This is a genomic window from Pseudomonas sp. 50_B (assembly GCF_017491625.1).
In the GTDB taxonomy this organism is placed as follows: domain Bacteria; phylum Pseudomonadota; class Gammaproteobacteria; order Pseudomonadales; family Pseudomonadaceae; genus Aquipseudomonas; species Aquipseudomonas danubii.
On the sequence record NZ_JAFGYX010000002.1, the window covers coordinates 454,189 to 501,544 of the forward strand.

At 62.1% G+C, this 47,356-nt stretch carries 43 protein-coding genes and 1 pseudogene; 18 read left to right on the forward strand and 26 right to left on the reverse strand.

The features are described 5' to 3' along the window. The first annotated feature begins 147 nt into the window (after window positions 1-147). Complete coding sequence (locus J5M73_RS05245; RefSeq protein WP_102860624.1) at window positions 148-654, forward strand: hypothetical protein; 507 nt, start codon at window positions 148-150, stop codon at window positions 652-654. A gap of 63 nt (window positions 655-717) precedes the next feature. On the opposite strand, the gene J5M73_RS32040 is transcribed toward J5M73_RS05245, so the two are convergent. Together J5M73_RS32040 and J5M73_RS05255 are read right to left on the reverse strand one after the other, a co-directional pair. Beyond that, window positions 718-2,034 carry a PAS domain-containing methyl-accepting chemotaxis protein gene (locus tag J5M73_RS32040; protein ID WP_102860623.1) on the reverse strand — a complete coding sequence of 439 codons (1,317 nt, stop codon included), beginning with the start codon at window positions 2,032-2,034 and terminating at the stop codon, window positions 718-720. Window positions 2,035-2,561: 527 nt separating this feature from the next. Next, window positions 2,562-3,422: a LysR family transcriptional regulator gene (locus tag J5M73_RS05255; protein ID WP_102860622.1), complete on the reverse strand. Its 861-nt coding sequence runs from the start codon at window positions 3,420-3,422 to the stop codon at window positions 2,562-2,564. Between the two features lie 97 nt (window positions 3,423-3,519). On the opposite strand from J5M73_RS05255, the gene gstA reads away from it, so the two are divergent. Both gstA and J5M73_RS05265 read left to right on the forward strand, forming a co-directional pair. After that, window positions 3,520-4,122, forward strand: a complete 603-nt coding sequence (gstA, locus tag J5M73_RS05260; protein ID WP_102860621.1) for a glutathione transferase GstA — start codon at window positions 3,520-3,522, stop codon at window positions 4,120-4,122. Between the two features lie 323 nt (window positions 4,123-4,445). After that, window positions 4,446-4,871: a GNAT family N-acetyltransferase gene (locus J5M73_RS05265; protein ID WP_102860620.1), complete on the forward strand. Its 426-nt coding sequence runs from the start codon at window positions 4,446-4,448 to the stop codon at window positions 4,869-4,871. A 9-nt stretch (window positions 4,872-4,880) separates the two neighbouring features. Here J5M73_RS05265 and def read toward each other — a convergent pair whose 3' ends face one another. The 3 genes from def to J5M73_RS05280 all read right to left on the reverse strand — a co-directional run bounded on the left by def (window position 4,881) and on the right by J5M73_RS05280 (window position 6,745). Then, window positions 4,881-5,420 carry a peptide deformylase gene (gene def, locus J5M73_RS05270; protein WP_102860619.1) on the reverse strand — a complete coding sequence of 180 codons (540 nt, stop codon included), beginning with the start codon at window positions 5,418-5,420 and terminating at the stop codon, window positions 4,881-4,883. 2 nt (window positions 5,421-5,422) lie between these two features. Then, complete coding sequence (locus J5M73_RS05275) at window positions 5,423-6,367, reverse strand: YihY/virulence factor BrkB family protein (protein ID WP_102860618.1); 945 nt, start codon at window positions 6,365-6,367, stop codon at window positions 5,423-5,425. A gap of 186 nt (window positions 6,368-6,553) precedes the next feature. Then, complete coding sequence (locus tag J5M73_RS05280; RefSeq protein ID WP_102860617.1) at window positions 6,554-6,745, reverse strand: CsbD family protein; 192 nt, start codon at window positions 6,743-6,745, stop codon at window positions 6,554-6,556. A 212-nt stretch (window positions 6,746-6,957) separates the two neighbouring features. On the opposite strand from J5M73_RS05280, the gene J5M73_RS05285 reads away from it, so the two are divergent. Beyond that, window positions 6,958-7,335, forward strand: a complete 378-nt coding sequence (locus J5M73_RS05285) for a hypothetical protein (RefSeq protein WP_102860616.1) — start codon at window positions 6,958-6,960, stop codon at window positions 7,333-7,335. Window positions 7,336-7,402: 67 nt separating this feature from the next. On the opposite strand, the gene fadD1 is transcribed toward J5M73_RS05285, so the two are convergent. After that, window positions 7,403-9,091 carry a long-chain-fatty-acid--CoA ligase FadD1 gene (fadD1, locus tag J5M73_RS05290; protein WP_102860615.1) on the reverse strand — a complete coding sequence of 563 codons (1,689 nt, stop codon included), beginning with the start codon at window positions 9,089-9,091 and terminating at the stop codon, window positions 7,403-7,405. A gap of 339 nt (window positions 9,092-9,430) precedes the next feature. Further along, window positions 9,431-11,119: a long-chain-fatty-acid--CoA ligase FadD2 gene (gene fadD2, locus J5M73_RS05295; RefSeq protein ID WP_102860614.1), complete on the reverse strand. Its 1,689-nt coding sequence runs from the start codon at window positions 11,117-11,119 to the stop codon at window positions 9,431-9,433. A 213-nt stretch (window positions 11,120-11,332) separates the two neighbouring features. Here fadD2 and J5M73_RS05300 point away from each other — a divergent pair, with 213 nt between their 5' ends. Both J5M73_RS05300 and J5M73_RS05305 read left to right on the forward strand, forming a co-directional pair. After that, on the forward strand, window positions 11,333-12,277 hold the full coding sequence (locus J5M73_RS05300) for an alpha/beta hydrolase (RefSeq protein ID WP_102860613.1): 945 nt from the start codon (window positions 11,333-11,335) through the stop codon (window positions 12,275-12,277). A gap of 50 nt (window positions 12,278-12,327) precedes the next feature. After that, entirely contained in the window at window positions 12,328-12,798 is a 471-nt protein-coding gene (locus J5M73_RS05305) for a MaoC family dehydratase (protein ID WP_011062855.1), read from the forward strand. Window positions 12,799-12,879: 81 nt separating this feature from the next. Here the strand turns inward: J5M73_RS05305 and J5M73_RS05310 are convergent, their stop codons facing one another. From J5M73_RS05310 to J5M73_RS05325, 4 genes are all read right to left on the reverse strand, one after another. Further along, window positions 12,880-13,746: an HlyD family secretion protein gene (locus tag J5M73_RS05310; protein WP_102860612.1), complete on the reverse strand. Its 867-nt coding sequence runs from the start codon at window positions 13,744-13,746 to the stop codon at window positions 12,880-12,882. 10 nt (window positions 13,747-13,756) lie between these two features. Beyond that, the gene (locus J5M73_RS05315; protein WP_102860611.1) at window positions 13,757-13,963 is read right to left on the reverse strand and encodes a DUF1656 domain-containing protein; all 207 of its coding nucleotides are present in this window, start codon (window positions 13,961-13,963) and stop codon (window positions 13,757-13,759) included. Further along, window positions 13,950-15,938: an FUSC family protein gene (locus J5M73_RS05320; RefSeq protein WP_207815071.1), complete on the reverse strand. Its 1,989-nt coding sequence runs from the start codon at window positions 15,936-15,938 to the stop codon at window positions 13,950-13,952. Before J5M73_RS05320 ends, J5M73_RS05315 begins: the two co-directional genes overlap by 14 nt. Before the next feature lie 156 nt (window positions 15,939-16,094). Next, window positions 16,095-16,562, reverse strand: coding sequence for a PA2169 family four-helix-bundle protein (locus J5M73_RS05325; RefSeq protein ID WP_102860610.1), 468 nt, complete (start codon window positions 16,560-16,562; stop codon window positions 16,095-16,097). A 229-nt stretch (window positions 16,563-16,791) separates the two neighbouring features. Between J5M73_RS05325 and J5M73_RS05330 the strand changes: the two genes are divergently transcribed. Further along, complete coding sequence (locus J5M73_RS05330) at window positions 16,792-17,028, forward strand: DUF3820 family protein (protein ID WP_025126856.1); 237 nt, start codon at window positions 16,792-16,794, stop codon at window positions 17,026-17,028. A gap of 13 nt (window positions 17,029-17,041) precedes the next feature. After that, complete coding sequence (locus J5M73_RS05335) at window positions 17,042-18,232, forward strand: aminotransferase class V-fold PLP-dependent enzyme (protein ID WP_102860609.1); 1,191 nt, start codon at window positions 17,042-17,044, stop codon at window positions 18,230-18,232. A gap of 114 nt (window positions 18,233-18,346) precedes the next feature. On the opposite strand, the gene J5M73_RS05340 is transcribed toward J5M73_RS05335, so the two are convergent. The 3 genes from J5M73_RS05340 to zwf are packed head-to-tail and all read right to left on the reverse strand — an operon-like array spanning window position 18,347 to window position 21,199. Next, complete coding sequence (locus tag J5M73_RS05340; protein WP_102860608.1) at window positions 18,347-19,012, reverse strand: bifunctional 4-hydroxy-2-oxoglutarate aldolase/2-dehydro-3-deoxy-phosphogluconate aldolase; 666 nt, start codon at window positions 19,010-19,012, stop codon at window positions 18,347-18,349. 17 nt (window positions 19,013-19,029) lie between these two features. Beyond that, window positions 19,030-19,743: a 6-phosphogluconolactonase gene (gene pgl / locus J5M73_RS05345; RefSeq protein WP_102860607.1), complete on the reverse strand. Its 714-nt coding sequence runs from the start codon at window positions 19,741-19,743 to the stop codon at window positions 19,030-19,032. Beyond that, window positions 19,730-21,199, reverse strand: a complete 1,470-nt coding sequence (gene zwf, locus J5M73_RS05350; RefSeq protein WP_102860606.1) for a glucose-6-phosphate dehydrogenase — start codon at window positions 21,197-21,199, stop codon at window positions 19,730-19,732. The genes pgl and zwf overlap by 14 nt, the downstream gene beginning before the upstream one ends. Before the next feature lie 225 nt (window positions 21,200-21,424). On the opposite strand from zwf, the gene J5M73_RS05355 reads away from it, so the two are divergent. Then, on the forward strand, window positions 21,425-22,285 hold the full coding sequence (locus J5M73_RS05355) for a MurR/RpiR family transcriptional regulator (protein WP_170001736.1): 861 nt from the start codon (window positions 21,425-21,427) through the stop codon (window positions 22,283-22,285). 29 nt (window positions 22,286-22,314) lie between these two features. On the opposite strand, the gene J5M73_RS05360 is transcribed toward J5M73_RS05355, so the two are convergent. From J5M73_RS05360 to edd, 11 genes are all read right to left on the reverse strand, one after another. Further along, window positions 22,315-23,169 carry a D-hexose-6-phosphate mutarotase gene (locus J5M73_RS05360; RefSeq protein ID WP_102860605.1) on the reverse strand — a complete coding sequence of 285 codons (855 nt, stop codon included), beginning with the start codon at window positions 23,167-23,169 and terminating at the stop codon, window positions 22,315-22,317. A 130-nt stretch (window positions 23,170-23,299) separates the two neighbouring features. Further along, window positions 23,300-24,649, reverse strand: a complete 1,350-nt coding sequence (locus J5M73_RS05365; RefSeq protein ID WP_102860604.1) for a carbohydrate porin — start codon at window positions 24,647-24,649, stop codon at window positions 23,300-23,302. Window positions 24,650-24,737: 88 nt separating this feature from the next. Further along, complete coding sequence (gene ugpC, locus J5M73_RS05370) at window positions 24,738-25,898, reverse strand: sn-glycerol-3-phosphate ABC transporter ATP-binding protein UgpC (protein ID WP_102860603.1); 1,161 nt, start codon at window positions 25,896-25,898, stop codon at window positions 24,738-24,740. A gap of 3 nt (window positions 25,899-25,901) precedes the next feature. After that, the gene (locus tag J5M73_RS05375; protein ID WP_102860602.1) at window positions 25,902-26,747 is read right to left on the reverse strand and encodes a carbohydrate ABC transporter permease; all 846 of its coding nucleotides are present in this window, start codon (window positions 26,745-26,747) and stop codon (window positions 25,902-25,904) included. Further along, the gene (locus tag J5M73_RS05380; RefSeq protein ID WP_170001734.1) at window positions 26,740-27,675 is read right to left on the reverse strand and encodes a sugar ABC transporter permease; all 936 of its coding nucleotides are present in this window, start codon (window positions 27,673-27,675) and stop codon (window positions 26,740-26,742) included. Before J5M73_RS05380 ends, J5M73_RS05375 begins: the two co-directional genes overlap by 8 nt. A gap of 95 nt (window positions 27,676-27,770) precedes the next feature. Then, window positions 27,771-29,063 (reverse strand): ABC transporter substrate-binding protein, encoded by a 1,293-nt coding sequence (locus tag J5M73_RS05385; RefSeq protein ID WP_102860600.1) that lies wholly within the window; start codon window positions 29,061-29,063, stop codon window positions 27,771-27,773. 116 nt (window positions 29,064-29,179) lie between these two features. Then, the gene (locus tag J5M73_RS05390; protein WP_102860599.1) at window positions 29,180-30,439 is read right to left on the reverse strand and encodes an AGE family epimerase/isomerase; all 1,260 of its coding nucleotides are present in this window, start codon (window positions 30,437-30,439) and stop codon (window positions 29,180-29,182) included. 226 nt (window positions 30,440-30,665) lie between these two features. Next, the gene (locus tag J5M73_RS05395) at window positions 30,666-32,135 is read right to left on the reverse strand and encodes an ATP-binding protein (protein WP_102860597.1); all 1,470 of its coding nucleotides are present in this window, start codon (window positions 32,133-32,135) and stop codon (window positions 30,666-30,668) included. Next, window positions 32,125-32,856 (reverse strand): response regulator transcription factor, encoded by a 732-nt coding sequence (locus J5M73_RS05400; protein ID WP_102860596.1) that lies wholly within the window; start codon window positions 32,854-32,856, stop codon window positions 32,125-32,127. The genes J5M73_RS05395 and J5M73_RS05400 overlap by 11 nt, the downstream gene beginning before the upstream one ends. A gap of 87 nt (window positions 32,857-32,943) precedes the next feature. Continuing rightward, window positions 32,944-33,900 carry a glucokinase gene (locus tag J5M73_RS05405; protein ID WP_102860595.1) on the reverse strand — a complete coding sequence of 319 codons (957 nt, stop codon included), beginning with the start codon at window positions 33,898-33,900 and terminating at the stop codon, window positions 32,944-32,946. Further along, entirely contained in the window at window positions 33,897-35,723 is a 1,827-nt protein-coding gene (edd, locus tag J5M73_RS05410; protein WP_102860594.1) for a phosphogluconate dehydratase, read from the reverse strand. Before edd ends, J5M73_RS05405 begins: the two co-directional genes overlap by 4 nt. A 223-nt stretch (window positions 35,724-35,946) precedes the next feature. Here edd and gap point away from each other — a divergent pair, with 223 nt between their 5' ends. The 9 genes from gap to J5M73_RS05455 all read left to right on the forward strand — a co-directional run bounded on the left by gap (window position 35,947) and on the right by J5M73_RS05455 (window position 46,911). Then, window positions 35,947-36,951: a type I glyceraldehyde-3-phosphate dehydrogenase gene (gene gap / locus J5M73_RS05415; protein ID WP_102860593.1), complete on the forward strand. Its 1,005-nt coding sequence runs from the start codon at window positions 35,947-35,949 to the stop codon at window positions 36,949-36,951. A 15-nt stretch (window positions 36,952-36,966) separates the two neighbouring features. Next, on the forward strand, window positions 36,967-37,431 hold the full coding sequence (locus J5M73_RS05420; RefSeq protein WP_102860592.1) for a methylglyoxal synthase: 465 nt from the start codon (window positions 36,967-36,969) through the stop codon (window positions 37,429-37,431). A 73-nt stretch (window positions 37,432-37,504) separates the two neighbouring features. Next, window positions 37,505-38,023 carry an RNA polymerase sigma factor gene (locus tag J5M73_RS05425; protein WP_102860591.1) on the forward strand — a complete coding sequence of 173 codons (519 nt, stop codon included), beginning with the start codon at window positions 37,505-37,507 and terminating at the stop codon, window positions 38,021-38,023. A gap of 113 nt (window positions 38,024-38,136) precedes the next feature. Then, complete coding sequence (locus J5M73_RS05430; RefSeq protein ID WP_102860590.1) at window positions 38,137-39,108, forward strand: FecR domain-containing protein; 972 nt, start codon at window positions 38,137-38,139, stop codon at window positions 39,106-39,108. Between the two features lie 119 nt (window positions 39,109-39,227). Further along, window positions 39,228-41,825, forward strand: a complete 2,598-nt coding sequence (locus J5M73_RS05435; protein WP_102860589.1) for a TonB-dependent receptor — start codon at window positions 39,228-39,230, stop codon at window positions 41,823-41,825. Window positions 41,826-41,937: 112 nt separating this feature from the next. Next, complete coding sequence (locus J5M73_RS05440; RefSeq protein ID WP_102860588.1) at window positions 41,938-42,546, forward strand: biliverdin-producing heme oxygenase; 609 nt, start codon at window positions 41,938-41,940, stop codon at window positions 42,544-42,546. A gap of 117 nt (window positions 42,547-42,663) precedes the next feature. Next, complete coding sequence (locus J5M73_RS05445) at window positions 42,664-43,077, forward strand: YbaN family protein (protein WP_102860587.1); 414 nt, start codon at window positions 42,664-42,666, stop codon at window positions 43,075-43,077. Between the two features lie 225 nt (window positions 43,078-43,302). Next, a complete protein-coding gene (locus J5M73_RS05450) occupies window positions 43,303-45,447 on the forward strand; it encodes a methyl-accepting chemotaxis protein (protein ID WP_102860586.1) in 2,145 nt (714 codons plus the stop codon). A 108-nt stretch (window positions 45,448-45,555) separates the two neighbouring features. Further along, window positions 45,556-46,911 (forward strand): CoA transferase, encoded by a 1,356-nt coding sequence (locus tag J5M73_RS05455; RefSeq protein ID WP_102860585.1) that lies wholly within the window; start codon window positions 45,556-45,558, stop codon window positions 46,909-46,911. Between the two features lie 8 nt (window positions 46,912-46,919). Here the strand turns inward: J5M73_RS05455 and J5M73_RS05460 are convergent. Next, a pseudogene (locus J5M73_RS05460) lies at window positions 46,920-47,356 on the reverse strand (arginine-ornithine antiporter); the annotation flags it as partial.

The window sequence follows — 47,356 nt, forward strand, 5'->3', positions numbered from 1 at the left end:
GGCAATTGCCAGGAAGCGGCAAGACTTGTCCGCTTACTGGCCACCCGCCGAGAACAATTGCCCTAACCTATTGATATTCAATGACTAAAGTATCGGCATGGAACTTGCTAAAACTTCAGCCTAGTTCTCTCACACAGGTTCCCGATCATGTTGGTCAACGCCCAGAAATCCGTTTCGGTGCAGCCCACCTCGCGCACCGATATGGACCCGACCACCGCTGCCGCCAGCGCGCTGTACAGCGGCATGCTGCAGCAGGCCCAGAACTCCGTGACCGTGCCGACGTCCCAGTCCAGCCTGCAAGGCAATACCGTGGACGACAACGTCAATGCAGCGTTCGCCAAGACCCGTGTCCTGCTCCAGGCCACGCCGCCCGCCACCAGCACGCCACAGGCCACCAGCGCCACGGAAACCGGTGCCCTGAGCGAGTTCAAGGACTACATGAGCAAGACGCCCGAACAGCGCCTGCGCGACAGCATCCTCAAGGATATGGGGCTGACCGAAGAAGACCTGAGGAACCTGCCACCTGAACGGCAACTGACGATCAATCAGGAAATCGCCCAGCGCCTGCAAGACAAGATGCAGTTGGCCAAGGAAGAGAAAGAGGCCAAGAACAGCGCCAAGCCGATCGACGAGAAGTTCCTCGCTGCGTTGTAACAGCGCCAACAAAAAGGGTTCCCTGCACGGGAACCCTTTTTTGTATCCGAAGGAAAACCGCGGCTACAGCTGCAAGGTCGAGTTGAACTGGCTGATGGCATCCACCACATGCCTTGAGCCCTGCTGAATCTCCAGGATCACCTCCCCCGCCTCATTGGCCAGCTCGACCCCCAGTCCGGTACGACTCAGGCTCGACTGCATGCTGGTGACCGCGCTCATGGACAGGTCGTGGTTCTTGCGCACCACCTCGACGATCTCCACCGTCGCCTGGCTGGTGCGTGCCGCCAGGCTGCGTACCTCGTCCGCCACCACCGCGAACCCCCGTCCATGCTCGCCGGCCCGGGCCGCCTCGATGGCCGCATTGAGCGCCAGCAGGTTGGTCTGGTCGGCAATCCCGCGAATGGTCTGGACTATGCTGCCGATGATCTCCGATTGTTTGCTGACCGCATCAATGCTGCGGGCGGCTTCGTTCAGGTCGTGGGAAATCTGCTGAATGATCTCCACCGTCTGTTGCACCACCTCCGAGCCTTTCTGGGCGCAGGCATCATTCTGCACCGAGGTACTGTGGGCCGATTCGGCGGCAGATTGCAGGGTGGTTACTTGCTGGGTGATATCGCTGGCGAACTTGACCACCTTGTACAAGCGCCCCTTGGTGTCGAACAGCGGGTTGTAGGAAGCCTCGAGGAACACGGTCTGGCCGTACTTGTTTTCCCGCTCGAAACGGTGGGAATGGTATTCACCACGGTTCAACGAGGCCCAGAACTGCTTGTACTCGGCAGACTCGGCTTCAGAGCGATGACAGAACATGCTGTGGTGCTGACCGAGTATTTCATTCAGGGAGTACTGCATGGTCTTGAGGAAGTTGTCGTTGGCGGCAACTATCTTGCCATCGGGGGTGAATTCGATGATTGCCATGGAGCGGCCAATGGCGTTCAACAGACTCTGGTTTTCATGTTCCAGATGGATGCGCTCGGAGATGTCCGAAGCCACCTTGATCACACTCTTGACCTGACGCTCGGCATCGAACACCGGCATGTAGCTGGCTTCGAGCCAGATCTCCTGGCCGCGCTTGTTCAGCCGCAGGAAGGTGCCGCTGACAGGTTCACCCCGGGCCAGATCACGCCACAACTTGGCGTACTCCTCACTGCGGTAGAACGCTTCCTCGCAGAAGATCCGGTGATGCTTGCCGCGTATTTCTTCCGCGGAATAGCCCATTGCCTTGCAAAAGTTTTCGTTGGCATCGAGCACGATGCCATCGGGAGAGAACTCGATCATCGCCATGGAATGGCTGATCGCCGCCAACTTGGCATTGGCCTCGGTCAACGCACAATTAAAGCGCTCGATCTCCAGAAGGTCTGCCTTGTGATGTAGGTTAAACATAGTTGTATCACCTTCAACGCTGTCTTTTGATTGACGGAAGTTTCTAGTCTTTCAACTGATCCACCACAACGTTCCATTAACAGGGCAAGCGCCTCTCTCCATATGAGAAAGGAAGTGTCAGGTGACAAATGATGTTTAATCGGAGAGTCCATGTTGCAACGCTCTTATCAAGCCATCCTTTTCTTGAGGACCCGCTGTCGGGTCGGACCTAACAAAGAAAAGAAATTCCATCTAATTAATTACTCCTGATCCTGCGGTGCCTCTAAATGCGCACTCTCGTCTTTATTCATGAAGTCAATTTCGTGCCCGGATGAACATTCCACAAACAGCCGTTATAAGACTGAAACATCACGAGACAGTGGTTGAAAAAGCGACCGATACGCTTTTTCACAATTAAGCATAGACAGACGCCGACTCTATGCAAGGTCACCAGTCATTCTGTTTTCACAACTTTTAAATGCCTCTCAAGCCTTCGCGAAAAGTCTCAATCAAGGCATAAACATGACTCGCCAGGAACCGCCCGCCGACTAGGCCCGAGCGAGCATCTGCACAAAGGCCTGAACCAGTCCGTTCGACTCCCGCCCCGGCGCCGCCACCAGGGCGAACTGGCGCTCGATCGCGCAACTCAGAGGCAGCACCCGCAATCCCTGGCGCTGTTCAGGCAAGGTGCTCTCGGGCACCAGGGTCACCCCCAAACGTTCACGCACCAGGCTGAATGCGCTCTTCCACTCGCGCACTTCGATCCGCACATCCGCCAACGACACTCCAGCTTCAAGCGCCAGGCTGCGGGCATTCACCGAGCAGCCGCCAGTGGCCAGGACAAAAGGCTGCGCCAGCAAGACTTCAAGCTCGATGGTCGGGGCCTGCCAGGGGTGATCCTGGGGCAGCACGGCCACCCACGAATCGACACCCAGCAACCACGAACGACGCTCGGGAGGCGGATTCAGTACCACTCCCAGATCCACCAGTTGCGCCTCCAGCAGGGCCTCGACCTCATCATCGCTGACCTCCAGCTGCACCACCTCAATCCCCGGGTGCAGTTGCTTGAAACGTCGCAGCACCGGTGGCAGGAAGCTCGCCAGGACCATGGGAAAGCCCGCCAGGCGCAAACTGCCCTGGAGGATGCCCCGGGCCGTGTCCACTTGCCGGCGAACCTGGGCCAGGGCTCCGAGCATCACCCGCGCCTGCTCCAGCACCTGTAGACCGATTGCCGTGGGCAAAGCCTGGCGGCTTTCCCGGATGAACAGTTGCACGCCCAGCATGTCCTCCATCTGGGCCAAGGCCTGACTGGCCCCGGACTGGGTCATGCCCACCTGTTCGGCGGCCCGGGTGATGGTGCCGCACTCGGCGATTGCCACCAGCAAGCGCCAATGCATCAGGTTCATCATGGCAGTAGCTATCCTTATGGCCATTTTCTGAAAGATTAATTTTACCCATGCCAGTGCTGCCCCGACACTGGCTCGAACATCAACCAGAGACCTGCCGATGAAACTCTACTACGCCCCTCAAGCCTGCTCCCTGGCCTCCCATATCGTGCTGCGGGAACTGCAACTGCCGTTCGACGCCATCCGCGTCGACAATCGCAGCAAGCGCACCGCCGACGGCCAGGACTTCCTCACCCTCAACCCCAAGGGCTACGTGGCCGCCCTGCAACTGGACAACGGCGAAGTACTCACCGAAGGCCCGGCGATCCTGCAATACCTGGCAGACCTCAAGCCCGAGGCCGGATTGGCGGCGGCCAATGGCAGTTGGCAACGGGTAAGGCTGCAGGAAACCCTGAACTTCATCACCAGCGAAGTTCACGGGATCATGGGTTGGCTGTTCAACCCAGGGCTCGATTACAGTGTGAAGGAGGTGTTCCGGCAGAAGCTGTTCAAACGCTTTGCCCTGCTGGAGCAGACCCTGGAGCGCCAGGATTATCTACAAGGCGGGCAGTTCGGCATCGCCGATGCCTATCTGTTCACCGTGCTGCGCTGGACTGCGCTGTTTGCCATCGATCTGGGAGCCTGGCCGGCATTGGCGAAGTTCCAGGCCCGGGTCGAGCAGCGGCCGGCGGTGCGGGAGGCATTGGCGGTGGAGCTGGCTTAGGTTCGAAACAGCAAATGGAGAAGTCGCGCTGAACAGGCAGAACCCGCGCCTGCCTTTTCAGAAGGGATAAAACGAAGCCCGCGTTGCGGGCTTCGTCAAATTGATCAATGGCCGAAGATGTTCACTTCGGTTTTCTTGGCCTTTTTCTCGGCGCGCTTCTCGTCTGCGCTCTTTGCCGGTTTCTTCTTGGCATTCTTCTTGGCGTTCATACCTTTGGACATGATCTTTACTCCACTGCTGCGGGATAGGACTCAGGTATAGCACCTATAGCGGCCGGGGGTTCCTTTATAATCCGCCGCTCCCTGTTGCAATCCCGGAAAGCCATGTCCAGCCTCCAGATCTGCCTCCTTGCCGAGGCCGCGCGTCCCTTGCTGAACAAGTTCTATCGCCAGCACCAGTCGCCCATGCGGGCCTCGTCCGCAGGCCAGCTCTGGGTGGCCAGGAACGAGGGGATCGTCGCCGGGATGAGCCTGACCCCGGTGGCCCAGGGGCATTGGCTGACGGGTTTGTTCGTTGCCCCCGAGCACCGCGGCCAGGGGCTGGCCGGACAGTTGGTGGAGCGGGCGCTGATGCAGGTCGAAGGGCCAGTCTGGCTGTTCTGTCACCCGGACCTGGAAACTTTGTATCAGCGCATGAGTTTTTCCACCGCTACCCAATTACCCCAGCCGCTGGCCGAACGGCTGGCTCGCTATCAACGCAGCAAGCCGCTGCTGGCCATGGGGACCGACAGCGTTCGCCCGGGTCCGTAGGCTTGGGTGTTACGCGTCAGCGTTGGGATCGAGGTCGGGAAACAGCACCTCGGTGAAACCGAACTTGCTGAAATCACTGATCCGCGATGGGTACAGCCGCCCGATCAAGTGATCGCACTCATGCTGCACCACCCGGGCATGAAAGCCCGAGGCCACACGCACGATAGGCTCGCCCTTGGGGCTGAAACCTTCATAGCGAATGTGCTGGTAGCGCTGCACCGCGCCCCGCAGCCCTGGCACCGAGAGACAACCTTCCCAGCCCTCTTCCAGTTGCGGACTCAAGGGCGTGATCAAGGGGTTGATGAGGATGGTCTGAGGCACTGCCTCCGCCTCCGGATAACGTTCGCTGTGCTCGAAGCCGAAGATCACCAGTTGCAGATCGACACCGATCTGCGGTGCTGCCAGGCCAACGCCACCGACACTTTCCATGGTCTGGAACATATCGTCGATCAGTTGCCACAGCTCGGGGCTGTCGAACATCTCGGGCGCCACCGGGGGCGCAATACGCAGCAGGCGTTCATCGCCCATTTTGAGGATTTCACGGATCATGTTCAGGCTTCGTCAGTGGTCGGATGGCGCGAGTGATCCCGGCCCAGTCCCGATACGTGTTGTTTATCGCCGGGCCCGTCAAAGTCCTTTTCGCCAGGTTCCTTGCCTTCGGCCGACATGTGTTCGATCACCGCGTTCATCTCCGCCCCCAGCAACAGCACTGCAGCAGAGATGTAGAAGTACAGCAGCAACACGATGATCGCGCCGATACTGCCATACATGGCGTTGTAGTTAGCGAAGGTTTTCACGTAGTAGGCAAAGCCCAGGGACGCGACAATCCAGACCACCACCGCCAGCACCGAGCCCGGCGTGATGAAGCGAAACTTCTGCTTCACATCGGGCATCACGTAGTACATCAAGGCCACGGCCACCATCATCAGCAGCACGATCACCGGCCAGCGCAGGATGGTCCACAGGGTGACGATGAACTCTTCCAGGCCCACCTGACCAGCGAGCCAGGTCATCACCTGGGGCCCCAGTACCATCAGGGCTGCCGCGGCCAGGAGCATGCCGGCAATGCCCACGGTATAGAACACCGACAGCGGAAAGCGCTTCCAGATCGGCCGGCCCTCGACCACATCGTAGGCTGCGTTCATTGCGCTCATCATCAGGCGCACGCCCGCCGAGGCGGTCCACAGGGCGATGACGATACCCACGGAGAGCAATCCGCCCTTGGACTGTTGCAATTGATCGATCACCGGATTCACCTGCTCCAGGGCCTGGGGCGGCAGCACCAATTCCGATTGCAGGCGCAGCCAGGTAAAGAAGTCCGGCAGATGCAGGAAACCGATCAGGGCAATGAGAAACAGGATGAAGGGGAACAGCGAGAACAGCATCTGGTAGGCCAGCGCCGAGGCATAGGTGGACATCTCGTCCGCGATGAATTCATTGACCGTGCGGATCAGCACACGGTGCAGGGGCAAACCTTTGAGGTCCGGAAAAATCATAGCGTCTCCTTTCGCCGCAAAAAGGTTGAAGTCGATGGCGACTCAGGGGGCGTTTTCTACAACAAATTAGCCTAGTTGGCGAACCGCAACCATTCGCACGGGCTGATTACCGTTGCTCCGCAGCAACACACATGAAAACGGCCATCCGTGGATGGCCGCTGCGTTGAATCATCGAGGGCCCCGTATTCAGGCCTTGTCGATGGTCTTTTTCACTGCATCCTTGGTCTTGCCAAGGGCTTGCTGGGCTTCGCCTTTCTTCTCCTGCAACTTGCCCTCTGCCTGCAGTTTGGTGTTGTCGGTGGCCTTGCCGACACCCTGCTTGACGTTGCCGATGGCTTCGTTGGCCAGACCTTTTGCCTTATCTGCTGTGCTGCCCATGGTATTTCTCCGTAGAACATTCATTGATCAAACAAAGAGGATTTGCGTCGTTACCCAAGGTTGACTCGTGGCCGTTGCGCAGAGTTTCAATTATTTTTCGTCAGGCATTTCATCGCAGGCCCGAGGTTGCCCTTTATGTTTGTCGGGCAACCCGGGAGAATGCTCGACCTGTTCAGGCCAAGCACTGAAGATCCAATCCCCGTAGGAATGTTATGAAACTCGATAAAAAGCAGGCCATTGCCCGTAGAAACCAGGAACTGGGCGGTGCGGTGCTGGGCGTCAACAACTGCCATTTCGCGGAGCTGAACCGCAACCGCAATATCTGGTGGTTCGATATCCTGGTGACCCGTCTGGCCATTGGTCAGTACGAATGGGTGCACCTGCTGCTGCACACCCCGGACACCAACCAGTTGCTGCACCTGAAAGTGCCGACCGTGTTCCTGCGGGAAAATATGGAAGGCCTGGTGATCCGCAATGAAGGCAAGCGCAAGGCCGCCCTGAGCCTGGAGTTGAGTGCCGACAAGGACTCCTTCCTCAAGGACGTGCGCCCGGCCGGCACCGGCGTGAGCTTTGCCCAGTTCCAGCAGTAAGCCGGCACAAGTTACCAGCCCATGAAAAAGCCCCGCACTGGCGGGGCTTTTTTGTGGACGCTGCGGCTTACTTCTTCACGCCGAGCTTCTTCAACTCTTCGTCACGCAGTTCACGGCGCAGGATCTTGCCGACGTTGGTGGTCGGCAGCGCATCGCGGAACTCCACGGCCTTGGGCACCTTGTAGCCGGTGACATTGGCGCGCATGTGTTCCATCACCTGCTCCTTGGTCAGGGTCACGCCTGGCTTGGCGACGATGAAGATCTTGATGATCTCGCCAGACTTCTCGTCCGGTACGCCGATCGCTGCGCACTGCAGGACCCCCGGCAGGGAAGCCAGGACGTCTTCCAGTTCGTTGGGATACACGTTGAAACCCGAGACCAGGATCATGTCCTTCTTGCGGTCGACGATGCGGATATAGCCGTCCGGCTGAATCAGGGCGATGTCACCGGTCTTCAACCAACCGTCGCTGAGGACTTCGTCAGTAGCGTCCTGACGCTGCCAGTAGCCCTTCATCACCTGCGGGCCCTTCACGCACAGTTCACCCACTTCCCCCAGGGGCAGTTCGTCGCCCGCGTCGTTGATCACCCGACACAAGGTCGAAGGCACTGGAATGCCGATGGTGCCGATCTGGATGTTCTGGATCGGGTTGACCGTGGCCACCGGACTGGTCTCGGTCATGCCGTAGCCTTCACAGATCGAGCAATTGGTGACCGACTTCCAACGCTCGGCGGCCGCCAGTTGCAGGGCCATGCCCCCGGACAACGTGACTTTGAGCGCGGAAAAATCCAGTTTGCGGAACGCTTCGTTGTTGCACAGGGCAACGAACAGGGTGTTGAGACCAACAAAACCGCTGAACTTCCACTTCGACAGTTCCTTGACCATCGCCGGCAGATCCCGCGGGTTACTGATCAGGATGTTGTGGTTGCCCATGAGCATGATGGCCATGCAATGGAAGGTGAACGCATAGATGTGGTACAGCGGCAGCGGAGTGATGAGGATCTCGCAACCTTCATTGAGGTTGGAGCCCATCAGCGCCTTGCACTGCAGCATGTTGGCCACCAGATTGCGATGGGTCAGCATCGCCCCCTTGGCCACGCCGGTGGTACCGCCGGTGTATTGCAGTACCGCCACGTCGCCGCTGGCAGGGTTGGCTTCCTGTACTGGCTGGCCGTGGCCCTTGCTCAGCACCTCATTGAACTTGACGGCCTGGGGCAAGTGATAAGCCGGCACCATCTTCTTCACGTACTTGACCACACTGTTGATCAGCACACGCTTGAAGGTGGGCAAAAGGTCCGCCACTTCAGTGATGATCACGTGCTTGACCGAAGTTTTGGGGACCACGGTCTCTGCCAGGTGGGCCATGTTGGCCAGGCAAACCAGAGCCTTGGCTCCAGAGTCGTTGAACTGGTGCTCCATCTCCCGCGCGGTGTACAGCGGGTTGGTGTTGACCACGATCAGGCCGGCGCGAATAGCACCGAACACCGCAATCGGGTATTGCAACAGGTTGGGCAACTGCAGGGCGATTCGATCGCCAGGCTGCAAATCGGTATGCTGCTGCAGGTACGCGGCGAAGGCCCCAGACAGTTCGTACAGTTCACCGTAAGTGATTGTCTTGCCGAGGTTGCTAAAGGCCGGTTTGTTAGCAAAACGTTGGCAGGACTGCTTCAACACCGCCTGAATATTCGGATACTCGTCAGGATTGATATCGGCAGCAATCCCAGCTGGGTACTTATCCTTCCAAAAGTCTTCGATCATGGAAGCCCACTCCTCAGCAACGCGAATTCATCACCGCATTTGATGCGATTATTATTTGTCTGTGTTTTTTATTGGTGTCTATTGTTGGTGAGTCTGGCTTTTACTTAGGCCGAGAAGTCACAAAGCGCGCCGAGAGTAGCAGCTTTGGAAAAGGCCGCCTAGAGCCAAAAAATGCCTCAATAGTCACATTTATGACTCAAGACATTCTAATAGTCATTTTTAGAGTAAAAATTCTACAACCCTGAATTCCGCTCTGGCACGGGCCTTTGCGCCCCCAGAATGCATCGCGGGCAAGCCCGTTGAGCCAACAGGCTTGCCCGCGATGGAAAAAGCCAGGGATCAGGCGATGTCGCGCAGCTCGCGACGCAGGATCTTGCCCACAGGCGTCATCGGCAGAGACTCACGCAGCACGATGTGCTTGGGCACTTTGTACCCCGTGAAATTCTCCTTGCAGTAGGCCTTGAGCTCTTCAAGGCTGACCCCCGCCTCACGAGGCACCACAAACAGCTTCACCGCCTCGCCGGAACGTTCGTCCGGCACCCCGATCACCGCGCAGTTGGCGACCTTGGGGTGAGCCATGACCACATCTTCGATCTCGTTGGGGTAAACGTTGAAACCCGAGACGATGATCATGTCCTTCTTACGATCAACGATGCGCACGAAACCATCGGGATCGATCACTGCAATATCGCCGGACTTGAACCAACCCTCGGCATCCAGCACTTCGGCCGTGGCTTCCGGCTTGTTCCAGTAGCCCTTCATGATCTGTGGTCCCTTGATGCACAGCTCGCCACGCTCGCCCAGCGGCAGCTCGGTGCCCTGGTCATCGATGACCTTCAAGGTGGTGCCCGGCACTGGCAGACCGACCGTACCCAATCGCGAGCGGTCGCCATAGGGGTTGGTGCAGGCCACCGGCGAGGTTTCGGTGAGGCCATAACCTTCGGTGATCCGGCAGCCGGTGAGTTTCTGCCAGCGCTCAGCCGTAGCCTTGACCAGGGCCGTGCCACCGGAGTTGGTCAGCTTGAGGTTGGAAAAATCCAGGTTCTTGAATTCCGGGTGATCCATCAGGGCCACGAACAGCGTGTTGAGCCCCAGCAAGGCGGAAAAACGCCAGTTCTTCAGCTCCTTGATAAAGGCGCCGATATCCCGCGGATTGCTGATCAGCACGTTGTGGTTGCCCGTGACCATCATGCACATGCAGTTCGCGGTGAAGGCATAGATGTGGTACAGCGGCAGCGGCGCGATCATCACTTCCTGCCCTTCACGCCACTGGCTATGACCGTCGGGCCCGTGCTGGCCGAGGCAGGCCCGGGCCTGCTGCATGTTGGCCACCAGGTTGCCGTGGGTCAGCATCGCGCCCTTGGCCAGGCCGGTGGTACCGCCGGTGTACTGCAACACGGCAACATCATCGAGCCCCACCTGCAGCGGCTTGATCCCCTGGCCACGCCCCAGGCGCAGGGCACTCTTGAAGGAAATGGCCTGGGGCAGGTGATAGGCCGGGACCATCTTCTTGACCTTGTCCACCACCATGTTGACCAACCAGCCCTTGGCGGTGGGCATCAGGTCGCCCATCTTGGCCTCGATCAGGAACTGGATATCGGTATCCCCTAAAACTTCCTGGACCTTCTGCCCGAAGACATTCAGGTAGACCAGGGCCCGGGCTCCTGAGTCCTTGAACTGATGACGCATCTCCCTGGCGGTGTACAGCGGATTGGTGTTGACCACCACCAGACCGGCCCGCAGCGCACCGAAGACCGCGATCGGGTACTGCAGGACGTTGGGCATCTGCACCGCAATACGATCCCCCGGAACCAGATCGGTATGGCTTTGCAGATAACCGGCAAAGGCCGCGCTGTAGCGTTCCAGCTCGGCGTAGGTGAGGGTCACCCCCATATTGCTGAAGGCCGGGCGATCAGCAAATTTCTTGCAGGAACGCTCAAACACCTCGATCACCGACTTGAAGGCCCCCAGGTCAATCTCGTTGGGGACGCCGGCGGGGCGCTTATCATTCCAGAAATCAGGTTGCATTATTCTTGTCCTCTCATTACCTGAACGGTCCGGGCCGCCTCTGTAACGCTATCAGCGGCGGGGCTCATCGGACGTTAGCAGCTATGGTGAATCAGGCAAATATGCGCAAGTGTGTCATTAATTTTATGAATCTTGCTTCCAACAGGCGTGCGCATCAGACGCACACGCGGCGATACGCTATAAAGTGCAGCGTCTTCGTGCAAAGGAATCGCCATGACCCACGACACGTTCTGGTTGACCACGAGTGATCACCAACGCCTCTTCGTCAACCTGTGGCTGCCCGAGCGCCCGCTCAAGGCACTCATCCTGCTGTCCCACGGCATGGCCGAGCACAGCGGGCGTTACGCTCGCCTGGCCGAGGCCCTGTGCGCCGAGGGTTATGGAATCTATGCCCCGGATCAGCGCGGCCACGGTAAAACCGCGGAACACGGGGTCCTCGGCCACTACGCAGACCAGGGTGGCTGGAACAAGGTCGTCGGCGACCTGGCCAGCCTCAACCAGCACATCGGCCAGCAACACCCCGGCACGCCCATCGTGCTGTTGGGCCACAGCATGGGCAGCTACATCGCCCAGGCCTACCTGCAACATCACAGCGCCAGCCTCCACGGGGCGATTCTCAGCGGCTCGAACTTCCAGCCAGTGGCCCTGTACCGCGCCGCCAGCCTGATCGCGCGGTTCGAACGCTGGCGCCAGGGCGGCCAGGGACGCAGCGCACTGATCGAGTGGCTGTCGTTCGGCTCCTTCAACAAGGCTTTCAAGCCCAATCGCACCGCCTTCGACTGGCTCAGCCGCGATCCGGCCGAAGTCGACAAGTACGTGAACGACCCGCTGTGTGGCTATCGCTGCACCAACCAGCTGTGGATCGACCTGCTCGGTGGCCTGCAACAAATCAGCAAGATTTCCAACCTGGCGCAGATCGATCCCGGCCTGCCGTTGTTGGTCATGGGCGGAGAATGTGATCCGGTGAGTGATGGCAAGCGTCTCAAGGATCTGGCCAACGCATTGCGCGAGGCCGGCAGCCAGTGCCTGCAACTCAATATCTACCCGCAGGCACGTCATGAGCTGTTCAACGAAAGCAACCGTGATCAAGTGACCCACGACGTACTGGCCTGGCTGGACCAAGCGCTGCAACACCGCCGGCCTCCACGGTCGGAGTAAGCGACGGCGCGGTCAGTGCGCTCATTTACCTGTCAGAGGATTTCAGCAACATGACCCAGGTTACCAACACCCCTTACGAAGCCCTGGAAGTCGGTCAGACCGCCCAGTACAGCAAGACCGTCGAGGAGCGTGACATCCAGCTGTTCGCCGCCATGTCCGGCGATCACAACCCGGTGCACCTGGATCCCGAGTTCGCCGCCGCCACCATGTTCAAGGAGCGCATTGCCCACGGCATGTTCAGCGGCGCCCTGATCAGCGCCGCCGTGGCCTGCGAATTGCCTGGGCCGGGCACCATCTACATCGGTCAGCAGATGAGCTTCCAGAAGCCGGTGAAGATTGGCGACACCCTGACCGTACGCCTGGAAATCCTTGAAAAACTGCCGAAATTCCGCGTCCGCATCGCCACTCGCGTGTTCAACCAGCGCGACGAGCTGGTGGTGGACGGCGAAGCCGAGATCCTCGCCCCACGCAAGCAACAGACCGTGACCCTGCCGACCCTGCCGGCCATCACCATTGGCTAAACCGCGCCCCACGTAATCCTCCAGGAGCCGGCTTGTCGGCGAAGGCTTTGCTCGTCATGGCTTGCGCCAGCAAGCCGTCTCCTACCGTCCACTGCCCTCCTCGACCTGCACGCTGGCGGTCATCCCGGCGCTCAGATTGATGCCTTCAGGCACCTTGTCCAGCTTGATCCGCACCGGAATCCGCTGGGCCAGACGAACCCAGTTGAAGGTCGGCTCCACCTCCGCCAGCAATTGCCCGTCAGGGGTGGCGTTGCGGTCGGTGATCCCCCGGCTGACGCTTTGCACATGGCCCGGCAGGGCATTGCCGGCACTCATCAGCCAGACCTTTACCGGGTCGCCGACCTGGATTCGCGGCAGCTTGGTTTCCTCGAAATAAGCCTGGACGTAGAACGTCGAATCATCGATCAGCGCCATCACTGGCTGCCCGGCATTGACGTAGTTACCCTCGGCCAGGCGCAGGTTGGTGATATGCCCGTTACGGGGCGCGCGCACCTGACTGCGGGCCAGGTTGAGCTCCGCGACCTTGGCCTCGGCCTGGGCCTGACGCAGTTCGCCCCGGGCTATGCCGGCGTTGATCTGGGCGTTCTCGCGCAGCTCGGCACTGATGGCCTGGGGACCCAGGGCCGCACGGCGACTGGCCTCGTGCTCGCGCAGACTCAATTGCTGCTGACGGGTCTGAACCACGGCCTGGGCCTTTTCCAGGGCCGCCTCGAACCGGTCACGGTCGATGCTCAGCAACAAGTCTCCGGCCTTCACGGGCTGGTTGTCCGCCACCTTGAGCTCGCGCACCCAGCCGGATACGTCCGGGGCCACGATCACCACGTCGGCGCGAATCCGCGCGTCCCGGGTCCAGGGCGTCAGCATGTAGTACTGCCACAGGTGATAACCGGCGAAGATCGCCACCGCCACCAGGCACAGGGTAAATACGACACGTACGGGTGTACGCATAATCAACTCCTTATAAAGGTCCCAGGACCACAGTGATCACCGTCAATACACAGACGTACAGGGCACAATCGAACAGGGCTTCATGCCAGATCCAGCGCCCCAATCCGGTGACTCGCACCAGCACTCGCAGCACGCCGGTGACCACCAGCGCCAGCACCACGTAAATCAGAAACGGGCTGAGCAGCACCCCGCCCAACGACCACTCACGCAGCCCCATGACTGTCCTCCTGCTGCCGGCACCAACTGCGCCAGCTGTTTTGCAATTGCAGCACCGCCCCCTTGGCCAGTTTCAACGCGTCACTGGGTGGCTGCTGGTCCAAAGCGTCGAGCAAGGCCGCACTGGGCGCCACCAGCGCTTCCTGTCGATGACCGGCCGGGCCCTGTTCAAGGATGCGTTGCAACTGCTCGAAATACTCACGCTGCGCCGCACTCACCGGCACCTGGGCCACCGCCAGGCTCAGGCGCAGGTGCATCAGTTCATCGCCGACGTCCAGGCCCAACAGGCCATCGTCCCAGCGACTGCGGGCCTGTTCCGGCAGCTCCGGATAATGCCGGGCCAGTTGCAGCAGGCGATCAGCCATGCGCCCGCCGAACCAGCTTTCCGCGCCCCGCAGGTTGCGCCGAGTCAAACGCACCAGATCACTCAAGGTCGCCGCCAGCAGGCGCCGGCCATGCCAGGCCGGGTTACGCAGAATCAGCAGATGGAAGGCCAGTACCGCGGCGCCCACCCCCAGCACCATGGCCTGGGCATTGTTGAAGAAGCTGGCGACATCGAAATTCATGCGGTTCATCGGCGAAATCAACACGATGAAATGCAGGCAGAACGAAGTGGCAGTGGCGCCTATCTGTGGCTTGGCCATGCCCAGGGCGCCGAAGAACAGCGGCACGCCCATGGCCATGGCCAACATCGCAAAGCCGCTCCATTGGGGCAGGAGGATCTGCCCCACCAGGAACGCCGCAGGAATCGCCAGGAAGATTCCGCGCATGAAGCTCATGCCAATCTGCGCGCCGTTCTCACGGCTGGCAAACAGACTGCAGACCACACAGGTCAGGAGCATGGCCCCGGAAGCAGCAGGCCAGGCAGTGGCCAGCCAGAAGCTGGCCACCGTGAGAAACGCCAAGGCACTGCGGGCACCGAATACCAGGGCCAGCGACAGATCACGATGGGGAGTCAGGGTTGCCGGTTGCTCCACCGGCGCCCACCCCTCCTGCACCGCGTCCAGGGCCTGGGTTGCCGCCAGGGCGGTATCCAGCAACAACGCAAAACGCGCCAGGCAAAAGCTCTGCGCCGGGCTGATCTGAAGCTCATGGAACGCTTCCTGCAGGCGCGGCCGCAGCGCTTGCAGACCAGCCTTGTCGGCCGCCGCCAGGGCTTCCTGAACCCGATCCATCCAGGGCTGCAGTTGCCGGGCTTCGTCGGCGTCCAATTGTTTCCACTGGCGCCGCACCGAACGGGAGATCCGCAACAGCATCAGCAGCTTCTGGCTCAGGCCACTGATGGCCCGGGCCCGCTGGCGCCCCGATGGCCCTTCGAACCAGGCGTGTTCGCGCTGGGAGTCCACGGCGACGATGCGCCCGAGAATTTCCAGCAGGCCCTTGCGCGCCATGGCATCGCCGGCCAGGGTGGCGCGAGCGGCCTGCATGCCACTGTGCCAGGCGCTGCGGGCCTGATCCGCCAATTGCCGCTCTACCCGCATCGGCCAGATCAGGGCACTGCTGGCGGTGGCGCAAATGATCCCCAGGGAGATCTCCGTGCAACGGGCCACGGCCTGATCGAACACGGTCAACGGGTGACTGATGGCGGGCAAGGCGATGATCGCCACGGTGTAGCCCGCCAGCACGAAGGAATAGGACCAGGCACTGCGCAGCAGCGTGGAACTGGCGGTACACAACCCCAGCCACAGGGCCAGGGCCAGCAGGAACAACCAGGGCGTCTGGGCGAACAGGCCCATGAACAGCACCGACATAAGGGTGCCAACCAAAGTCCCCAGCAGCCGGGCCAGCCCCTTTTGCAGCACCATTCCGGACAACGGCTGAGCGACGATGAACGCGGTCATCAGGGCCCAGGCCGGCTGCTCCAGGCCCCAACGCAACGCCAGCCACAGCGCCAGGCCGCCACCCAGCAGCGTCTTGATCGCGAACTGCACGGCAGGAAGGCTGGGAGCAAGCAAGGCCTGCAAGGTAATGGGCACGAACAAGGACTCTCGGAAGGACTGAATAACCATAGTCGGGATCGCCACGAGTGGGCGCGAGCTAATTATTAGCTAGCTAACTAATTCCCGTCCAGCACTAAATCACAGGCATAAAAAAACGCCAGACTGGCTGGCGTTTTTGACAGGTTTTAGCCGTTACGAACGGGCACGAGCCTGGTTGCGCAACGCTTTGACCTGATCGTGATTGCGTTGCACGCCGTGGTACTGGCGCTCTACCACATCACGAATACCCACCAGGTTGTGCTTGCTGATTTTATCCAGCGCCTCCTTGTAGGACTTCAAGGCATGGTCTTCGCCACGCTCGGCCTCGTTGAGCACCGATTCCTCATCCTTGCCGGTCACCAGTGACTTGAGGTCGACCCAACGACGGTGCAGATCGCCACTGACGCTGGTGGAGGTTTCCGGTTCGCCACCCATGGAGCGCACCACGGACTGCAGTTCGGCGGCGGCGGTAGCGCAATCGGTGGAGCGCTTGATGAACAGCGCCTTGAGTTCTGGGTGCTTGATGTCTTCAGCACAGGTCTTGAACCCTTCCTGACCATCCTTGCTGGTCTCGATCAGGCTGTTGAGCACCGAAATTGCTTCTTTATTCAAGTCAGTCATTTTCTGGTTCCTTGCGGGTTGAGAGAGTTGAGTCAACTGCTGGGTTAACTGCTGGATTAACCTTTGCACCCGCCATGCCAGACTTTGAATTTATATTTTTTACTTAATTTTCAATAAGTTATCTTTTAACTAAAAATCTGTATCCGCGTTATTTGCATGATCTGTCATTTGGCCTGCATGCAGAATGCCTGTATTTTCCATGGCGTTCGAATCACACGAAAGTTGCGCCATGACCCCCGAGACACTTGAACTGCTGATCACCCGGGAAATGCCCTTCGGCAAGTACAAGGGCCGCATCCTGGCCGACCTGCCCGGCCCCTACCTGAATTGGTTCGCCCGCGAGGGCTTTCCCAAGGGCGAGCTCGGCGGCCTGCTGGCCCTGATGCAGGAGATCGATCACAACGGCCTGTCCGACCTGCTGGACCCGCTGCGCGCCAAACACGGCAAACCCAAGCCCCGTCACTGAAAAAGAGCCCACCATGCCAAGGACTGCAGCAACCCTCGCCCAGGACGAAGACCATTGGCGTGCAATCGCCCGGCAGTTCGACATCGAACCTGGGCCGATCAATCTGGAGAACGGCTATTTCGGGCGCATGACGCGCAAGGTGGCCGAGGAGTACCAACACAATATCCAGTGGGTGAACCGCAGCAACTCGGTGCATGTGCGCCAGCGCTTCGAACAGATCGAGGCCCTGCAGATCCGTGGCCAGCTGGCAGCACTGCTGGAGGCCCCGGAGAATGCCGTGGCCCTGACTCGCTGTGCTTCCGACGCCCTGCAATCCTTGATCCGCAACTACAACCGCCTGCAACCCGGCGACCAGGTGCTGCTCAGCGACCTGGAGTACGACACGGTGAAAAGCGCGATGCGCTGGCTGGCCCGTCACCGGGGTGTGGAGGTGATAGAAATCGAGCACCAGCACCCTGCCAGTTTTGACAGCCTGCTCGACACCTATACAAGCGCGTTCGAGCGTTACCCGCGACTCAAGCTGATGCCGCTGACCTACGTCACCCATCGCAGCGGACTGGTCATGCCAGTCCAGGCCATTGCTGCTGCCGCCCGGGAACACCAAGTCGACATCATTCTCGACGGCGCCCACGCCCTGGGCCAGATCGACTTCGACCTGCCCCAGCTGGGGATCGCCTTCGCTGGTTTCAACCTGCACAAATGGATCGGAGCGCCACTGAGCCTGGGCTTTATCTATATCCACCCGGAACGCCTGGAGGATATCGACCCGGACATGGGCGAGTTCCACTTCCCCACCGACGACATCAGGGCCCGAACGCCCTACAGCACACCGAACATCCCGGCGCTGATGACCTTGCCCCTGGTGTTCGAAGAGCATCGAGCCATGGGCGGTTCGGCGGCCAAGGGCGCACGCCTGAACTACCTGCGCGCGACCTGGACCGAAGCCGTGCGCGAGACGCCAGGGATCGAAATCCTGACCCCGAAAGACCCGCGCCTGTGCTGCGCCATCAGCGCCCTGCGCTTTACCCGCCACGCCGACCAGCAAGCCCTGGTGGAGCGCCTGCTGCGCGACTACAACCTGTTCGCCGTAACCCGTACCGGCGCCGGTTTTGGCCCCTGCATCCGCATCACCCCGGGGCTGGTGACGCCTCTGGAGCACATCCAGTGCTTGATCGGGGCCCTTGGCGAATTGGCCAACCAGTGACGCCTCCCTCTCTTCAAGCGAGGGGCGAGGCTTTTTCTCCAGGCAAAAAAAAACGGTGCACCGACCAAGCGCACCGTAAAGCCGTAGAACACACCAACGAATCAGGTAAAAATTTCAGTCCAGCAGAGACAGGGCCTCGGCTGTGCACTCTTGAATCCGCGCCCAGTCGCCGTTCTTGATCCACTCGGGATCGAGCATCCAGCTACCGCCCACGCACATCACATTCTTCAAGGCCATGTAGCTCTTGATATTGGCCGGGCCAACGCCGCCAGTCGGGCAGAATTTCACCTCACCGAACGGACCGCCCAGGGCCTTGATCGCCGCCACACCACCGCTGACTTCAGCCGGGAACAGCTTGAAGCGACGATAACCCAGGGCATAACCCTCCATGATCCCGGAAGCATTGCTGATCCCCGGCAACAGCGGGATCGGACTGGCGACACTGGCCTGCAACAGGTCACGGGTGATACCCGGGGTGACGATGAACTGCGAGCCTGCCGCTTGCGCCGCGGTGAGCATGTGCGGATCAAGCACGGTGCCGGCACCGGTCACCAGTTCCGGACGCTGCTCGCGCAGGATCTGGATGGCCTTGAGGCCGAACTGCGAACGCAGGGTCACTTCCAGGGCCGTCAGGCCACCTGCCGCCAGGGCGTCTGCTAGTGGCAGCACATCCTGCTCACGGGCAATGGTGATCACCGGCAGAATCCGCGCCTTGGCACAGAGGCTGTCGATCAGGGCAACTTTGTCCGCCATGGAAACGGTCGGGGGTAGGTTTGTCATAGCGGCTGATCCTTGGCTCATGGGCACCAGTAAATCTCTAACGGGGTTTGCAGGAAGGCGCGAATCGGCATTTCGGCAACAGCGTCACCGGCCAGTGCGGCACTCAGGGTGGTCAGCTTGGACTGACCGGAAATCGACAACAGCTGATGGCGGGCCGAGGCCAGCAAGGCCCGGCTCATGCTCAGGCGCTGATGGGGCACGGTGGGCGCCAGCATTGGCCAGCAGCGACGGCTGCCATCGACCCGAAGCGCCTCGGCCAGGTTCGGGCTGTTGGGGAACAGCGAGGCGGTATGACCGTCATCACCCATGCCCAGCACCAGCACATCAATTCCCGGCAACTCGGACAACAGACGATCGGCCTGCTGGGCCGCTTCTTCCAGGTTGGCCGCCGCGCTATAGAGGCTGAGGAAGCTGGCCTTGGCCACCGGCCCCTGGAGCAGATAGCGCTTGAGCAGGCCGGCATTGCTGTCGGCATGCTCCACCGGCACCCAACGCTCGTCCGCCAGGGTGATCAGCACCTTGGACCAATCCAGCTCCTGCTTCACCAGGGCCTGGAAAAACGCCACCGGGCTACGGCCACCGGACACCACCAGGGTCGCGTTGCCGCGGACGGCAATGGCCTCGCGCAGCAGCTCGGCCACTCTCAGCGCCTGGCCTTCAGCCAACAAGGTAGGACTGCGGAATTCGTGGGCTGCTACCCCCGCCGGCAGTTGCAAATCAGATATCGCCATACCAAGACCTCCCGTCCCGCGTGATCAGTGCAATGGAGCTCATCGGCCCCCAGGACCCGGCCGCATACGGCTTGGGCGCATCACCGGATTTTTTCCACCCGGCGATCAACTGGTCACACCACTTCCACGCGGCTTCGATTTCATCTTTGCGGACAAACAGGTTCTGATTGCCGCGCATCACTTCCAGCAACAACCGCTCGTAGGCATCGGGAATCCGTGCACTGCGATAGGTATCGGAAAAATTCAGCTGCAACGGACCGCTGCGCAGCTGCATGCCCTTGTCCAGGCCTTGTTCCTTGGTCATCACCCGCAACGAGATGCCTTCATCCGGCTGCAGGCGAATGATCAGCTTGTTGCTGATCTGCAGGCGCTGCTCGGGGGCAAAGATATAGTGCGACGGCTCTTTGAAGTGGATGACGATCTGCGACAGTTTTTGCGGCATGCGCTTGCCGGTACGCAGGTAGAACGGCACCCCGGCCCAACGCCAGTTGCGGATATCGGCACGCAGGGCGACGAAGGTTTCGGTGTCGCTCTGGGTGTTGGAGTTTTCTTCTTCCAGGTAACCCGGCACCGATTGGCCCTCGCTGTGACCGGCAATGTACTGGCCACGCACCACCTGGGTGGTCAGGCCTTCCGGGCTGATGGGCGCCAGGGCCTTGAGCACCTTGACCTTCTCGTCACGGATGCTGTCGGCGGAGAGGTCGGCCGGTGGGTCCATGGCGATCAGGCACAGCAACTGCAGCAAGTGGTTCTGGATCATGTCCCGCAGTTGACCGGCCTTGTCGAAATAGCCCCAGCGGCCTTCGATGCCAACCTTCTCGGCCACGGTGATTTCCACGTGGGAGATGTAGTTCTGGTTCCACTGGGTTTCGAACAGGCTGTTGGCGAAGCGCAAGGCGATCAGGTTCTGCACCGTCTCCTTGCCCAGGTAATGGTCGATCCGGTAGATGCGGTTTTCCGGGAAGAACTGGGCCACCGCGTCGTTGACCTTGCGCGACGATTCCAGGTCCGAGCCAATGGGTTTTTCCAGGACCACGCGAGTGTGCTGGTTAAGTCCGACCCGGGACAGGTTCTCGCAAATCGCGCCATACACCGCCGCCGGTGTGGCGAAGTAGGCGATCAAGCGTTGTTCGCCGCCGGCGCGCTCAGCCAGGGCCACATAGTCCTCGGCCTTGAGGAAGTCCACATGCAGGTAGCTCAGGCGAGCGAGAAAAGTCTGCAGGACCTCAGTGTCGATGTCCTTGTCACCGACGTACTTGCGCAGCTCGGTTTCGATATTCGCCAGGTGCTCTTGCTCGCTGCCCGGCTCACGAGCCAGGGCCAGAATCCGCGTGTCTTCATGCAACAGACCGGCGGCATCGAGTTGGTACAAGGCAGGAAACAGCTTACGCAGCGCCAGATCGCCCAGCGCGCCGAACAAGGCAAAAGTGCAGGGTTCAACCGTTATCGAAGGCATGATGTTTGTTCTTTTATCAAGTTAAGCTACAAATACCTTTTTTCAAGGCATCACTCAAGGAAAAATGTAGTAATAAACACAACATTTTTACAAAATACAGATTCCAGGTGGTGGTCGATCCAGGCCATCAGTAGGATAGGCCACCTCTCAACTTCGCATTGCGGGCGCTCTAGCGGCTCTGCCGCTGCGCCTGTCTAGCCGATCTAGGAAACCTGAATGGACCGAGTGCGAAATCTTCTGGAGCAGATCCAGAACCGCCTTGAAGAACTGAACAAGGCGGAACGTAAAGTCGCCGAAGTCATCCTGCTCAACCCACAGCAGGCGACTCGCTTCAGCATCGCTGCGCTGGCCCAGGCCGCTTCGGTCAGCGAACCGACGGTCAATCGCTTCTGCCGCTCGTTCGGTGTCAGCGGCTACCCGGAACTCAAGCTGCAACTGGCCCAGAGTCTGGCCAGCGGCGCCGCCTACGTCAGCCGCGCCGTAGAGGCCGACGACAACCCCGAGGCCTACACACAAAAGATCTTCGGCAGCGCCATCGCCTCCCTGGACAGTGCCTGCCAGGCCCTGGACCCGAACCTGATCAGCAAGGCCGTTGACCTGTTGATTCAGGCTCGGCAGATCCACTTCTTCGGCCTCGGTGCCTCGGCCCCGGTGGCCATGGATGCACTGCACAAGTTTTTCCGCTTCAACCTGGCAGTGACGGCCCATGCCGATGTACTGATGCAGCGCATGATCGCCTCGGTGGCCCACACCGGCGAATTGTTCGTGATCATTTCCTACACCGGCCGGACCCGCGAACTGGTGGAAGTGGCACGCATTGCCCGGGAAAACGGCGCTTCGGTGCTGGGGCTCACCGCAGAGAACTCGCCGCTGGCCAAGGCCAGTACCTTGAGCCTGAACATCCCTCTGCCCGAAGACACCGACATCTACATGCCGATGACCTCGCGGATCATCCAGCTCACCGTGCTCGACGTGCTGGCCACCGGCATGACTCTGCGCCGTGGCGTGGACTTCCAGCCGCACCTGCGCAAGATCAAGGAAAGCCTCAACGCCAGCCGCTACCCGGTGGGCGACGAGTTCAACTGAGGCTGGCCGGTTCGCCGGCCTACCGACTCCTACACCGCAGCCCGCGCCTGCAAGCTCAGATGCGCCTGCTCCCCCGGCGCCAGGCACAGGCTGTCGGTGCCGCCGGCAGCCGCTTCGACACAGACAAACCGCGACACCTCATTCCAGCTCACCCCCAGCAAGGGCCGGGTGCCGGGGTGCCAGACCACGGTGTCGGCATCGTCACCAGTGTCGATGCACAACTCCCGTTGCCAGGCGTGGTCCTTGAGCTGCAATTCGCCTTCGTGCTGGAACACCCGCTGGCACCCGCCCTCGACCCGCAACTCGCCCTGCTGCTGACAGACCTGGCGGTTCAACTGGTCGTAACCCTGGGCGCCATCAAGCCCGGACAGCGCTACCTCGCCGACGTCGCCAATACGCCAATAGGCGTGCAAAGCCTGGCTCAACTGACAAGGTTCACTGTCCTGGTGCTCGGTGCTCAGGCGCAGATCCATGCTTTGCCCCAGGTGTGCGTGCAGGTCGACCTTCCAGTCGCACAGCTGCAATTGCCAGTGCAGGCGCACGCCGTCCTCGTCGCTGCTGCTGTCCAGCAGTTTCCAGTCCAGCAGCCGCGCCCAACCGTGGGACGGCCAGGCATTTTCACTGGGATGGCGACCGTACCAGGGCCAGCACACCGGCACCCCGCCGCGGATCGCCCCCACTTGCGGCCACTTCGAGGCACACCACAGCCAGGGCTTCTGCCCGACCGGCTGAAAGTGCAGCAGTTGAGCGCCCTGGCGACTGAACACCGCCTGACACAGCGGGTGATCGATCACCAGCACATCGCGCATCTGATAGCGCTCCCAGGCGAACACCGGGCGTTCGCGCAGGGATTTGAAAAAGCGTTGTAGCGGATGCTCATGCATGGGCCGCGGTCCTGAAATTCACTGCTGTCTCGATACTCATCAGGGGGACTTGCAATCCCCACAAAAAAAAGCGGACGGCCTGGGCCATCCGCAAAATGCGCACATGGAGGAGGAGCTTATCGCAACAGCTCTAGAACACCGACTGAATTTTCAGACCGGCCACCAACGCGTTATCCACTTCATCCACACCGCCCGGATGGGTGATGTATTGCAGGTTGGGGCGTACGGTCAGCCAGTTGGTGACGTGGAAACCGTAGTTGATCTCGTAGTTGTATTCCGTGTCGCGCAGCGGCATGTACAGCGGGTTGTCGTAGTTGCTGATGCCGTTGTCCTCATTGATCAGCTGGGCGTTCTTGCGCACATCGTCGTTGACGTGGATCCGCGCAAAACCGATGCCCACGTCATCTTTCGGACGCGCATCGAACGGCCCCTTGTACACGAACATCAGCGACTGGTAGTTGTCGACGACGTTGGTGTCCTTGTCATGGAAGGTGGCGTTGGCGGCGATGTTCAAGCCACGGGAAGCGTCACCGTTGTGGGTGGTGAGTTGCTGCTGCCCGACGAACCAGTAGCCGTGCTTGCTGTTGTGCACGCGATAGGCGTCGCCTGTGTCCGCGGCGTCCTGGCCGTTGGCGTCCTTGCGCACATCATTGGCGTCGGCCGTGCTCTTGTAGTAACCCACGCGGTACTCGCCCGGCAGGCTATTGAGCTTGGGCGACCAGACCAGTTCCACCGGCAATACCGTGCCCTTGGTGCCGCTGCCGCTGAGCTTGAAGCCGTTGCCGTGCTCCAGCTGCGACGGGTTCTGGTTGTAAGCGCCGATCTGCGCATACAGCTCGGGGGTGATGTGGTATTTGACCCGCAGCGCCGCCTGGCTGACCGGCCAGTTGTACCAGATGCCGGTGGCCCAGTTGCCCACCTGGGAGCCGCAGAAGGCCAGGTTCTGGAACTCGCAGGGGAAGGTGTTGAAGTCTTCGCCTTCGCCGAAGTAACCGGCCTTGACGTCCAGCTTGCCGTCGAGGAACTGGTGCTGAATCCACAGCTGAGTCAGACGCACCATATGGCCACGACCGTACACCTCCTGGGAAGAACTCAGGGTGCCGGCACGCGGGTCGCCGATACGATCGTTGGAAATGTTCTGGCCGTTACGGTTGGTCAGCTGAATCTTGGCCTGGGTATTGTCCCAGCCCAGCAGCTTCTGCAGATCGAAGGCCACGCCAAGGCCGAACTGATCGCTGTAGCGCCCGGTCTTGTCGTCGTTGTAGCCGCCATGCAGGTTGGCGCCCATTTCACCGACGTAGTCGGCCTTGATGTCGATCCCCTGCTCGATCAGCTTGGTACGCTCACCACCCCAGTCGCCGGTCATCCACTTGGAGTCGGCGCTGAACGCCTCGTCCGCCATGGCATTGGCGGACAGGACCAATGCCGCAGCCGCTGACAACTGGCAAAGCAGCCGGGTATTGCTGTGTTGCTTTTTCATCCCTACATCCTCGTCTTTATTGTTATTAACGATTTATCCAACGCGGTTTACAGCGGGTGCGACGGATGACAGGCCATCCGTCACGGATTCAACGCCCCTTGAACTGCGCCACGTTGCCGCTACGGGGCTCGGACACAGGCGCGCCGGCCGCTCCCAGGCGCTCGCCACTCTGGGCATCGAACAGCAGCACTCGGGCCGGATCGAACTGCAGGGTCAGGGTTTCCCCGGCATCGGGCGCCTGATCCGGAGCCAGGCGGCAGCAGACCTTGGTGCCATTGAGGGTGACGAACACCAGGGTGTCGGGACCGGTGGGCTCGACCACCTGGACCTCGGCGCGCAGGGTCGGCAAACCATTGGCTTCGGCGGGAGCCAGGGAGATCTGCTCCGGACGAATGCCGAGGATCACCTCGCGGTCTTCGAGCCCCGCGTCCTGCATGCCAAGAGGCAGCTCGCAACGGGCCTGGCCACTGTCCAGTAGCGCCAGCAGGCGGCCGTCCTTGCGTTGCAGGCGCAGGGGGATGAAGTTCATCGGCGGCGATCCGATAAAACTCGCCACGAACAGGTTGGCCGGGTCGTTGTAGATCTGCTTCGGGGTGCCGAACTGCTGGATGATCCCGTCCTTCATCACCGCCACTTTGTCGCCCAGGGTCATGGCTTCGATCTGGTCGTGGGTGACATAGACCGTGGTGGTCTTGAGGCGCTGGTGCATCAGTTTCATTTCGGTGCGCATCTCGACCCGCAGCTTGGCGTCGAGGTTGGACAGCGGTTCGTCGAACAGGTAGATCTTCGGTCGCCGCGCCAGCGCCCGGCCCATGGCCACCCGCTGCTGCTGGCCACCGGAGAGCTGGCCCGGCTTGCGGGTCAGCAGGTGCTCGATCTGCAGCAACTTGGCCACCCGCGCCACTTCCGCGTCGATCTCGGCAGTGGGCATCTTGCGGATCTTCAGGCCGAAGGCGATGTTGTCGCGCACGCTCATGGTCGGATACAGCGCGTAGGACTGAAACACCATGGCGATGTCACGATCCTTGGGGCTCATGCCGCTGATGTCGGCGTCGTCCACCAGGATCGCCCCGCCGCTGATGTTCTCCAGCCCGGCGATGCAGTTCATCAGGGTGGATTTGCCGCAGCCGGACGGGCCGACGAGGATCAGGAACTCACCGTCGTCGATCTTCAGTTCGATGTTCTTCAGGGTGTCCGGCAGGCCGGCACCGTAGGTCTTGTTGACGTTGCGTAATTCGAGAGTGGCCATGCTTTACCCCTTGACTGCGCCGGACGTCAGCCCGCGCAGGAAATACTTGCCGGCGAAGATGTAGACCAGCAGTGTCGGCAGCCCGGCGATCATCGCCGCCGCCATATCAACGTTGTATTCCTTGGCCCCGGTGCTGGTGTTGACCAGGTTGTTCAGGGCCACGGTGATCGGTTGCGCATCGCCGCTGGCAAACACCACGCCGAACAGGAAATCGTTCCAGATCTGGGTGAACTGCCAGATCAGGCAGACCATGATGATCGGCACCGACATCGGCAGCAGGATCTTGCCGAAGATGGTGAAGAACCCGGCGCCATCCAAACGCGCGGCCTTGACCAGGGCATCGGGGATGCTCACGTAGTAGTTGCGGAAAAACAGCGTGGTGAAGGCCAGGCCGTAGACCACGTGCACCAGCACCAGACCGGTGGTGGTGTTGGCCAGGCCGAACTTGCCAAGGGTGAACGAGGCCGGCAGCAGCACGGTCTGGAACGGCAGGAAGCAGCCGAACAGCAGCAGGCCGAAGAACAGCTGGGAGCCGCGAAAGCGCCACATCGACAGCACGTAGCCGTTCATTGCACCGATGAAGGTGGAGATCAGTACCGCCGGCACGGTGATCTTCACCGAGTTCCAGAAGTAGCCGCCCACAGCGTCCCAGGCTTTGATCCAGCCAATGCCGTCCACCACCTGGGGCCAGCTCAGCAGGTTGCCGGTGCGGATGTCTTCAGGGGTCTTGAAGCTGGTCAGCAGCATCACCACCAATGGAATCAGATACACCGCCGCCACCAGCAGCAAGGTGGCGTAGATGGCGATCCGGCTGAAGTTCAGGGTCGGCTTGGCGAGGGAGTTAGTCATGGCGCTTGCCTCGCAGTTCGGAGTACAGGTACGGCACCAGGATGGTCAGTACGGCACCGAGCATCAGCATGGCGCTGGCCGAGCCGATGCCCATCTGGCCCCGGCTGAAGGTGAAGGAGTACATGAACATCGCCGGCAGGTCGGAGGAGTAGCCCGGGCCGCCCGCGGTCATCGCCGCCACCAGGTCGAAGCTCTTGATGGCGATGTGGGCGAGGATCATGAAGGCACTGAAGAACACCGGCCGCAGGCTCGGCAAGACGATCCGCAGGTAGATGGTCGGCAGGCTCGCGCCGTCCACCTGGGCGGCGCGGATGATCGACTGGTCGACACCGCGCAGACCGGCGAGGAACATCGCCATGACAAAGCCCGAGGCCTGCCATACAGCGGCGATCACCAGGCAGTAGACCACCCGGTCCTGATCCACCAGCCAGTCCAGGCGAAAGCCTTCCCAGCCCCAGTCACGGAGCATCTTGTCCAGGCCCAGGCCAGGGTTGAGCAGCCACTTCCAGGCAGTACCGGTGACGATCATCGACAGTGCCATGGGGTACAGGTACACGGTACGGATGAAGCCTTCCTTGCGGATGCGCTGGTCCAGCAGCACCGCCAGGAACACCCCCAGCACCAGGCTGATGGCAATGAACATACCGCCGAAGAGCGCGAGGTTCTTACTCGCCACCCACCAGCGATCGTTGTCCATCAAGCGCAGGTATTGCTGCAGGCCGACCCACTTGTAGCTCGGCATGAAGCTGGAATTGGTAAAGGACAGAATGAACGTCCAGATGATGTAGCCATAAAACCCCACGAGCACGATCACCATGCTCGGCGCCAGCACCAGCTTGGGTAGCCAGCGCTGCAGTGCGTCCAGGGGTGAGGCCTTGCTGAAAACCGCCACAGAGCTCATCGCAAAAACCCAGTTATTGAAGTGAATCCGGGATGCACGCCGCCGCTGCATGGGCGTAAGCCCTGCAGGGCGGCAACACAGTCACAGGTCTGCCACCGGCGTACCGGCGGCGGGGTCAAGGATTACTGCGCGGCTTTGACCGCCGAGGCCAGTTGCGCACTGGCCTTGGCCGGGTCCGCATCCTTGTCGTTCATGAAGTTGGTGACCACATCGAAGATCGCGCCCTGCACCGCCAGGGAAGTGGCCATGTTGTGCGCCATGCTCGGCTGCAGGCCGCCGGTCTTCTCGTCGGCCAGGAAGTCCTTGGCCGCTGCCTGGGCGCAGGAGTCGAAGCCCTCGGCGCTCATGTCGTTGAGCATGTCGGTGCGCACCGGGATCGAGCCCTTGTTGATGCTGAAGACCTTCTGGAAGTCCTTGCCCAGGGCCACCTTGGCCAGGTCCTGCTGAGCGGCGATATCACCTTTGCGATCGGCCTTGAGCTTGAACACCGCCAGGGAGTCGATGTTGTAGGTGAAGGCCTTGTCGGTGCCCGGGAACGGCACGCACTGGTAGTCCTTGCCGGCAACTTTCTTCGCCGCCGTCCATTCGCTCTTGGCCCAGTCGCCCATCATCTGCATGCCGGCCTTGCCGCCGATCACGTCGGCAGCCGCAATGTTCCAGTCACGCCCGGCACGGTTGGGGTCCATGTAGCCGGTGATTTTCTTCAGCTCGGCAAAGGCCTTGGTCATTTCCGGGCCGGAGAGGGTTTTCTGGTCCAGGTCCACCAGGGCTTTCTTGTAGCCTTCAGGGCCCATGACCGAGAGCACCACGTCTTCAAACACGGTGCTGTCCTGCCACGGCTGGCCGCCATGGGCCAGGGCAATGAAGCCCGCAGCCTTGAGCTTGTCGCCGGCGGCATAGAACTCTTCGAGGGTGGTCGGGGCCTTGTCGATCCCGGCTTTCTTGAACACTTCAGGGTTGATCCACAGCCAGTTGACCCGGTGGATATTCACCGGCACTGCTACGTAATCACCTTCGTACTTGACGGTATTGGCCACCTTGGACGAGAGCAGGCCGTCCCAGTTTTCCGCCTTGGCCACGTCCTTGAGGGTGTCGGTGCTGAGCAGGCCGGTGCTGCCCCATTCCTGGATATCCGGGCCCTTGATCTGGGCTACGCCCGGCGGGTTGCCGGCCACGGCGCGGCTTTTCAGCACGGTCATCGCAGTGGAACCGCCACCACCGGCCACGGCGCCGTCCTTCCAGGTGAAACCGTCTTTTTCCACTTGGGCCTTGAGCACATCGACGGCAGCTTTTTCACCACCCGAAGTCCACCAGTGGACGACTTCCACGGAACCTTTGGAATCGGCGGCGAGGGCGCTCAGGGGAAACAGAGAGGCAAGGGAAATGACAGTGGCGAGGCGAGAAATCGCATTCATTTGAAGTACCTTTCTTGTTGTTATGCATGCAAGTCTGGTGCTTGCGCTGCATACGAGTCTAAACAGCCTAGTCGAACGTTCGGGTAACGAAGCGACGGGGAAATGTCACGACATGGTTACACAGGGCCCGGAACAGACGCTTGGGCCAAAGCCGAGGCCATGCTCGGCGCCAGGGGCAGACGCGGAATCAGCACGGCTTGCCAGGCGTGATAGAGGTCCGGCTTGCCGCCCCAGATCTCGGCGGCCGGGCGGTTGTCGCGGCCCAGTTCGTGATGCCAGCTGCCCTGCTGATGATCGATGAAATGGGCTTCGCAGAACTCCCAGAAACGCCGGTACCAGGCCTCGTACTGCTCCTGGCCGGTGCGCCTGAGCAAAGCGCTGGCGGCGGCGCTGGCCTCGGCATGGGTCCAGTGCAGGCGTTGGTGCACCACCGGCCGGTTGTCCCAATCCAGGGTGTAGACAATGCCCGGGGCACCGTCCACATCCCAGCCGTGGCGGCAGTTGCTCGCGAACAGGTGCTGCGCATCCAGCGCCAGCCAGCCCGGGGTCAGCATCCCGGCCAGGCCGCGCGACGCCTCCAGGTGCAACAGCAGGCGCGCCCATTCGAAACCGTGGCCCGGCGTGGTGCCGAAGGGGCGGAAACCGTCGGCGGGAAAGGCCCGGTTGTAGTCGCGCTGGGGTTGCCAGTCAGCGTCGAAATGCTCGATCACCATGAAGTCGTTGGCGGCGGCGTGCTGATGGATCACCCGCTCGACGATGCGCAGGGCGCGGTTGAGCCAGCGCGGGTCCTGGGTGACATCGGCCAGGGCCAGGAAAGCCTCGGTGGCGTGCATGTTGCTGTTGGCGCCGCGATAGGCTTCCGGCTCGCGCCAGTCACGGTTGAAGGACTCGAGCATGGCGCCCTCCTCCTCGCTCCAGAAATGCCCGTCAATGATCCGGATCGCCTCCTCAAGCAGGGCCTGGGCACCCGGCCGCTGCGCCACCACCGCAGAGCTGGCGGCCAGGGCGACAAAGGCATGCAGATAGGCCGCCTTGGTGCTGTTGCCATCGGCCTGACCGGCCACGGCGAACCAGCCGCCGTGCTCGGCATCGCGCAACGGCCCCATGAGCGCGGCGATACCGTGATCCACCAGCCCGGCATAACCCGGCAGACCCTGGATGTGCGCCATGGCGAAGCTGTGGGTCATGCGCGCGGTGTTCATGGTTTCGGCCTGGGCACCGGCGGGCAGGCAGCCCCGGGCATCAAGGTTGCCGAAGCCTTCGGCGAGTCGTGAAGCCTTGGCGAAATCAAGCAGGCGCAGGCCTTCGGCGGCGAGCCAGGAATGGTGAGCGGGCGCGTTCAGCCAACTGCGCAGCGGCAGGGGGAGAGAGTCCATGAGTGGCCTGTTGTTGTTTTTATCGAAGGCTTGAGTCTAATCAAGCCGTTCGCAACCGCAGGTAACGAAGGGCCAGCACAATGTCACCAAACCGTGACATTGCGCGGCTCCACCCGTAGGAGCCGGCTTGCCGGTGAAGAGGCCCTTGAGTCCTGCAGTGCCCTTGGGGACGCCTTCGCTGGCAAGCCAGCTCCTACACAAGTCAGCGTCTGCACAGGCCAGCCACTCAGTCGAAGGTCCGGGGCAGGTACAGGGTCACCCGCAGGCCGCCTTCGCGCAGGTTCTGCAGGCTGACTTCGCCGCCATGGCTGTGGGCAATGTTGCGGGCAATCCCCAGGCCCAGGCCGTAGCCCTGCTGCTGGCCGGCCAGACGGAAATGCGGCTCGAACACCTGCTCCAGGCGCTGCTCCGGTACGCCCGGGCCTTCGTCGTCGACATGCAGGACAAAACCGCTGTCGTCGTCTTCGATGTGCAGATGGGCGTTCTGCCCGTACTTCAGGGCGTTGTCGATCAGGTTGCCCATGCAGCGCTTGAGCGCCAGGGGCTTGCCCGGGTAGCTGGCCAGCGCCCGACCCTGCTGGGTCACACGGCCATTGCCGTTGGGTGCCAGGTAAGGCTCCACCAGGCAGTCGAGCACCTGGTTGAGGTCCACCGGCTCGATGTTCTCGTGGATGTCGGTGTCCTTGACGCATTGCAACGCACCTTTGACCAGCAGTTCCAGCTCGTCCAGGTCGCGGCCGAACTTGGCTTGCAGTTGTTCGTCCTCCAGCAGTTCGACTCGCAGGCGCAGGCGGGTGATAGGGGTGCGCAGGTCATGGGAGATGGCACTGAACAGCTGGCTGCGCTCGGTCAGGTAGCGGCTGATGCGTTCGCGCATGCTGTTGAAGGCCCGCCCCACTTCCACCACTTCACTGCCGCCGCCCTGCGCCACCGGCTCGACATCGGCGCCCAGGGACATGTCCCGCGCCGCCCGGGCCAGACGCTTGAGGGGCCGGCTCTGCCAATGCACCAGCAGGCCAATGAACAGCAGCAGAAAACCGCTGGTGAGCAGGATGAACCACACCTGCTGCGCCGGCAGCCCCTGTTCTTCGAGGCTGGTATAGGGCTCGGGCAGCAGCGAGGCAATGTACAGCCATTCTCCCGGGGCCATCTGGATCTGGGTTACCAGCACTGGTGGGTTCACCGGCTCCAGGGTCAAGGCGTAATGGGCCCAGGAGCGGGGCAACTCGTCGAGCTTGAGGCCGCCATTGAAAATCCGCAGATCATCGGGGCTGACAAAGGTCACGGATAGATCCGCGTCGTTGCCCAGGGACTGGCGCAGCACTTGCTCCACCGCCTGCAATACCGCCTCTTTGCGCGGTGTAGCGGGCAGCACCTGCATGCCCAGGGGCTTGTCATTGAGGGTCACGACAAAACGGGTACCGCCCATGCTGCGCAACTGGTCGAGCACCAGGGGGCGATAAGCCACCGGCAGCGAACGCAGGTAACTGACGCTGGCGGTCATCGAGTGAGCCAGGCTGCGGGCGCTGGTCACCAGGCCTTCGAGCTGGGTAGCGCGCAACTGCGAAACCCAGATCACGCTGGACAGGGCCTGGGCGAACAACACCGCCAGCAAGGTCAGCAGCAGCATGCGCCCCAGCAGCGAGCGAGGCATCGGCACCCGCCGCAATACTCTGCGCAGTGCCTCAGTGACCATTGCCGGCAACCACATTGGCTGCCAATTGATACCCGCTGCCACGCACGGTACGGATCAGCCGCGGTGGCTTTTCCGTGTCCCGCAGACGCTGGCGCAGACGGCTGACGGCCATGTCGACGATGCGGTCCAGGGGCATCAGGTCACGCCCGCGAGTGGCATTGCCGATGGTGTCGCGGTCGAGGATTTCCTGGGGGTGGTCGAGGAACAGCTTGAGCAGGGCAAAGTCGGCGCCGGAGAGGATCACCTCCTCGCCGTCGTTATGAAACAAGCGGTGACTGATCACATCCAGGCGCCACTCGTCGAAGCACAGCACGTCACCTGCGACCCGCTCCTGAGCGAACTGCACCCGGCGCAACAGCGCCTTGATCCGCGCCTGCAACTCCCGGGGGCTGAAGGGCTTGCCCAGGTAGTCGTCGGCCCCCAGCTCCAGACCGATCACCCGGTCGGCCTCGTCGGAGCTGGCGGTGAGCATGATGATCGGCACCTGACTGCACCGTGGGTGCTGGCGAATCCAGCGGCACAGGCTGAAGCCGTCTTCGTCGGGCAGCATCACGTCGAGGATCACCAGGTCGCTGGGTGCCTCGCTCAGGGCCTGACGAAAGCCGGCGCCATCGGCGGTCGTGCGCACCTGGAAGCCGCAGCGGCTGAGGTAGGTTTCCAGCAGCTCGCGAATTTCCTGATCGTCGTCAACCAACAAAATCGACTTACTGACTGAACTCACCGGGGCCGTCCTTATTGTTAGGCAGGGAGCGCGATTATGCCTGATGCAGGGAGGCGTGTTACCGCCTCTTCGCCGTGCGGCTCAAGGTCAACCCTGGGCCTGCTCCAGCGCTACGCCGGCACCGGTCAGCCCGGAATAGGGCGCCGTCACCAACCACACCGGAATGCCCTTGAAGTAGTCGCTCATGCAGCCCTTGTCGGCAAAACTCCTGGCAAAGCCGCTGTGGATGAAGAAGTCGGCGAAACGGGGAATCACCCCGCCGACGATATACACCCCGCCCCGCGCGCCCGTGGTCAGCACGTTGTTGCCCGCCACTCGCCCCAGCCAGCAGCTGAACTGCTCCAGCACTTCCCGGGCAATCGGGTCGCCAGCAAGCCCGGCAGCGGTGATGGCCTCCGGGGTATCGAGGCGCGGCTCATGGCCGTCCACCGCACAGATCGCCCGGTACACCCGCGGCAATCCACTGCCGCTCAAAGCGGTCTCGGCGCTGACATGGCCAATTTCATCGTGGATGTGCTGCCACAGCTGGGTTTCCCGCGGGCTGCTCAAGGGCAGGTCGACATGCCCCCCTTCCCCCGGCAAGGCCATGTAGCGGCCGTCGCCGAAATTCAACAGGGTACCGACGCCGAGACCAGTGCCCGGACCGATCACCACCGCCGGACGCAAGGGCTCGGCAACGCCTTCGCAGACCACGCGAAACTCATCGGGCTGCAAGCGGGTCATGCCCAGGGCCATGGCCGAGAAGTCGTTGACCAGCAGCAACTGCTCCACCTGCAAGGCCTGGCAGAACGCCTGACGGCTCAGGCGCCAGTGGTTGTTGGTAAAACGGAACTCATCGCCGCTGACCGGACCGGCCACCGACAGGCATACCGAACCGATGGCACCCAGGGCCAGGCCCTGGTCTTGCAGGTACGCCTTGATGGCGTCTTCCGGGCAGCGATAGTCCGCCGTTGCATGGACCTGGATCGCGTCCAGTTGTTGGTCTTTCCACAACGCGAAGCGCGCGTTGGTGCCACCGATGTCACCGACCAGGGCCAGTTTCAATTAAGCGTCTCCAGAGCAGAGGTAAAGGCGCTGGCGCCCTGCTCTGCCGAGCTGAAGGCCATGCGCATGAAAGCGAAGAGTTCACGACCGGTGCCGACGTTGTTGCCCAACAGGCCCTTGGCCGGTTCCCGGGCGGCGAATTCGGCGGCGTCGACCTTGAGTTCCAAGGTGCCCTTGACCCCGTCAACGCGAATGATGTCACCGTCCAGCACCCGAGCCAGCGCACCGCCGACCTGGGCTTCGGGGCTGACATGAATCGCCGCCGGAATCTTGCCCGAGGCACCCGACATACGTCCATCGGTCACCAGCGCCACCTTGAAGCCACGGTCCTGCAGCACCCCGAGGAACGGGGTCATCTTGTGCAGCTCGGGCATGCCGTTGGAGCGCGGGCCCTGGAAGCGCATCACCGCGACGAAGTCCTTCTCCAGCAGGCCGGCCTTGAACGCATCGGCCAGGTCCTGCTGGTCCTGGAATACCACCGCCGGGGCTTCGACGACCTGATGCTCGGGGGCCACGGCGGACACTTTCATCACCCCGCGGCCCAGATTGCCTTCCATGACCCGCAAGCCGCCTTCCGGAGAGAAGGCCCGGGCCACCGGCCGCAGGATGTTTTCATCGAGGCTTTCGATCGGGCCTTCGCGCCATACCAGCTTGCCGTTATCGAGGAACGGCTCCTGGGTGTAGCGGCTCAGGCCGCGGCCGGCCACGGTATTGACGTCCTCGTGAAGCAGGCCGGCTTCCAGCAGTTCACGGATCAGGAACGACATGCCGCCCGCTGCCTGGAAGTGGTTGATGTCGGCCTTGCCGTTGGGATAGACGTGAGACAGGGTCGGCACCACCTCGGACAGATCGGCCATGTCCTGCCAGGTCAACTGAATGCCTGCCGCCTGGGCAATGGCCGGCATGTGCAGGGTGTGGTTGGTGGAGCCGCCGGTGGCGTGCAGAGCGACGATGGAGTTGACCAGGCAACGCTCGTCGACGATTTCGCCAATGGGCGTGAAGCTGCCGCTCTGCTTGGTCAGACGCGTGACCTGCTGCGCCGCCTCATGGGTCAGGGCGTCGCGCAGCGGCGTGTTGGGGTTGACGAACGAGGCGCCCGGCAGGTGCAGGCCCATGACTTCCATCAGCAACTGGTTGGTGTTGGCGGTGCCGTAGAAGGTGCAGGTGCCCGGGCTGTGGTAGGACTTCATTTCCGACTCCAGCAGCTCCTCGCGGCTGGCCTTGCCTTCAGCGTAACGCTGGCGCACATCGGCCTTCTGCTTGTTGGAAATCCCCGACACCATCGGCCCGCCCGGGACGAAGACCATCGGCAGATGACCGAAGCGCAGGGCGCCCATCATCAGGCCCGGCACGATCTTGTCGCAGATCCCCAGCATCAGCGCCGCGTCGAACATGTTGTGCGACAGGGCCACGGCCGTGGACAACGCGATCACCTCGCGGCTCGGCAGGCTCAGTTCCATGCCGGCCTCGCCCTGGGTCACGCCATCGCACATGGCCGGGGTGCCGCCAGCGAACTGGCCCACCGAACCGATCTCGCGCAGGGCTTTCTTGATCTGCTCGGGAAAACGCTCGTAAGGCTGGTGAGCCGACAACATGTCGTTATATGACGAAACAATTGCCACGTTGGCCGCATTCATCATCCGCAGGCTGTGTTTGTCGTCGGCGCCACAACCGGCCACGCCGTGGGCGAAGTTCGCACACTGCAGCTTGCCGCGCTGCGGACCATCGCTGGCGGCACCGCGAATCAACGCCAGATAGGCCTGGCGAGTGGCGCGACTGCGAGCGATAAGCCGTTCGGTGACCTCAAGAACGCGGGGATGCATATGTAGAACTCCAGGCTAACGGATGTGGCGACCTGTTTGTCTATGCTGATCAGAAGCCCCGCCACCGAGGGACAGTGGAGGACATTTCTGACCATTTGGACCAGTTGATTCAGGTCACTCGTTGTAGATAAGACAAAATATTGCCACTAAAAAGGCTTGTTTTCTATTTCTATGCGAATAATCTTGTAATTCCAACAACAAATTTAACGACAGGCGTTTGCACATGACTCTTCGAATCGCAATCAACGGTTTTGGCCGTATTGGCCGTAACGTCCTGCGCGCACTCTATACCCAAGGCTATCGTCAGGATCTGCAGATCGTCGCCATCAACGATCTGGGGGACAGCGCGATCAATGCCCACCTGCTGAAGTACGACACCGTCCACGGCACTTTCGACGCCGAAGTCCAGCACGACCAGGAAAGCCTGACCGTCAACGGCGACCGGATTGCCGTCAGTGCCATCCGCAACCCGGCCGAACTGCCCTGGGCCGCGGAAAAGATCGACGTGGTCTTCGAATGCACCGGCCTGTTCACCGACCGCGCCAAGGCCGCTGCCCATCTTACTGCCGGCGCCCGCAAAGTGATCATCTCGGCACCGGCCAAAGGCGCCGACGCCACCGTGGTCTACGGTGTCAACCACGACATCCTGCGCCAGTCGCACCAGGTCATTTCCAACGCTTCGTGCACCACCAACTGCCTGGCCCCGGTGGCCCAGGTGCTGCACCGCGAGCTGGGCATCGACAGCGGCCTGATGACCACCATCCACGCCTACACCAACGACCAGAACCTCACCGACGTCTACCACAGCGACCCCTACCGCGCCCGCTCGGCTACCCAGAACATGATCCCGAGCAAGACCGGCGCCGCTGAAGCCGTGGGCCTGGTGCTGCCGGAGCTGGCGGGCAAGCTGACCGGCATGGCAGTGCGGGTACCGGTGATCAACGTATCGCTGGTGGACCTGACCGTGACCCTCAAGCGCGACACCACCGCCGAAGAGGTCAACGCCCTGCTCAAGAGTGCCAGCCAGCATTCGAAGATCCTCGGCTACAACACCCTGCCGCTGGTCTCCAGCGACTTCAATCACAACCCGCTGTCGTCGATCTTCGACGCCAACCACACCAAGGTCAGCGGCGGTCGCTTGCTCAAGGTGCTGGCCTGGTACGACAACGAGTGGGGCTTTTCCAACCGCATGCTGGATAACTGCCTGGCCCTGTGCAACGCGGAATAAAACGGATATTCGTCGATGATCGGTATCAGTTTTACCCAAAAGACCATGGCGGCGCGCAAGCGCATCGCCCTGGTCGCGCATGACCACTGCAAGGTCTTTCTGCTGGACTGGGCCGAACGACAGAAGTCACGCCTGGCCGAACATGAACTGCTGGCCACCGGCACCACCGGGCTGCTGCTGAGCAAACGCCTGGGACTGCCGGTGCACAGCATGATCAGCGGCCCTCTGGGCGGCGATCAGCAACTGGGCGCGCAGATTGCCGAACAGCGGGTCGACCTGCTGGTGTTCTTCTGGGACCCCTTCGAACCCCAGCCCCACGATCCGGATATCAAGGCCCTGCTGCGCGTGGCGGCGGTGTGGAACATTCCCGTGGCCTGCAACGAGTGCAGCGCCGACTATCTGCTCAGCAGCCCACTGATGAGCCAGGCCCATGAACACCGGATTCCCGACTACCAGGCGTACCTGGCCGCTCGGGGATAAATCACACAAGGCTTGACCATTGGCGCAGATGACAATCATTATCATCTGCTGCAAAAATGGATCAGGCCTTGCTGTGAGTCAATCGCACTTCAACCACGTCTTCCTCACTCAACGAATTTCTCTGCTGCGAACGCTGGAGCGGATGGTCAACAACCACAGCACCGCCGAAGACCTGCTGCAGGAAACCTATCTGCGGGTGACCCGCGCCCTCAGCGAGCGGCCGATCACCCACCTTGAGCCCTTCGTGTTCCAGACTGCACGCAACCTGGCGCTCGACCACCTGCGGGCCCGGCGCATCCAGGGCCGCACCCTGCTGGAAGATGTGCCACCGGAGGTGGTGGAGAGCGTCGCCGCTCCCCTCAGCAGCGCCGAGGACGCAGCCCACGCCGAGCAATTGCTCGAACGCCTGAACCTCAGCCTCGGTCAGCTCAGCCCGCGCCAGCAGCAGATCTTCATCCTCAGCCGCCTGCATGGCCACAGCTATCAGGAGATCGCCGACGCACTCGGGGTGTCGCTGAGCACCGTGCAAAAGGAACTGAAATTGATCATGGCCATCTGCATCGGCGTCGCCGAACGTCTCGACGGCCAGTGAGTCTCAACCGCTGAGCACAATGACTGCGTCAGCCCCAGGCCTTTGTTAACCTTGGCCGGCTTTCGCTCTCTCTTGAAAAAACAGCTGCGCACAGACGCCGCCGAGGAACACCCGTGACGGATTTTCACAGCGCCGAGCCGCCCACCCCTGCCGGCTCGCACTCAAGCACCCTTGCCATGGATCAGGCGCTGGATTGGCTGATCGAGCTGGAACATCCGAACGAGGAACAGGTGCGCCAGTTTCATCAGTGGCTGGCGGCTTCACCGCTCAATGCCCAGGCCTTCGAAAAGGCCCAGGCCATCTGGAACGGACCGCAAGTGGCGCTCTGTGCCCAGGCCCTGGCCGCCCCTGCACCGAAGGTTTCACGCCTGGCTCGCCTGCGCCCCCACTGGAAGCCCCTGGCCACCGCCGCAGTGCTGGTGCTTGGGCTGTTCAGCTTCAGCAACCTGCCCCTGCGCCTGCAGGCCGACCACCTGACCCTGGTGGGTGAACGCCAGCGCCTGCAACTGGAAGACGGCTCGAAAGTCCTGCTCAACACCAACTCGGCGTTTTCCAGCCAGATCAACGATCACCAGCGCGTGGCTCGGCTGTACCAGGGCGAAGCCTTCTTCGAGATCCCCGCCACTCTCGGCCGCCCCCTGGAACTGGACGCCGGTCCGGTCAAGGCCAGCGTGGGCGACACCGCCTTCGCCGTGCGCTATCTGGACGGCATCGCCCAGGTCCAGGTGCAACGCGGCGATATCGACCTGCGGGCGACCCACGCCGACCAGCGCATTCGCTTGAGGGCCGGAGAAAGCGTACGCGTCGGCCCTCAGGGGTTTGAGCGCCCGGCCAAGCTCGATGCTGGCAAGGACCTGGCCTGGGTCGAAGGGCGCCTGGTGTTCGAGAACTGCCCCCTCAATCAGGTGCTGGCGGAACTGCGGCGTTATTACCCGGGCTGGATCGTCAACAACAACGAACAGTTGGCAAGTGTTGCGGTCACCGGCAACTACCGCCTGGACCAGCCCCTGGATGTGTTGCGATCCCTGGCCCATATCACCTCGGCGCGACTCTCGGAATTCCCGGCGCTGGTGATTCTCAACTGAGAATAATTATTTTTACGCGATAGCCATGGGTCATACGTCTCGTTATAGCCAATGCAACTGATTCGCATTTTTAATGCGCGTCTGCACCTATAAGATTCGTGCGACCCGGAGCGCTCTCGATGTCCCCTCGCCTCAACAGCCGACCCTCTGTTCCCTGTACCCGTCTGCAGAACTGCACGCTGTCGCTGCTCACCGCAGCGATCCTGCTGGCCGGCGCTCACGCCACGCCTGTCATGGCCGCCGATGCCCCGGCGCCTTCCAGCCAGCGCATGGGCAACTACAACTTCGCCATTGCCGAGCAACCGCTGGTCTCGGCGCTCAATGCCTTTACCGCGGTCACCGGCTGGCAAGTGGGCCTGCCCGCCGAGCTGGGTTCCGGCGTTGCCTCCCCCGGCGTACGCGGTTCGCTGCCGCCGGAAAAGGCCCTGGATCGGCTGCTCGGCGGCACCAGCCTGAGCTACCGCAAACTGGGCAACAACAGCATCGTCCTGGAGAAGCGCAGCGGCGCCAACGTGGTGAACCTGCAGCAAGTGACCATTAGCGCTACCCGCCAGGAGCAGGACATCAACTCGGTGCCGAGCACCGTGAGTGTGCAGACCCGGAAAGAACTGGACCGCCAGAACGTCAACACCATCAAGGAACTGGTGCGCTACGAGCCTGGGGTTTCCGTCGGTGGTGCAGGTCAGCGCGCAGGACTCAGTGGCTACAACATCCGCGGCATCGACAGCGACCGGATTCTCACCCAGGTCGATGGCGTGGAAGTGCCGGATCACTTCTTCAGCGGTCCCTACGCCAAGACCAACCGCAACTATGTCGACCCGGAAATCGTCAAGCGCGTGGAAATCCTCCGTGGCCCGGCCTCGGTGCTCTACGGCAGCAGCGCCATCGGCGGCGCCGTCAGCTACTACACCCTGGACGCCGACGACATCATCAAACCCGGCCAGGACTTCGGTGCGCGCCTGAAAACCGGCTATAGCTCGGCTGATGAAAGCTGGCTGAAATCCGCCACCGTCGCCGGCCGGGCCAGCGACTTCGACGCCCTGCTGCACCTGAGCCGGCGTGATGGCCACGAAACCGAGTCCTATGGCAGCAACAACGGCACCGGCCTGAACCGCACCGCCGCCAACCCGGAAGACGCCCGCACCACCAACGTCCTGGCCAAGCTCGGCTGGAACTATGCACCGGATGCTCGCCTGGGCCTGACCTATGAAAAGTACAAGGATGACCGCGACACCAACCAGAAAAGCGCAGTAGGCGGCCTGTTTCTCAACGGCGTCGGTCAGAACTGGTATCGCTCGCGGGTCGGCAACGACACCATCACCCGTGAGCGCTTCGGCCTGGAAAACAGCTTCGCCGTGCAATCGCCGATCGCCGACCAGATCAAGTGGAGCCTGAACTACCAGATCGCCAAGACCGACCAGACCACCAGCGAACGCTACAACATTGCCCGCGACGTGCTGCGCCAGCGCGAAACCCTCTACCAGGAGAAGCAGTGGGTATTCGACGCCCAGATGGACAAGGCCTTCAGCCTGGGTGAAACCGAGCACCAGCTGACCTACGGCACCACCCTCAAGCAGCAGAAGGTCACCGGCTCGCGCTACGGCACCGCCACTTGCCTGAAAGTCGGCGGCGGCTGCACCGCGGTTGGCGCACCCAGCCCAAGCGCCAGCGACAGCGTGAAAAAATCCAGCGACTTCCCGGACCCCACCGTCAGCACCTACAGCCTGTTCGCCCAGGACCAGATCAGCTGGAACGCCTGGACCTTCACCCCTGGCCTGCGCTACGACTACACCCAGCTCAAGCCGAAACTGACGCAGGAATTCCTCAATGTCGCCAACCCCACCGGCAACTATCCGGTCAGCAGTGAGAAGAAGACCTGGCATCGGGTTTCGCCCAAGTTCGGCCTGACCTACGCCTTCGACGAGCACTACACCGCCTATGGCCAATACTCCGAGGGCTTCCGCACGCCGTCGGCCAAGGCGCTCTACGGCCGCTTTGAAAACCTCGCCACCGGCTATGTCGTCGAGCCCAACTCCAACCTCAAGCCGGAAACCAGCAAAGGTTATGAGACCGGCCTGCGGGGCAATTTCGACGCGGGCTCCTTCGATGTCTCAGTGTTCTACAACCAGTACCGCGACTTCATCAACGAAGACGCCATCACCGCCGGCGCCCTGCAGTCGGTGATCCAGAGCAACAACATCAAGCACGCCACCATCAAGGGCGCCGAAGCCAGGGGCCGTCTCAACCTCGACGCCTTCGGTGCACCACAGGGCCTGTACAGCCTCGGCTCGGTGGCCTACGCCTACGGTCGCAACAATGACAACGGCGAGCCGATCAACAGCGTCAACCCGCTCAAGGGCGTGTTTGGCCTCGGCTACGACCAGGACAACTATGGCGCGCTGCTGAGCTGGACCCTGGTCAAACGCAAGGACCGGGTCGACAACAGCACCTTCAAGGCCCCGGATGGCCGCGCCACCAGCGGTCAGTTCAAGACACCGGGCTACGGCATCCTCGACCTCAGCGGCTTCTACAAGGTCACCGATGACCTGACCCTGAACGCCGGCCTGTACAACCTGACCGACAAGAAATACTGGAACTGGGACGACGTGCGCGGCTACGACAGTGTCGGTGAGGCCGGACAAACCGCACCCGCCAACCTCGACCGCCTGACCCAGCCCGGCCGCAACTTCTCGGTCAACCTGGTGTGGGACATCTGACCCCAGACCGCCTCACTGCCCTTTTTCATCCGGGGCAGTGAGGATTTTTTACTGTGTCGCGTCTTCTTGTTCGTCTAGTCACTAAGTGCCTCTCATTCTCAAGGACATCTGCATGACCTCCCAGGATTCCTCCCAGCGTCATCACCTGCGCTCCCAGCGTCTGAACCAGATCACCCACGAGCCCCATTCCAAGCTCGACGCCCTGGTCAAGGCCCACGCACCGTTTGAAACCCAGGGCGCCTTCGCCCGCTTCGTGGTCGCCCAATACCTGTTCCAGTCGGAACTGGTGGACCTGTACAACGATGCCGAACTGAACCGCATCGTGCCTGACCTGGCCGAGCGCTGCCGCGCCGAAGCGGCCAAGGCCGACCTGGCGGACCTGGACACTGAAGTGCCAGCACCGGTAGCCGGCGCTGTGCGCAACCCGAGCAAGGCCGAAGCCCTGGGCTGGATCTTCGTTTCCGAGGGTTCCAAGCTCGGCGCCGCGTTCCTGATCAAGCGCGCCGTGGGCCTGGGCCTGAGCGAAACCTTCGGCGCCCGGCACCTGGGCGAACCGGCCGGTGGCCGTGCCGAAGGCTGGAAGACCTTCACCCGCATCCTCGACGGCCTGGAGTTCACCGCCGAAGAAGAAGCCGCTGCGGAAAAAGGTGCCCTGGATGCCTTCAACCGCTTCACCGTACTGCTGGAGCAGGCTTACTCCAGCGCCGCGCAACCGGCCTGACCCCGACGTTGTGGGCACGGTGGCGGCTGACCCCTCTGCCCTGCCCACAGCGGTATTCTGTCGGCCGGCATCTTCCCCGGATTGAGCCACACGACGCGTTACCTCATCATCGAAGCCATGACCCCCACTCGCCCCTCCTCGTCGAAAATATCCCGCCTGCTGTTTGGCGTGCTGGCCTATATCAGCCTGGCTATCGGCCTGATCGCCATCGTCGTACCGGGCCTGCCGACCACCGAATTCATCCTCCTGGCCGCCTGGGCCGCTACCAAGAGTTCGCCACGCCTGAGTGCCTGGATGGAGAATCACCGGCTGTTGGGCCCGATCCTCTGCAACTGGCGCAACGGCCGGATTGTCAGCCGCAAGGCCAAAGTCAGCGCCACCCTCAGCATGCTGCTGTGCGCCGGCCTGATGCTGACCCTGCTCAATCATCACTGGACGATGTACGCCGCCATCGCCGGCATGACCCTGGGCAACCTGTGGATCTGGTCGCGCCCCGAAGCCCTGCCGCAAACCTGCACCCCGCCTCTGTAACAGCCCGCTTGCCGGGCAGAGCGCCCTCAGCATTGGCATGAGCTTCACGGACCTTTTTGCGGGTAAGCCGGGCTTACGCGGCGAAGGCCTCATACCTACCGTTCGTCGGCTAAACCTCACGCAAAAGCTGGCCAAGCCGATGTTCCAAACATGGCGCTGAAAGGACTTGGCGACCGCAATCAACCGATTCCGTGCTTACCATCCGTCCTTTCGCGAGATCGCCTCATGCTCGACTCTCTCTCCATCCGCCTGAAAATCGTGCTGTTGTCCGGACTGTGCCTGTTGGGCGTGGTGGCGTTGATCGTCGGCATGAACATCTATCAAAGCCAGCAGAACAACCAACTGGTCAACACCTCCAGCACGCAGATGCTGACGGCCGGTGTCGAGGACCTGCTACAGGCCAAGGCAGCCGAACAAGCGGCACACATTCAGAAGACCTTCGGCGAAAGCCAGCTGGTGATCACCGCCCTGGCGGATCAGGTCCGGGACTTGCGAGACCTGGCCAACCAGCGCGGCCTGGATGCTGCAGCGCTGCGCGAAGAACTCAACCGCAGCCTGAAAACCGCCTTCGAGCGCAACCCCAAGGTGCTCGGCATCTGGCTCGCCTATGAGCCCAATGCCCTGGACGGCAAGGACAGCGAGTTCGCCAACGATGCCACCCGGGCCTCCAACGAGCGCGGACGTTTTGCCAGCTATTGGAGTCGCGCAGGTGGCCAGCAACTCAATACCGTGATGGCTGAGGAGGACATGACCAAGACCACCCTCAACCTCAGCGGCACACCCTACAACATCTGGTACACCTGCCCCCGGGACACCCGACGCACTTGCTTGCTCGATCCCTATGCCGACACCATCGGCCAGGACAAGAAACAAGTGCTGATGACCACCATCTCCCTGCCCCTGCTGGTGGACGGCAAGGTGCTGGGCGTGATTGGCGTCGACATCGCCCTGGACTCCCTGCAAGCCGCCGCTGTCGAGGCGCAGCGGGACCTGTTCGACGGAGCCGGGCACATGATGATCCTCGCCGGTAGTGGGCTGCTGGCCGCTGTCGGCGCCGATGTCGGCCAGGTCGGCAAGAACATCAATGAAACCTTTGGCGCCCAGGGCAAGGACATCCTCGCAACACTCAGCGGCAGCCCATCGAAAATCTTCCAGCAAGGCGACCTGATCCGCGCGGTCTATCCCTTCAGCCCGATTGCCGATGCCAAGGCCTGGGGCGTGACCATCGACCTGCCACAACAGGTACTGCTGGCGGACTCGGTCAAGCTGCAAAACCTGCTGGATCAAGCCCAGACCAGCGGCACCCTGAAAACCCTGCTGGTCGCCGTCGGTGCCGGCCTGCTGGGCCTGCTGTTGATGTGGCTCAGCGCCTCCGGCGTGACCCGGCCGATCAACAGCGTGGCGCAGATGCTCCAGGCCATCGCCAGCGGCGACGGCGACCTGACCCAGCGCCTGAACTACAGCAAGAAAGACGAACTGGGCGAGCTGGTGAGTTGGTTCAACCGTTTCCTCGACAAGCTGCAACCGACCATTGCCCAGATCAAGCAAAGCATCATCGAGGCCCGCGGCACCGCCGACCAGTCTTCGGAAATCGCCCGCCAGACCAGCGAAGGCATGCAAGTGCAGTTCCGCGAGATCGACCAGGTGGCCACCGCCTCCAACGAAATGAGCGCCACCGCCCACGAAGTCGCCAGCAGTGCGTCCAACGCCGCCCAGGCCGCCCGTGGCGCCGACCAGTCGGCCAAGGAAGGCATGAGCATCATCGAACGCAGCACACGGGACATCAGCCTGCTGGCCGACGAGGTGAGCAAGGCGGTGGGTGAAGTCGAAGCCCTGGCGGTGAGCAGCGAGCAGATCGGCTCGGTGCTGGAGGTGATCCGCAGCATCGCCGAGCAGACCAACCTTCTGGCCCTCAACGCCGCCATCGAGGCGGCCCGTGCCGGAGAAAGCGGTCGCGGCTTCGCGGTGGTCGCCGATGAAGTGCGCAACCTGGCCAAGCGCACCCAGGACTCGGTGGAGGAAATCCGCGTGGTGATCGAACGCATCCAGAGCGGCACCCGCGATGTGGTCAGCACCATGCACGCCAGCCAGAGCCAGGCGCAGAACAACGCCGGACAGATCCAGCAAGCGGTCCAGGCCCTGGGCAAGATCAGCGACGCGGTCACCGTGATCAGCGACATGAACCTGCAGATCGCCAGCGCCGCCGAGGAGCAGAGCGCTGTGGCCGAAGAGGTCAACCGCAACGTCTCGGCGATTCGCAGCGTGACCGAAACCCTGACCGAGCAAGCCAGCGAGTCAGCCCAGGTCAGCAGCCAGCTCAATGCCCTGGCGACCCAGCAGATGAAGCTGATGGATCAATTCCGGGTGTAAGCGCAGGTTCTCGCCCCCCGGCCGCCCGCCGCGGCCGATGAACTAAGGTGATCGACAGGGGCGGCGGTTTCAGGGTGCAATGCCCTCCTCTGAACCGGGGAGTGCGTCATGACCGAACTACTGGCCACCCTCCAGGCCGCGCTGGGCCTGGCACCCGCAAGCGTCCGACAAACCGGCCAGGGCGCCCTGCCCTCGGCCTTCGCCGTGACCGACCTGGCCTGCGCCAGCATCGCCGCCGCCGGGCAAGCCCTGGCCGAACTGCTGTACAGCCAGACCGGACGCCGGCCAGAGGTCAGCGTCGACCGGCGCCTGGCCTCGTTCTGGTTCGCCGGTTCAATCCGCCCGCAAGGCTGGAGCCTGCCCTCTCCCTGGGACCCGATTGCTGGGGATTACCCCAGCCGCGACGGCTGGATTCGCCTGCACACCAACGCGCCCCACCACCGCGCCGCCGCCGAACGGGTGCTGGGCGCGGTGACCGGGCGCGACGCCATGGCCGCCCGAGTGGCCACCTGGGACGCGCTGGAGCTGGAACAGGCCATCGTCGATCAAGGCGGTTGCGCCGCGCAGATGCGCAGTTGGGCACAGTGGCAGGCGCACCCGCAGGGGCAGGCGGTCAACGCCGAACCCCTGGTGCACTGGCTGCCGCACCGCGGCTCGCGACCGAACACCTGGAGCGGTTCCAGCGCCCGGCCCCTGGCCGGACTGAAGGTGCTGGACCTGACCCGGGTCCTGGCCGGCCCCGTGGCCAGCCGCCTGCTGGCGGGGCTGGGCGCCGAGGTACTGCGGATCGACCCGCCGGGCTGGAACGAACCGGCCCTGGAGCCGGAGGTGACACTGGGCAAGCGCTGCGCGCGCCTGGACCTGCACGACCTAGAACAGCGCGCGGTATTCGAGGGCCTGCTGGCCGACGCCGACCTGCTGCTGCACGGCTATCGCGCCGATGCCCTGGAACACCTGGGTTACCACGCCGAGGCACGCCAGCGCATCGCCCCGAGGCTGATCGAGGTCAGCCTCAACGCCTATGGCTGGAGCGGCCCCTGGCGCAACCGCCGGGGCTTCGACAGCCTGGTACAGATGAGCGCCGGCATCGCCGCAGCCGGAATGGACTGGAAAGCTGCGGACCAACCGCTGCCGCTGCCGGTCCAGGCCCTGGATCACGCCACCGGCTACCTGATGGCCGCCAGCGCTCTGCAGGCCCTGAACCTGTCCTTGAGCGGCGGCCAGGGCCGCTCGGCGCGCCTGTCCCTGGCGCGCACCGCCAAGCTTCTGGTTGAGCATTGCCCGTCAGCGGAAAACGCAACGCCGCTACGCTCGGAAGACGCTGACGATCAGGGGCTGGTTCAGGAACAGACCCCTTGGGGACCGGCCCGACGCCTGCGGGTGCCGTTGCATATCGCAGGAACTCCCGTGCAGTGGGATTGCCCCGCTGGCACCCTGGGCGCCCATCGCCCCCGATGGTGGTGAGCCCTCGATCACAGCGCCAGCAGACCGCTGTACAGGCCATAAGCCGCCAGCGAAGCGCCGATGATCACAGCACTGAAGATCAGCTTTTCCAGCGCCGTGAACAGCGGCTCGCCCTGCTCACGCTTGGCCTTGGCGAACAGCACCACGCCGGGGGCATAGAGCAGCGCCGACAGCAGCAGGTACTTCAAGCCGCCGGCGTACAACAGCCAGATGGCGTAGCTCAGGGCCACGACGGCGATGAACAGGTCCTTCATCCGCTCCCGGGAGGCTTGCTCGTAGGTTTCCCCACGGCCGCTGAGCAACACCGCGTAGGCCGCCGACCACAGGTAGGGCACCAGGATCATCGACGATGCCAGATAGATCAGGCTGGTATAGGTGCCGGCGGAAAACAGGGTGATCAACAGGAAGATCTGGATCATCACGTTGGTCAGCCACAGGGCATTGA

Excerpts from the sequence above, each read along its gene's own strand:
- J5M73_RS05245 (WP_102860624.1), top strand. The coding sequence starts at position 148 with ATGTTGGTCAACGCCCAGAAATCCGTTTCGGTGCAGCCCACCTCGCGC.
- J5M73_RS32040 (WP_102860623.1), bottom strand. The coding sequence starts at position 2,034 with ATGTTTAACCTACATCACAAGGCAGACCTTCTGGAGATCGAGCGCTTT.
- J5M73_RS05255 (WP_102860622.1), bottom strand. The coding sequence starts at position 3,422 with ATGATGAACCTGATGCATTGGCGCTTGCTGGTGGCAATCGCCGAGTGC.
- gstA (WP_102860621.1), top strand. The coding sequence starts at position 3,520 with ATGAAACTCTACTACGCCCCTCAAGCCTGCTCCCTGGCCTCCCATATC.
- J5M73_RS05265 (WP_102860620.1), top strand. The coding sequence starts at position 4,446 with ATGTCCAGCCTCCAGATCTGCCTCCTTGCCGAGGCCGCGCGTCCCTTG.
- def (WP_102860619.1), bottom strand. The coding sequence starts at position 5,420 with ATGATCCGTGAAATCCTCAAAATGGGCGATGAACGCCTGCTGCGTATT.
- J5M73_RS05275 (WP_102860618.1), bottom strand. The coding sequence starts at position 6,367 with ATGATTTTTCCGGACCTCAAAGGTTTGCCCCTGCACCGTGTGCTGATC.
- J5M73_RS05280 (WP_102860617.1), bottom strand. The coding sequence starts at position 6,745 with ATGGGCAGCACAGCAGATAAGGCAAAAGGTCTGGCCAACGAAGCCATC.
- J5M73_RS05285 (WP_102860616.1), top strand. The coding sequence starts at position 6,958 with ATGAAACTCGATAAAAAGCAGGCCATTGCCCGTAGAAACCAGGAACTG.
- fadD1 (WP_102860615.1), bottom strand. The coding sequence starts at position 9,091 with ATGATCGAAGACTTTTGGAAGGATAAGTACCCAGCTGGGATTGCTGCC.
- fadD2 (WP_102860614.1), bottom strand. The coding sequence starts at position 11,119 with ATGCAACCTGATTTCTGGAATGATAAGCGCCCCGCCGGCGTCCCCAAC.
- J5M73_RS05300 (WP_102860613.1), top strand. The coding sequence starts at position 11,333 with ATGACCCACGACACGTTCTGGTTGACCACGAGTGATCACCAACGCCTC.
- J5M73_RS05305 (WP_011062855.1), top strand. The coding sequence starts at position 12,328 with ATGACCCAGGTTACCAACACCCCTTACGAAGCCCTGGAAGTCGGTCAG.
- J5M73_RS05310 (WP_102860612.1), bottom strand. The coding sequence starts at position 13,746 with ATGCGTACACCCGTACGTGTCGTATTTACCCTGTGCCTGGTGGCGGTG.
- J5M73_RS05315 (WP_102860611.1), bottom strand. The coding sequence starts at position 13,963 with ATGGGGCTGCGTGAGTGGTCGTTGGGCGGGGTGCTGCTCAGCCCGTTT.
- J5M73_RS05325 (WP_102860610.1), bottom strand. The coding sequence starts at position 16,562 with ATGACTGACTTGAATAAAGAAGCAATTTCGGTGCTCAACAGCCTGATC.
- J5M73_RS05330 (WP_025126856.1), top strand. The coding sequence starts at position 16,792 with ATGACCCCCGAGACACTTGAACTGCTGATCACCCGGGAAATGCCCTTC.
- J5M73_RS05335 (WP_102860609.1), top strand. The coding sequence starts at position 17,042 with ATGCCAAGGACTGCAGCAACCCTCGCCCAGGACGAAGACCATTGGCGT.
- J5M73_RS05340 (WP_102860608.1), bottom strand. The coding sequence starts at position 19,012 with ATGACAAACCTACCCCCGACCGTTTCCATGGCGGACAAAGTTGCCCTG.
- pgl (WP_102860607.1), bottom strand. The coding sequence starts at position 19,743 with ATGGCGATATCTGATTTGCAACTGCCGGCGGGGGTAGCAGCCCACGAA.
- zwf (WP_102860606.1), bottom strand. The coding sequence starts at position 21,199 with ATGCCTTCGATAACGGTTGAACCCTGCACTTTTGCCTTGTTCGGCGCG.
- J5M73_RS05360 (WP_102860605.1), bottom strand. The coding sequence starts at position 23,169 with ATGCATGAGCATCCGCTACAACGCTTTTTCAAATCCCTGCGCGAACGC.
- J5M73_RS05365 (WP_102860604.1), bottom strand. The coding sequence starts at position 24,649 with ATGAAAAAGCAACACAGCAATACCCGGCTGCTTTGCCAGTTGTCAGCG.
- ugpC (WP_102860603.1), bottom strand. The coding sequence starts at position 25,898 with ATGGCCACTCTCGAATTACGCAACGTCAACAAGACCTACGGTGCCGGC.
- J5M73_RS05375 (WP_102860602.1), bottom strand. The coding sequence starts at position 26,747 with ATGACTAACTCCCTCGCCAAGCCGACCCTGAACTTCAGCCGGATCGCC.
- J5M73_RS05385 (WP_102860600.1), bottom strand. The coding sequence starts at position 29,063 with ATGAATGCGATTTCTCGCCTCGCCACTGTCATTTCCCTTGCCTCTCTG.
- J5M73_RS05390 (WP_102860599.1), bottom strand. The coding sequence starts at position 30,439 with ATGGACTCTCTCCCCCTGCCGCTGCGCAGTTGGCTGAACGCGCCCGCT.
- J5M73_RS05395 (WP_102860597.1), bottom strand. The coding sequence starts at position 32,135 with ATGGTCACTGAGGCACTGCGCAGAGTATTGCGGCGGGTGCCGATGCCT.
- edd (WP_102860594.1), bottom strand. The coding sequence starts at position 35,723 with ATGCATCCCCGCGTTCTTGAGGTCACCGAACGGCTTATCGCTCGCAGT.
- gap (WP_102860593.1), top strand. The coding sequence starts at position 35,947 with ATGACTCTTCGAATCGCAATCAACGGTTTTGGCCGTATTGGCCGTAAC.
- J5M73_RS05420 (WP_102860592.1), top strand. The coding sequence starts at position 36,967 with ATGATCGGTATCAGTTTTACCCAAAAGACCATGGCGGCGCGCAAGCGC.
- J5M73_RS05435 (WP_102860589.1), top strand. The coding sequence starts at position 39,228 with ATGTCCCCTCGCCTCAACAGCCGACCCTCTGTTCCCTGTACCCGTCTG.
- J5M73_RS05440 (WP_102860588.1), top strand. The coding sequence starts at position 41,938 with ATGACCTCCCAGGATTCCTCCCAGCGTCATCACCTGCGCTCCCAGCGT.
- J5M73_RS05445 (WP_102860587.1), top strand. The coding sequence starts at position 42,664 with ATGACCCCCACTCGCCCCTCCTCGTCGAAAATATCCCGCCTGCTGTTT.
- J5M73_RS05450 (WP_102860586.1), top strand. The coding sequence starts at position 43,303 with ATGCTCGACTCTCTCTCCATCCGCCTGAAAATCGTGCTGTTGTCCGGA.
- J5M73_RS05455 (WP_102860585.1), top strand. The coding sequence starts at position 45,556 with ATGACCGAACTACTGGCCACCCTCCAGGCCGCGCTGGGCCTGGCACCC.